The sequence below is a fragment of the Fibrobacter sp. HC4 genome (genome assembly GCF_023373925.1).
Classification (GTDB): domain Bacteria; phylum Fibrobacterota; class Fibrobacteria; order Fibrobacterales; family Fibrobacteraceae; genus Fibrobacter.
Window position 1 is genome coordinate 1 of sequence record NZ_JALCZV010000018.1, and the last position, 57,671, is coordinate 57,671.

Annotated in this window: 54 protein-coding genes and 1 tRNA gene (1 of these 55 running past the window's edge); 21 read left to right on the forward strand and 34 right to left on the reverse strand. The window is 49.8% G+C overall.

Features of this window, described 5'->3' with window-relative positions; all coding sequences use genetic code 11:
* The coding region (locus MMG03_RS11660) for a hypothetical protein (protein WP_249506338.1) at positions 1–341 on the reverse strand (341 nt) is incomplete at its 3' end.
* 275 nt (positions 342–616) lie between these two features.
* Here MMG03_RS11660 and MMG03_RS11665 point away from each other — a divergent pair.
* Both MMG03_RS11665 and MMG03_RS11670 read left to right on the forward strand, forming a co-directional pair.
* Complete coding sequence (locus tag MMG03_RS11665) at positions 617–2,119, forward strand: glycosyl hydrolase family 5 (protein WP_101480038.1); 1,503 nt, start codon at positions 617–619, stop codon at positions 2,117–2,119.
* A gap of 203 nt (positions 2,120–2,322) precedes the next feature.
* On the forward strand, positions 2,323–3,927 hold the full coding sequence (locus MMG03_RS11670) for a hypothetical protein (RefSeq protein WP_083538379.1): 1,605 nt from the start codon (positions 2,323–2,325) through the stop codon (positions 3,925–3,927).
* A gap of 116 nt (positions 3,928–4,043) precedes the next feature.
* Here MMG03_RS11670 and MMG03_RS11675 read toward each other — a convergent pair whose 3' ends face one another.
* Positions 4,044–5,138 (reverse strand): alpha/beta hydrolase, encoded by a 1,095-nt coding sequence (locus tag MMG03_RS11675; RefSeq protein ID WP_249506339.1) that lies wholly within the window; start codon positions 5,136–5,138, stop codon positions 4,044–4,046.
* A 188-nt stretch (positions 5,139–5,326) separates the two neighbouring features.
* Between MMG03_RS11675 and MMG03_RS11680 the strand changes: the two genes are divergently transcribed.
* Both MMG03_RS11680 and MMG03_RS11685 read left to right on the forward strand, forming a co-directional pair.
* Positions 5,327–6,484, forward strand: a complete 1,158-nt coding sequence (locus MMG03_RS11680) for a macro domain-containing protein (protein ID WP_249506340.1) — start codon at positions 5,327–5,329, stop codon at positions 6,482–6,484.
* Between the two features lie 69 nt (positions 6,485–6,553).
* Positions 6,554–7,249, forward strand: a complete 696-nt coding sequence (locus tag MMG03_RS11685; RefSeq protein ID WP_263859322.1) for a vWA domain-containing protein — start codon at positions 6,554–6,556, stop codon at positions 7,247–7,249.
* A gap of 103 nt (positions 7,250–7,352) precedes the next feature.
* Here the strand turns inward: MMG03_RS11685 and MMG03_RS11690 are convergent, their stop codons facing one another.
* Positions 7,353–7,793 (reverse strand): hypothetical protein, encoded by a 441-nt coding sequence (locus tag MMG03_RS11690; RefSeq protein WP_073160704.1) that lies wholly within the window; start codon positions 7,791–7,793, stop codon positions 7,353–7,355.
* A 255-nt stretch (positions 7,794–8,048) separates the two neighbouring features.
* Between MMG03_RS11690 and MMG03_RS11695 the strand changes: the two genes are divergently transcribed.
* From MMG03_RS11695 to MMG03_RS11710, 4 genes are all read left to right on the forward strand, one after another.
* Complete coding sequence (locus tag MMG03_RS11695) at positions 8,049–9,347, forward strand: amidohydrolase (protein WP_073238746.1); 1,299 nt, start codon at positions 8,049–8,051, stop codon at positions 9,345–9,347.
* Between the two features lie 159 nt (positions 9,348–9,506).
* Positions 9,507–10,760: an adenosylhomocysteinase gene (locus MMG03_RS11700; protein WP_249506341.1), complete on the forward strand. Its 1,254-nt coding sequence runs from the start codon at positions 9,507–9,509 to the stop codon at positions 10,758–10,760.
* A gap of 129 nt (positions 10,761–10,889) precedes the next feature.
* Positions 10,890–11,837 (forward strand): hypothetical protein, encoded by a 948-nt coding sequence (locus tag MMG03_RS11705; protein ID WP_249506342.1) that lies wholly within the window; start codon positions 10,890–10,892, stop codon positions 11,835–11,837.
* Between the two features lie 101 nt (positions 11,838–11,938).
* The gene (locus MMG03_RS11710) at positions 11,939–13,012 is read left to right on the forward strand and encodes a helix-turn-helix transcriptional regulator (RefSeq protein ID WP_249506343.1); all 1,074 of its coding nucleotides are present in this window, start codon (positions 11,939–11,941) and stop codon (positions 13,010–13,012) included.
* A 57-nt stretch (positions 13,013–13,069) separates the two neighbouring features.
* Here the strand turns inward: MMG03_RS11710 and MMG03_RS11715 are convergent, their stop codons facing one another.
* Entirely contained in the window at positions 13,070–13,714 is a 645-nt protein-coding gene (locus tag MMG03_RS11715) for a hypothetical protein (protein ID WP_073238734.1), read from the reverse strand.
* 35 nt (positions 13,715–13,749) lie between these two features.
* Between MMG03_RS11715 and murJ the strand changes: the two genes are divergently transcribed.
* The 3 genes from murJ to MMG03_RS11730 all read left to right on the forward strand — a co-directional run bounded on the left by murJ (position 13,750) and on the right by MMG03_RS11730 (position 17,047).
* The gene (gene murJ, locus MMG03_RS11720) at positions 13,750–15,333 is read left to right on the forward strand and encodes a murein biosynthesis integral membrane protein MurJ (protein WP_073160716.1); all 1,584 of its coding nucleotides are present in this window, start codon (positions 13,750–13,752) and stop codon (positions 15,331–15,333) included.
* Between the two features lie 80 nt (positions 15,334–15,413).
* Complete coding sequence (locus MMG03_RS11725) at positions 15,414–16,559, forward strand: outer membrane protein (RefSeq protein ID WP_249506344.1); 1,146 nt, start codon at positions 15,414–15,416, stop codon at positions 16,557–16,559.
* Positions 16,559–17,047, forward strand: coding sequence for a hypothetical protein (locus MMG03_RS11730; RefSeq protein WP_249506345.1), 489 nt, complete (start codon positions 16,559–16,561; stop codon positions 17,045–17,047). Before MMG03_RS11725 ends, MMG03_RS11730 begins: the two co-directional genes overlap by 1 nt.
* Positions 17,048–17,243: 196 nt before the next feature.
* On the opposite strand, the gene MMG03_RS11735 is transcribed toward MMG03_RS11730, so the two are convergent.
* The 14 genes from MMG03_RS11735 to MMG03_RS11795 form a co-directional block, all read right to left on the reverse strand.
* Positions 17,244–17,648: a helix-turn-helix domain-containing protein gene (locus MMG03_RS11735; protein ID WP_249506346.1), complete on the reverse strand. Its 405-nt coding sequence runs from the start codon at positions 17,646–17,648 to the stop codon at positions 17,244–17,246.
* A complete protein-coding gene (locus tag MMG03_RS11740; RefSeq protein ID WP_101480048.1) occupies positions 17,635–17,907 on the reverse strand; it encodes a hypothetical protein in 273 nt (90 codons plus the stop codon). The genes MMG03_RS11735 and MMG03_RS11740 overlap by 14 nt, the downstream gene beginning before the upstream one ends.
* A gap of 65 nt (positions 17,908–17,972) precedes the next feature.
* Positions 17,973–18,083 carry a hypothetical protein gene (locus MMG03_RS16150; RefSeq protein ID WP_346348717.1) on the reverse strand — a complete coding sequence of 37 codons (111 nt, stop codon included), beginning with the start codon at positions 18,081–18,083 and terminating at the stop codon, positions 17,973–17,975.
* Positions 18,084–18,229: 146 nt separating this feature from the next.
* Entirely contained in the window at positions 18,230–19,495 is a 1,266-nt protein-coding gene (locus tag MMG03_RS11745) for an LlaJI family restriction endonuclease (RefSeq protein ID WP_249506347.1), read from the reverse strand.
* Positions 19,496–19,503: 8 nt separating this feature from the next.
* Positions 19,504–20,865 carry an AAA family ATPase gene (locus MMG03_RS11750; RefSeq protein ID WP_346348718.1) on the reverse strand — a complete coding sequence of 454 codons (1,362 nt, stop codon included), beginning with the start codon at positions 20,863–20,865 and terminating at the stop codon, positions 19,504–19,506.
* A gap of 145 nt (positions 20,866–21,010) precedes the next feature.
* Positions 21,011–22,861, reverse strand: coding sequence for an AAA family ATPase (locus tag MMG03_RS11755; RefSeq protein WP_249506349.1), 1,851 nt, complete (start codon positions 22,859–22,861; stop codon positions 21,011–21,013).
* Between the two features lies 1 nt (position 22,862).
* Positions 22,863–24,005, reverse strand: coding sequence for a DNA cytosine methyltransferase (locus tag MMG03_RS11760; protein WP_249506350.1), 1,143 nt, complete (start codon positions 24,003–24,005; stop codon positions 22,863–22,865).
* 770 nt (positions 24,006–24,775) lie between these two features.
* Positions 24,776–26,107 carry an ATP-binding protein gene (locus tag MMG03_RS11765; RefSeq protein WP_249506351.1) on the reverse strand — a complete coding sequence of 444 codons (1,332 nt, stop codon included), beginning with the start codon at positions 26,105–26,107 and terminating at the stop codon, positions 24,776–24,778.
* A gap of 438 nt (positions 26,108–26,545) precedes the next feature.
* Positions 26,546–27,289: a PDDEXK nuclease domain-containing protein gene (locus tag MMG03_RS11770; protein ID WP_249506352.1), complete on the reverse strand. Its 744-nt coding sequence runs from the start codon at positions 27,287–27,289 to the stop codon at positions 26,546–26,548.
* 146 nt (positions 27,290–27,435) lie between these two features.
* A complete protein-coding gene (locus MMG03_RS11775) occupies positions 27,436–28,806 on the reverse strand; it encodes a hypothetical protein (protein WP_249506353.1) in 1,371 nt (456 codons plus the stop codon).
* Positions 28,807–28,992: 186 nt separating this feature from the next.
* A complete protein-coding gene (locus MMG03_RS11780; RefSeq protein ID WP_073160734.1) occupies positions 28,993–30,567 on the reverse strand; it encodes a hypothetical protein in 1,575 nt (524 codons plus the stop codon).
* A 445-nt stretch (positions 30,568–31,012) separates the two neighbouring features.
* Positions 31,013–32,038, reverse strand: coding sequence for a phosphoribosylformylglycinamidine cyclo-ligase (purM, locus tag MMG03_RS11785; protein ID WP_249506354.1), 1,026 nt, complete (start codon positions 32,036–32,038; stop codon positions 31,013–31,015).
* A gap of 44 nt (positions 32,039–32,082) precedes the next feature.
* Entirely contained in the window at positions 32,083–32,886 is an 804-nt protein-coding gene (locus tag MMG03_RS11790; protein ID WP_249269411.1) for a cyclic nucleotide-binding domain-containing protein, read from the reverse strand.
* Between the two features lie 10 nt (positions 32,887–32,896).
* Entirely contained in the window at positions 32,897–34,186 is a 1,290-nt protein-coding gene (locus MMG03_RS11795; protein WP_083542131.1) for an ABC transporter substrate-binding protein, read from the reverse strand.
* Between the two features lie 118 nt (positions 34,187–34,304).
* Here MMG03_RS11795 and MMG03_RS11800 point away from each other — a divergent pair, with 118 nt between their 5' ends.
* Entirely contained in the window at positions 34,305–35,183 is an 879-nt protein-coding gene (locus MMG03_RS11800) for a hypothetical protein (protein WP_249506355.1), read from the forward strand.
* On the opposite strand, the gene MMG03_RS11805 is transcribed toward MMG03_RS11800, so the two are convergent.
* Together MMG03_RS11805 and MMG03_RS11810 are read right to left on the reverse strand one after the other, a co-directional pair.
* Positions 35,131–35,967 (reverse strand): NYN domain-containing protein, encoded by an 837-nt coding sequence (locus MMG03_RS11805; RefSeq protein ID WP_101480058.1) that lies wholly within the window; start codon positions 35,965–35,967, stop codon positions 35,131–35,133. The genes MMG03_RS11800 and MMG03_RS11805 overlap by 53 nt on opposite strands.
* Before the next feature lie 132 nt (positions 35,968–36,099).
* Positions 36,100–37,050, reverse strand: a complete 951-nt coding sequence (locus MMG03_RS11810) for a M48 family metallopeptidase (protein WP_249506356.1) — start codon at positions 37,048–37,050, stop codon at positions 36,100–36,102.
* Between the two features lie 459 nt (positions 37,051–37,509).
* Here MMG03_RS11810 and MMG03_RS11815 point away from each other — a divergent pair, with 459 nt between their 5' ends.
* A complete protein-coding gene (locus MMG03_RS11815) occupies positions 37,510–37,725 on the forward strand; it encodes a hypothetical protein (protein ID WP_073160739.1) in 216 nt (71 codons plus the stop codon).
* A 144-nt stretch (positions 37,726–37,869) separates the two neighbouring features.
* On the opposite strand, the gene MMG03_RS11820 is transcribed toward MMG03_RS11815, so the two are convergent.
* Genes MMG03_RS11820 through MMG03_RS11830 form a run of 3 tightly spaced genes read right to left on the reverse strand, consistent with a single transcriptional unit; the run spans position 37,870 to position 41,190 of the window.
* Positions 37,870–39,669 (reverse strand): penicillin-binding protein activator, encoded by a 1,800-nt coding sequence (locus tag MMG03_RS11820; RefSeq protein ID WP_249506357.1) that lies wholly within the window; start codon positions 39,667–39,669, stop codon positions 37,870–37,872.
* Between the two features lies 1 nt (position 39,670).
* Positions 39,671–39,985, reverse strand: a complete 315-nt coding sequence (locus MMG03_RS11825) for a DNA polymerase III subunit beta (protein ID WP_073160741.1) — start codon at positions 39,983–39,985, stop codon at positions 39,671–39,673.
* Between the two features lie 23 nt (positions 39,986–40,008).
* The gene (locus tag MMG03_RS11830; RefSeq protein WP_249506358.1) at positions 40,009–41,190 is read right to left on the reverse strand and encodes a metallophosphoesterase; all 1,182 of its coding nucleotides are present in this window, start codon (positions 41,188–41,190) and stop codon (positions 40,009–40,011) included.
* A 27-nt stretch (positions 41,191–41,217) separates the two neighbouring features.
* On the opposite strand from MMG03_RS11830, the gene MMG03_RS11835 reads away from it, so the two are divergent.
* Positions 41,218–42,492, forward strand: coding sequence for a Na+/H+ antiporter NhaC family protein (locus MMG03_RS11835; protein ID WP_249506359.1), 1,275 nt, complete (start codon positions 41,218–41,220; stop codon positions 42,490–42,492).
* 15 nt (positions 42,493–42,507) lie between these two features.
* On the opposite strand, the gene MMG03_RS11840 is transcribed toward MMG03_RS11835, so the two are convergent.
* The 4 genes from MMG03_RS11840 to MMG03_RS11855 form a co-directional block, all read right to left on the reverse strand.
* On the reverse strand, positions 42,508–43,077 hold the full coding sequence (locus tag MMG03_RS11840; RefSeq protein WP_073160746.1) for a low molecular weight protein-tyrosine-phosphatase: 570 nt from the start codon (positions 43,075–43,077) through the stop codon (positions 42,508–42,510).
* Positions 43,078–43,091: 14 nt separating this feature from the next.
* Positions 43,092–46,316, reverse strand: coding sequence for a response regulator (locus MMG03_RS11845; protein ID WP_249506360.1), 3,225 nt, complete (start codon positions 46,314–46,316; stop codon positions 43,092–43,094).
* Between the two features lie 105 nt (positions 46,317–46,421).
* Complete coding sequence (locus tag MMG03_RS11850) at positions 46,422–46,925, reverse strand: very short patch repair endonuclease (RefSeq protein ID WP_083539784.1); 504 nt, start codon at positions 46,923–46,925, stop codon at positions 46,422–46,424.
* Positions 46,926–46,987: 62 nt separating this feature from the next.
* Complete coding sequence (locus MMG03_RS11855; protein ID WP_249506361.1) at positions 46,988–47,677, reverse strand: hypothetical protein; 690 nt, start codon at positions 47,675–47,677, stop codon at positions 46,988–46,990.
* 101 nt (positions 47,678–47,778) lie between these two features.
* On the opposite strand from MMG03_RS11855, the gene pepT reads away from it, so the two are divergent.
* Complete coding sequence (gene pepT / locus MMG03_RS11860) at positions 47,779–49,059, forward strand: peptidase T (protein ID WP_249506362.1); 1,281 nt, start codon at positions 47,779–47,781, stop codon at positions 49,057–49,059.
* Between the two features lie 75 nt (positions 49,060–49,134).
* Here pepT and MMG03_RS11865 read toward each other — a convergent pair whose 3' ends face one another.
* Together MMG03_RS11865 and MMG03_RS11870 are read right to left on the reverse strand one after the other, a co-directional pair.
* Complete coding sequence (locus tag MMG03_RS11865; protein WP_073160754.1) at positions 49,135–49,434, reverse strand: helix-turn-helix transcriptional regulator; 300 nt, start codon at positions 49,432–49,434, stop codon at positions 49,135–49,137.
* A complete protein-coding gene (locus MMG03_RS11870; protein WP_073160756.1) occupies positions 49,421–49,807 on the reverse strand; it encodes a type II toxin-antitoxin system RelE/ParE family toxin in 387 nt (128 codons plus the stop codon). The genes MMG03_RS11865 and MMG03_RS11870 overlap by 14 nt, the downstream gene beginning before the upstream one ends.
* A gap of 400 nt (positions 49,808–50,207) precedes the next feature.
* On the opposite strand from MMG03_RS11870, the gene MMG03_RS11875 reads away from it, so the two are divergent.
* Positions 50,208–51,704 (forward strand): toxin-antitoxin system YwqK family antitoxin, encoded by a 1,497-nt coding sequence (locus MMG03_RS11875; RefSeq protein ID WP_249506363.1) that lies wholly within the window; start codon positions 50,208–50,210, stop codon positions 51,702–51,704.
* A gap of 112 nt (positions 51,705–51,816) precedes the next feature.
* Here the strand turns inward: MMG03_RS11875 and MMG03_RS11880 are convergent, their stop codons facing one another.
* A complete protein-coding gene (locus tag MMG03_RS11880; protein WP_249506364.1) occupies positions 51,817–52,197 on the reverse strand; it encodes a GNAT family N-acetyltransferase in 381 nt (126 codons plus the stop codon).
* Here MMG03_RS11880 and MMG03_RS11885 point away from each other — a divergent pair.
* Positions 52,196–52,882 (forward strand): efflux RND transporter permease subunit, encoded by a 687-nt coding sequence (locus MMG03_RS11885; RefSeq protein WP_249506365.1) that lies wholly within the window; start codon positions 52,196–52,198, stop codon positions 52,880–52,882. The genes MMG03_RS11880 and MMG03_RS11885 overlap by 2 nt on opposite strands.
* Here MMG03_RS11885 and MMG03_RS11890 read toward each other — a convergent pair.
* Positions 52,792–53,202, reverse strand: a complete 411-nt coding sequence (locus tag MMG03_RS11890; RefSeq protein WP_073160764.1) for a putative toxin-antitoxin system toxin component, PIN family — start codon at positions 53,200–53,202, stop codon at positions 52,792–52,794. The two genes, MMG03_RS11885 and MMG03_RS11890, sit on opposite strands and share 91 nt — an antisense overlap.
* Complete coding sequence (locus MMG03_RS11895) at positions 53,199–53,501, reverse strand: type II toxin-antitoxin system RelB/DinJ family antitoxin (RefSeq protein ID WP_073160766.1); 303 nt, start codon at positions 53,499–53,501, stop codon at positions 53,199–53,201. Before MMG03_RS11895 ends, MMG03_RS11890 begins: the two co-directional genes overlap by 4 nt.
* 251 nt (positions 53,502–53,752) lie before the next feature.
* Between MMG03_RS11895 and MMG03_RS11900 the strand changes: the two genes are divergently transcribed.
* Together MMG03_RS11900 and MMG03_RS11905 are read left to right on the forward strand one after the other, a co-directional pair.
* Complete coding sequence (locus tag MMG03_RS11900) at positions 53,753–54,361, forward strand: alpha/beta hydrolase (RefSeq protein ID WP_346348719.1); 609 nt, start codon at positions 53,753–53,755, stop codon at positions 54,359–54,361.
* Positions 54,331–55,431 carry a hypothetical protein gene (locus tag MMG03_RS11905; RefSeq protein WP_249506367.1) on the forward strand — a complete coding sequence of 367 codons (1,101 nt, stop codon included), beginning with the start codon at positions 54,331–54,333 and terminating at the stop codon, positions 55,429–55,431. Before MMG03_RS11900 ends, MMG03_RS11905 begins: the two co-directional genes overlap by 31 nt.
* A 46-nt stretch (positions 55,432–55,477) precedes the next feature.
* Here the strand turns inward: MMG03_RS11905 and MMG03_RS11910 are convergent, their stop codons facing one another.
* Positions 55,478–56,191: a GNAT family N-acetyltransferase gene (locus MMG03_RS11910; RefSeq protein ID WP_249506368.1), complete on the reverse strand. Its 714-nt coding sequence runs from the start codon at positions 56,189–56,191 to the stop codon at positions 55,478–55,480.
* A gap of 242 nt (positions 56,192–56,433) precedes the next feature.
* Here MMG03_RS11910 and MMG03_RS11915 point away from each other — a divergent pair, with 242 nt between their 5' ends.
* Complete coding sequence (locus tag MMG03_RS11915; RefSeq protein WP_073160774.1) at positions 56,434–56,679, forward strand: TIGR03905 family TSCPD domain-containing protein; 246 nt, start codon at positions 56,434–56,436, stop codon at positions 56,677–56,679.
* Positions 56,680–56,706: 27 nt separating this feature from the next.
* Positions 56,707–56,786: transfer RNA gene (locus tag MMG03_RS11920), tRNA-Leu, on the forward strand.
* 60 nt (positions 56,787–56,846) lie between these two features.
* Here MMG03_RS11920 and MMG03_RS11925 read toward each other — a convergent pair.
* On the reverse strand, positions 56,847–57,671 hold the 3' portion of the coding sequence (locus MMG03_RS11925; RefSeq protein WP_249506369.1) for a glycosyl hydrolase family 8. The gene runs 519 nt beyond the window's last position; the window shows 825 of its 1,344 coding nt (coding positions 520–1,344); the start codon falls outside the window, past its right edge; it ends in the stop codon at positions 56,847–56,849.

The window sequence follows — 57,671 nt, forward strand, 5'->3', positions numbered from 1 at the left end:
GTCTTACCGTGGTCAACGTGGCCGATGGTGCCGATGTTGCAGTGCGGCTTACTTCTGTCAAAATGTTCTTTTGCCATTTTTTCCTCTTCTTCAGCAGAAGGTTTATCGCTTCGAAACCTAGGAACGACGCGGGTTTGCGTGAGATTCCTGTTATTCCGACAGAGCATAGGAAGCGGTACTCTGCGGATTTTGTCGCGTAAATTTAGCAAATCCACAAAAAATTTCAAGGATTTTTCTTTGTTTTTTTGCAGAAAACGGCAATTTTGGCTTATCAACACCCCTTTCCCGACGATCCTTTTTCGGTCTGCGTTTCCTACCGCGTACCCATCCAAAAACGCCATTTTTTTACAAATTTTTGAGGGTCATCAAACAACAGAACCCACTAAATTCAGTTTATCAACACAATAGCAACATTCAACCAACAAACAAAACGTACCAGAAGCCATTATTTCTACAATTGTAAAAAGAATTTTACATATTAAGAATTTACATTAGTTTACATTCCGGAAACACCTTGGGAACGTTTTCAATCACACCGAAAAAATATTTTACACCATAGACGTAAGTATATATCTATCTTTGACTTGGTTTATGGGCATCCTTAGGTAAAGAGAATATGAAGAATCCTTTTTTCAAGACGATGATCAAGGCGATCCTGATCGCCGGCATGGCCATCGCGGTATGCAACTGCGGTGATGATTCCACTTCTGCAAACAACGACAACAACGGCAATGTCAACACTCCCGTTGCACTGGGCGAGCCCACCAGGCATTACAACGACAACGGCCTGGACGTCTACATCACTGAAGACGGCAGAGTCCTTGATGCCAACGGCCTGCAGGTCGGCTTTACAGACAAGGATTCCGGATCGATCATGACTATGGAAGGCGCCACCCTGGCTACCGGCGTAGACTTTAACGCCCTTCCCCTCATTCCGGCAGCAAGCGGCACCAAGCCCTCCAAGGTCCTTAACGCCGCCGGTCAGGACTACGTCATTTCTCCTGCCGTCGACAACGCCTTCGACGCTGAGGGCCACGCCCTGGGCACCGTCACTGACGCAAGCGGTGTACAGACCGGCTATTTCGTCTACATCACTGACAGCTATGGTTACATCACTACCCTGGATATGACCGTCGCCCTCCAGGACATCGACCTGAACCAGTATCCGGACTACAACCCGACGGCCGCTTCTTCTGCAAGCCAGCAGGAAACTCCGATTCCCACCCTGTCTAGCGAAACGGTCATTCTTACCAGTTCCGACAGCCAGCAGGCCCTGTCTTCCAACAATCAGCAGCCGGCATCTAGCGCCCAGCAGCCCAAGTCTTCCGCTAGCCAGCCCAAGTCTTCTGACAGCCAGCCCACCAGCTCCGCTGCAAGGGGCTGCCCCGAAATCAAGTACGTTTCCGGCGGCGAAAGCGGTAGCGGCCACGCCACCAGATACTGGGACTGCTGCAAGCCCAGCTGCTCCTGGAAGGAAAACGCAGGCGACCACCGCGCAAAACAGTGCAGCGTGAACAGCACCACCCTGATTACCGACCCCAGCTCCCAGAGCGTCTGCGACGGCGGTAACGCAATGACCTGCACCAGCCAGACCGCATTTACCATCGAAGGCTGCGACAATATCGGTTTCGCCTTCGCTGCCGTGCCCGCCTTCAAGAGCGCCTGCGGCAGGTGCTTCGAGCTGACTTTCACCGGTCAGGGCAAGTACGAAACCAAGATGAACCACCAAAAGCTCCAGGGCAAGAAGCTCATCGTCATGGCCTCCAATGTCGGTGGCGACGTGTCTAACGGACAGTTCGACATCATGATCCCCGGTGGCGGCTACGGTGCATTCGACGGTTGTTCCGGCAAGATGGACTGGGGTGACATGAGAAATTCCGAACGCTACGGCGGCCTGTTGAGCGATTGCGAAAACCAGGTGGGTTACTCCGGCAACGATAGTCAGATCTACACCAAGCGCAAGGAATGTCTGGTCGGCAAGTGCAACAGCATCTTCGCCAAGGACGAAGCCGCCAAGGAAGGCTGCCTGTTCCTGGCCAACTTCATGGAAGCTGCAGGCAACCCGACCCACACCTACAAGGAAGTGGAATGCCCCAAGGAATTGGCTGACCGCTATTAATACCGCGTTCGACGCCATTCAGTAAATTAGAAGTCTCGGCCCGCAGGCCGGGGCTTTTTTCGTAACTTCATATCTTACAAAAATTTACACACGTAAACCCTTTACAGATACTATCTTTCCGCACGGATGGAATTGGAAGACTTTTATTGGTGTAAAGTCAAGTTTTCTCGTACACCTAGCATACAACCCCTACTGAGGTCGAAATGAAACGTCAATTCTTGAAGTCCGTTCTGCTCATCAGCTCCGTGGCAGCACTCATGAGCTGTTCCGAAGAAGCCGTCGACGCAATCGCAAACAATATTCCCGACCAGTCTCTTGTCACTTCTAGTGCAGACGCATCTGCACCCAACGTCCTTACTGCAACCGAGCCCTGCTTCGTGTTCAATACCGACAACCAGACTTACCTCATCAACGGTAATCTCGAAGTGAAGACCGCCGCCGGCGAAATTGTCGGTTCTTATGACGGCGCTACCATGACCATCAAGAATCTGGCCGGCGTCACCATGTTCGAAAGCGTGGACATCAGCGCCTTGGAATACAAGGACGTTGGAGAAGTTATCCCCACCGTTATCGCTCCCGCTTCCTCTGCTTCTAGCCTTCCTAACGAAACCGCTCCCACTTCCAGCGCTTCTCTGCAGGACAACAACCAGAACCAGACTGCTACGTCTAGCGCTACTCAGCAGAACAACCAGAACCAGACTGCTACTTCCAGCGCCGCTCAGCAGAACAACAACCAGAACCAGACTGCTACTTCTAGCGCCGCTCAGCAGAACGACCAGCCGCAGCAGGGTTCCGACGGTACCTGCTTCGACAAGCTCTCTAATAAGTATGTGAAGCCCTACACCGAACTGGTAGGCAAGAACGGCGAAAAGTACGCCTACAAGAACGACTGCTCCATCGATTGCTGGTGGGACGGCAGCAACAACAACTGCGCAAACATCGGTTCTGGCAACGGCTCCAACAATAACAACAACAATAACAACCAGCAGCAGCCTCAGTCTTCTAACAGCCAGCAGCAGGCAAAGTCCTCCGCTAGCCAGCAGGCAAAGTCTTCTGCTAGCCAGCAGCCTGCATCCAGCGCTTCCAACACCAACAATGGTACAACTCCCAACTTCAAGATTGTTAGTGGCGGTAAGAGCGGTTCCGGCTACGCAACCCGTTACTGGGATAGCTGCAAGCCTCACTGCGCATGGAAGGGCAAGGCCGGTCCGGCAAGCACCCCGACCCGCACCTGCCACGCTGATGGCTCCCTGGCTGGCGCCGACGAAAAGTCCGCATGCGATGGCGGTACTGCAGGTACCTGCCTGAGCCAGATCCCCCAGATCATTAACGATAACCTGGCATACGCATTCGCAGCAACTCCGGGTGGCGAAGGCGACTGCGGCCGTTGCTACCTCCTGACTTTCGACGGCAATGGTCACGACCAGAACCCCGCACGTAACAAGGCTCTCGCCAACAAGAAGCTGGTGGTCATGTCCAGCAACATCGGTTACGACGTTGCCGGCGGCCAGTTCGACTTGATGATCCCGGGTGGTGGCGTCGGTGCATTCTCCGGCTGCCGCGTCATGGGACTTTCCTGCAACGGTAAGCAGTACGGAGGTCTCCTGGGCACCTGCCAGGACAAGTACAACAACAGCACCGACAAGCTCCTGGATTGCTTGAAGTCTAGCTGCAAGACTGAATACGGCAACAACACCCAGGCTTACGAAGGCTGCATGTTCATGGCAACTTGGATGAACGGCGCAGACAATCCGACCCTGAAGTACCAGGAAATCGAATGCCCGTCTGAACTTTCCGCAAGATGGTAATCTGGCGCTAAGCTGCAAGAACTTAAAGGCCCCGACGAATGTCGGGGCTTTTTCTTTTTATAGTTTGCGGAACCTGCCAGACGTCCACCCAAAAAGAGCGGCCCGCCCATCCGAAATTACTTCTTGACAATATTGTCCAGGAATTCGATAGTCACGCTATAGGCGTGATCGCGGACTTCCTTGCGGGAAAGGTAAAGGTCGTGCAAGGCCCCTGGAATCTGCACCAGGCGCACATCCGGTCCCAGGTGGGCACCGTAATTGCGGATATCGTCTACGTTCAAGACGCCATCGCAACGGGTGTACTCATCGCTCCATTCGTCTTCGTTGACGCTACAGCCGCTGTGCATCACGAGAATCGGCGAGACAAGATTCATCCCGGCCTTTACGATATCCTGGGCGTCACAGATGGCGGCAGACCAGCCGAAATCCACGGGGATGCTGCCCGGCACCTTCAAGGTCGTATTGTATTCCCATTCGCCCTTCATGCTCTTGAGCAGGCTTTCGCTGTAGGCGTCGCTGCTGCTGCGGGGAATCGGGATGTTCGGGAAGTAATGTCCGATAGGCGCAAGAACGGGAATGATCACATCGCGCATGAGCCAGGAGTAATTCATCTCCATGAAGGGGCTGTTCAGCACGATAGCATCGAAGTCCTTGCCCTTTTCGCGGACGTCGGCGTACACCAGAGAAATCAGGCCGCCGGTACTGTGTCCCAATAAAACCTTGGGCACATCCTTGCCGACTGCCGCCTCGATTTTCTTCCAGGCGGAATCGATTTCCGGGAAATAGCTGGTTACGTCCCTGAGCTCACCCAGCACTTCGCCCTGGCGGTAGGAACGACCGTAATTGTGCAGGTCGATAGCGAAGAAGGCATAGCCTGCGGAATCCAGCTTTTCGGCCGTTAAAGTCTGGAAGTAATAGTCGTTAAAGCCGTGAATATAGAGCACGGCCGCCTTGGGCTTATTGACAGTTCCGTTCAGAGAATCCTGGGGAGCTGCAGTGGAATCCTGTACAACTGCGGAATCCTGGGGCGCAGACTTGCCGGACGCTCCGAATGGATAGCTTACAAGCGTTGCGCGATACTGGTTGTTGTCTCCAGCATCGTAGAATTCGGCCGTGAACGGCTCGCCCAGAAACGGGTCCACCACGGCCTGGGCAAAAGCCATAGAAACAAGGCCCCCCATCAACGCAGATGTAAAAACAGTAAATCTCATAACCTCAAAGAAATATAGTTCTTAAAGTACCTTAAAAAGCTCAAATTTTCAAATAAAAACAGAATAAGCCGTCTTTTTTGGAATATCAAACTGGGCTGTCTATACAAGCGAATAGAGAAAACGTCTGTTTTTGACATTTTTCGTCAGACAAGCAATGCTAATTTTATAAAGAAAATAAGGAGGCCGTTATGAACCAGCTCAAGATTATTCACGACGACATCACCCGAGTCACGGCAGACGCCATCGTCAATTCCGCCAACCCCTTCCCTATCTGCGGTGGAAGTACCGAAGCCCTGATCTTCGATGCAGCCGGACACGACCAGCTCCTGGAAGCCCGCGAAAAGATAGGCTACCTGGACGTTTGCGATGTGGCCCACACCGATGCCTTTGACCTGAACGCCAAATACATCATCCACGTTTCGGCCCCCCGCTGGAACGACGGACGTTCCGGCGAAAAGACCTCCCTGAAATTCTGCTACCAGAACGCCATGCGCAAGGCCCGGGAACTGGGCTGCCATTCCATCGCGTTCCCCCTGCTGTCTAGCGGCATTTACAGATTCCCTAAGGATTTGGCCCTGGACATCGCCAGGGAATCCATCGAGGAGTTCCTACAAGGCGACGGAAAGGACTGCGACATTACCGCCACCATCGTACTCTACGACGACGAAGCGGTCAAAATTTCCGAAGCGCTGTTCGGCAAGATCCAGGAATACATCTACGCCAACTACGTCCCGGAAAATCCCCAGGAAAATTTCGAAGCACTCAAGTGCTGTTCCTTCAGTGAAGAACCGCTCGGCGACGGTCAAATGGCCGGCGACGGTCAAATGGCCGACGACGGTCAAATAATCGGCGAAAGCGAAGTCGTCGCAGAAATTTGCGACGCAGCTCCCATTCTTTCCAAGATCAGCAGCAAGTCGGATTTCGACAAGAGCATCAACGAACTGCTGAAGGACCCGAAAAGGTTCAAGTCCTTCCGCAAGAAGATGAACGAAATCATGACCGACAGAAGCATCACCAATTCCATGCTGGCCAGGGATTCCGACGTAGACCGCAAGGTACTTTCGAAAATCAACAACAGCGATAGCTACACCCCCTCCAAGGAAACGGCCATCGCTATCGCCATCGGCCTCAAGCTGAACTATATCGAGGCGGTGGAATTCCTGTCTTACGCCGGGCGGGCCCTGTCACCCTCCAGCAAGAGCGACCTGATTGTCCAATTCTTCATGGAAAACAAGGAACTGTTTTACAGGGAAAATCCCGACAGGAATCAATACAAGGTGAACACCCTCAACACGATCCTTTCAACCCATGGAGAAAATTCCCTTGGAGCCAGCCGGAACCTCTAAAAACGATGTCGCCTGGCAGGCGACCTTTCTGTTCCCGCAACCACCTATATTGAACGTATCAACAGAGCGATGCAATCCGGCAGTCGCAAAAAAAAAGAGAGGTTCAATATGAAGCAGGGACTTACAGAAATCGTTTTTATCATGGACCGCAGCGGATCCATGAGCGGCCTTGAGACAGATACCATCGGCGGCTTCAACGGCACCATCGAAAAGCAGAAAAAAGAAGAAGGGGAAGCACTGGTTTCCACCATCCTCTTTGACAATGTTTCCGAGGTTCTTCACGACCGCGTTTCCTTGGACAAGATTCCGCCCATGACCAGCGAGCAGTACTGCGTTGGCGGAGGCACCGCCCTCATAGACGCCCTAGGCGACGCCATCCATCACATGGGAAACGTACACAAGTACGCCCGGGATGAAGACCGCCCCGAAAAGACCATCTTCATCATTACCACCGACGGCTACGAGAATTCCAGCCGCAAGTATTCCGCCGAGCAAGTACGCCACATGGTAAATCGCCAGAAGGAAAAGTACGGTTGGGAATTCATTTTCCTGGGAGCCAACATCGACGCCGTGGAAACCGCCCGCACTTACGGAATCAGCGAGGAACGGGCCGCCAACTACGTCAATGACAAGAGAGGCATCGAGATCATGTGCTGCGCCCAGAGCGCCATCATCAGCGATATCCGAAACAACATCTGCCACGAGGAACGCGGTCACTGGAAAAAGGAAATGGAACAGGATCATCAGAAGCGCAGCAAGCGTTAATCTGCAACGGCAGCAAGATTCCGGGGAGCAAAAAAGGACGGTCCGCATTTGCGAACCGCCCTTTGTTCTTTAAGGAGAGTATGAATTTCTTGACCCGCGCAAACTAGTTTTCGCCGTTGCGCATTTCGGTCTGTTCACGGTCAATGGTGTACGTCAGATATTCCTTGAAGTCACGGTCGATGGAAACTCCGTCAAAGTCCACATCGTCGTTTTCAAGAACGAATACTGAGGTAGGATTGTCGATCCAGGCTTCGATATTGACATCGCCAAATCCAATGGTCTTGTCACCTGCAGCTTGCGCCACATACTCGATTTTGGACTTCGGAACCCAACCGGTGCAATCTCCCTTGACCAGGGCTTCAGTTTCTGCCTCGCGGAGTAGCGCCAGCTCAGCATTGAAACCCATGGTGCAGAGAATTTTGTCGCCACCCTTGGTCGCCATCAAATCCAGGTCACCCAATCTGGACTTTACCATCTTGGATGCGAAGGATGATGAAACCATCAGGGCAAAGGCAACGAGCAGTGTAATTTTCAGCGTCTTCATGATAAGCCTCCTTTGCGGCTCTAGAGCCTGTTCGAGAGCAGCGACCCAGCCGTCCCTCACCCAACAAAGTACAAAGTTGGCTTTTTCCAGACCAGGAAATCTAAGATTTATTTTACAAAACTTATTCCAGGTTGGAATATACCCTGTCTGCGCTTTGGCCCAGGTTTCTTAATTTCTATTTTTTATATGGGTCTGCAATTTAGACCTGCTACCTATAAAAAAGATTTTTAGGACCCGCTTAAAAAAGGATTCATCATGGGCATTGTCTTGAAGAACATCCAGGCCATCGTTCCTGCCGGAAGCAAGGACGAAGTGAAGGAAACTTCCATCTATATCGAAGGCGACAAGATTGTTGGCATGGGCGCGGAACCCGCCGGCTTCAAGACAGACAAGGTCATTGACGGAACTGACAAGCTGGCCATTCCCGGCCTGGTAAATTGCCACACCCATTCCTACATGAGCTTTATGCGCAACGTGGCCGACGACCTTTCCTTTATGGATTGGCTGTTCGGAACCATCGACCCCATCGAACAGAAGATGACCGACGAGGACACTTACTGGGGCGCATGCCTGGCCATCATCGAAATGATGAAGAGCGGCACCACCTGCTTTAACGACATGATGATGAATATCAAGCAGACTACCAAGGCCATCAAGGAATCCGGTATGCGTGCGGTCATGTGCCGCGGCCTGGTCGGCTCTGCCGAAGATGACGGCGGACGCATCCAGCAGACTTACGACGAAATGGAATTCTGCAAGGACTGCGACCGCATTACCTTCAAGTTTGGCCCCCACGCTCCCTACACCTGCACCGAGGATTATTTCCGTCGCGTTTCCGACGAAGCCAAGAAGGCGGGCATCGGCATTCACGTGCATCTTTCCGAAAGCGTCGCCGAAATCCAGGGCACCCAGGAAAAGTACGGCTACTCCCCCATCGTCATGGCCGACAAGAACGGCCTCTTTGATGTTCCCTGCATTGCCGCCCACTGCGTCCAGGTGGATGAAGCCGATATGGACATCATGGCCCGCAAGGGAGTTTCCGTGGTGACCAATCCCGCAAGCAACATGAAGCTGGGTAACGGCTTTGCTCCCGTTCCCGAGATGATGGCCAAGGGCATCAACGTGTGTCTGGGTACCGACGGCGCCGCAAGTAACAACAGCCTGAACATGTTCCACGAAATGAGCCTGCTGGCATTGATCCACAAGGGAACCCACAAGAGCCCCCAATGCGTCAGCGCCCGCGAAGTGTTCCGCATGGCTACCCTCAATGGCGCCAAGGCACTTTGCCTCGAAAACCAGATCGGCTCCCTGGAAGTGGGCAAGAAGGCTGACATCGCCATTCTGGACTTGAACAATCCTTCCCTGATGCCAAAGAACAACCTGATTGCGGGCCTCTCCTATTCCGCCAACGGCTCCGAAGTGGACACCGTCATTATCGACGGCAAGATCACCATGGAAGGCCGCAAGGTTCTGACTCTCGATGAAAAGCTGGTTTACCAGAAGGTGAACGAAATCATCAAGCGCATGGGCCTGGAAAACAAGGAATACGTTTAAGGGTTCCGTCGCGGAAACTGGCGCAATTTTTATTTTTGCAAAAAACGGATGATAGGACAGACGACCATCCCTAAAAATTCGGCTGGACCCTCGACGAGTGCCGGGGCGAAAAACACAAACCAAATGAGGCCCCGCGGGGCATATCCAAAAGGAAAAGATATGGCAAGTGAAATCAGAGATATCAGTCTGGCCGAATCTGGCGAACGCAAGCTGGAATGGGTTCATCGCAACTGCAGCCTTCTTTCTATGCTGAAGGAAGAATTCGAAAAGACCAAGCCCTTCGCCGGAAAGAAGATCGCCCTCTCCGTCCATCTGGAAGCAAAGACTGGTTATCTGTGCCAGGTGCTGAAGGCTGGCGGTGCGGAAATGTACGTAACCGGTTCCAACCCGCTCTCCACTCAGGATGACGTGGCTGCCGCCCTCGTGAAGGAAGGCATGGAAGTGCACGCCTGGTACGACGCTACCAACGAAGAATATGAAAGCCACATCCGTCACACTCTGCAGTGCGGACCCAACATCATTATCGATGACGGTGGCGACTTGGTGAACATGGTTCACAACGAAATGCCGGAACTGATTCCCAACATCATCGGCGGCTGCGAAGAAACCACCACCGGTATCATCCGCCTGGAAGCCATGAACAAGGCTGGCAAGCTGATGTTCCCCATGGTCCGCGTGAACAATGCCGACTGCAAGCACCTCTTTGACAACCGCTACGGTACCGGTCAGTCCGTATGGGACGGCATCAACCGTACAACCAACCTGATCGTGGCTGGCAAGCAGGTTGTTGTGGCTGGCTACGGCTGGTGCGGTAAGGGTACCGCCATGCGCGCCAAGGGCCTGGGTGCCCGCGTCATCGTGACCGAAGTGGACCCGGTGAAGGCTATCGAGGCCGTGATGGACGGTTTCGACGTAATGCCCATGCGCGAAGCTGCAAAGATCGGCGACTTCTTCGTGACCGTTACCGGTTGCGACGGCGTTATCGACGCAGAAGATCTTTCTGTAATGAAGGACGGCGCCATCCTCGCCAACGCAGGTCACTTCGACTGCGAAATTGACGTAGCATGGCTGAAGAAGAACGCCGTGGAAATCCGCGAACAGCGCAAGAACATCATGGGCTACAAGCTGCCCACCGGCCAGTGGGTATTCGTCCTTGGCGAAGGCCGCCTGGTGAACCTCGCCTGCGGCGACGGCCATCCGGCAGAAATCATGGACATGAGCTTTGCTATCCAGGCACTGTCTGCAAAGTACCTGGTGGAACACGCCGGCGAACTGAAGGAAAAGATCATCGACGTTCCTCGCGAAGTGGACCAGGAAGTGGCCCGCAAGAAGCTCAAGTTCCTTGGCAAGGAAATCGACGTTCTCACCGCCGAACAGGAAAAGTACCTGCATTCCTACAACCTGGATGTGTAAGTTCACGAATCCGACGCTTTTTATAAAGACGTTAAAGACGAGAAGGATGCCTTATGGGCATCCTTTTCTTGTACAAATTGTTTTTTCTAGTTAGCATTCCCTACCAGACTTCATATTATATTTAAAGACATGCGTAGTCTTAAATTTTTAGCAGTCCTGCCTTTCGCCGTGGCCTCGGCTTTTGCCGGTTGGGAATATTCCCTGGTCACCAATGGGGCCTACTATGTCGAACACGAAGTCAAGACCGGAGACGAACACTTCTCCGCACCTTCGGGCCCATACGACGGCCTTGAGGCCTTGACTCGCCTGGATGCCAAGTACACCATTCCCACACCTCTCGGGGATCACTGGCTCCTGAGCGGCGCAGACGTTGAACTGTGGGGATCTCTTGAACTGTCACCGGTGACGTTGCGCCCCATGGTCGAGGTGGACTTTACGCCTGTTCCCTTCCTGGTTTTCGGTGCGGGCGCTTCTATCGGTAGCGGCTGGAATGTTCTTGGATTTGAAGGTCTGACCAAGTACGATTTTGAAACTCAGGACTACGAGAACCTGACTCCGTTTACCCATTACTTTTACGACTTGTGGGCATCGGCCACGTTCCAGTTTGACACGGGCGCGCTCATTGAAGGAGACTGGTCCCATGTGGTGATGGTGGCTAGCTACAAGCTTTTCTATGAAGCCATGACCGGCATCGACGATGGAGAAATTTGGCAGTGGCAGGAATCCGCCCGCAAGGCCAACGGTTTGCAGTACAGCTTTACCGGAGTGCTTGGCTACCAGATGCCCATGACCCTGAATATGGTGGGCCTGATGCTTGAAATGGAAGGCCACCTGGACAAGGATGACTACGGCCCCGTGGCCCAGAGTTTCGACGGAGACTTTACCACCACGGCCATTAGCGCACTAACCTCGTTCAAGCTAAGCGACAAGAACAGTTTGACGGTGCTCTACACTTTTGAACGTGAACGAAGCTACTCCCAGTTGCACGACGACGAGGACCAGGAACCCCTGCTTCACGTGACCGGCGGCGAATGGAGTTTTTATAGAGTGGCGTTAAGCTGGAAACACAAGTTCTAATTTTTTTGAAGTCAGAAAAATAAATTCTGACTTTTTTTATTTCGTGACATAAATAAAATTCTATCTTGTTGCAGATAAAGTTTAATCTCTTGGAGGCGGAAATGTACATCAACAGAATTCGCAAGGCAATCGCCGCACAACGAATCACCCAAGAGGAACTCTGCAGACGTGTAGGGTGTTCCCGCGATGCCATTGTCGATGGGATCAGCGCAGATACCGCATGCAAACTGGAATTCATGCTGGGCGACGATCTTTTTGCAGGCATCGACATCCATGTCGGCGAAAGTGAAATGTCAAAAGCCCGAAGCAAGATGGAAGCGGGATTTTGCAGCGCCGAGGCAAAGGCCTGGGCACAGAAATTCCCCGTGGCAGAACTCCGCAGACTAAATCGCATTCCCGCCCAATGCAGCAACAAGGACGGAAGCCTTGTAAAAGCCCTGCTGAAATTTTTCAACGTGGCAACCATCGAGGGCTGGAAAACCTATTACGCCAACATCCAGGATTCCGTGAACCCTCAGGCCTATTCCGCCTGGTTGCGCCTGGGTGAACTGCAGGTCAGCCGCCCCGCCGCCGAAATCGCCATCGAGAAGGAAGCCATTCTCGAGAACATGAAATTTTTGCGCCGTAACGCCCTAGGTCTGCGAAACGCCCTGCGCAAGGCCGCCATCAGTAGCATTTCGGATTGCGATGTTCAGGTTGTTCAGGTGCCGGCATTTTTGACGGCTCCCGCACCCCTTTCCGCAAGCTACTGGGTCGGCAAGCGCCCCGTCATCCAGATTCCCGCGGGCCCCATGACCGACGTACGACTTCTGCAGGGGTTGTTCCATCAGCTGTACCACATTATGTACGGCAAGCGCAGCCTGTGCCTACAGCTGGGCCTGCAACTAAGCCAGCAACCTTCTGCAGGAATTGCGGGAACCGCGGGCGGTTCTGCAAACAGCATCTCGGGCGACGCCCTAAAATGCAGCGCCGCCGAACAGTTTGCGGAACGCCATATGCTGACCGAAGCCGAAGAATGCGAAATCATCTGCTGCGGCCACTTTGCCGAAAAGCGTTGTATCGACTATTTCGCAGGACTCTTTCATGTGCGCCCAAGCATTATCGTAGACCGCCTGCAGCAACAAAAAAAGCTGTCTAGCAGAACATTGCTAAACAGCTATAAAGTCGCAGTTTAACGCACCCGCCGGCAACATGCCGCGCGAAGCGCGCCCGTCGCCTAAACAGCCAGACAATTAATAGTTAATGGCCAGGTAGAAACTGAAGCTTCCGAAATGGCGGCCAAAGTCAAAACCGTCCAGGAGCATGTCGTAGGCGGCACCCACTTCAAGCTGGGTCGTAGAAGTACGGAAGATGATCAAGCCCGCTTCAAGACCACCGGCAGGGCCAATGGCAAAGGCTTCAGAGAACTTGTCAAAGTGGAAGTCCATTTCGACACCCACACCTAGGCCCATGCCCACATAAGGGGAGAACACCTGGTCGGCAAAGAAATAGCGGCCGCCAATCAAGGCAGTCTCGTGCCACTGCCAATGAGTTTCATAAGAACCGTTAGCGTTGTTCATGAACGTAATGGCACCATGAGTTGTCATTTCCCAAATACGTCCGTAATGGAATACCACGCCCTGGTCCCAGTCACGCTTGGGATTCTTCCTGGAATCTTCCCAGTTGTGCCACACGCTAAAGCCAAGACCGAAACTTGCGAAATTGTAGGTCGGGCGCTTGGGAGCCGGCAACGGATCGTCGTCGGAATTCTTGGCCTGAGTCACTTCGGTAGCGACAGGTTCATAGGGTCCCTTGGTCACATTTTCGTCGGATGCGCCATCCTGGGCGAAAGCGATACCTGCAAGGGCGAAAGCGATAATTCCAAAAATCTTTTTCATGCATTCAAATATACAAAGTTTCTAAATTAACCTCCATGAATAAAGCTGCCATTATTGTTGCTGTAAGTATGTTGCTCAGCCGCGTGCTGGGAATCTTCCGTGAAATGCTTTTGGCCCACGCCGCCGGCGTCTCCCTCGAAAAGAACGCCCTGGATCTGGCCTTCATGATTCCCGACATCCTGAATCACGTAGTGAGCACCGGATTCCTCTCCATTATCTTCATCCCGATTTTTACAGGCTACAAGGTGGCCGGCGACGAAGAGAAAAGCTGGAAGTTCTTTAGCAACGTGCTGAACACCTTCGGCGCCATCTTGCTGGTGCTGGTGATTCCTGCATTCATCTTTATGCCGGAACTTTTGCAGCTGCTCACCACCAGCGGCGCAAGCGCAGAACTGATCGAGCGCGCCACTTACTACGGCCGCATCATTTTGCCGGGCCAGATCTTCATCTTCGTGGGAAGTATTCTGGTTGCCGTGCAGCACACCCGTAAGCAGTTCCTGATTCCTTCCCTTACCGGCCTGATTTACAACGTGGCCATTGTGGGCGGAGGCCTTGCCGGAATTCTGATGGGCCGCATGAATGGCGTCAGCTACGGTCTGGAAGGTTTTGCCTGGGGCGTTCCCGTGGGAGCCTTCATCGGATTCTTCGCATTGCAGATTTTTGGCGCCAAGCGTGGCGGAGTCAAGTACGAACTGATCATGCAGCCTACCCATCCCGATATCGTTCGCTATTTCAAGATGATGTTGCCCATGTCTCTTGGCGTAGGCTCCATGTTCGGCCTGGAATTCATCATCCGTAGTTTCGGTTCCAGTTTTGGCGGCAGCGGTATTTCTAGCCTGAACTACGCCTACCGCGTCATGTACACCCTGGTGGCAGTCTTCGGTTTCTCCGTTTCCGTTACCAGCTACCCCGACATGGCACGCCTTGTAAAGGAAGGTCAGATCAAGCAGCTGAACGAGAAAATCTGGAAGAGTCTCTCACGCATGTTCTGCATCCTGATTCCCGCCGTGGTTGCCGTGTGGGCACTCTCCTTCCCCGCCGTGCGAATCCTCTTTGAACGCGGCGCCTTCCATCGCGAAACCACCGAAGCCATTACCGAAATTCTCCGCTGGTACTTGCCCGTAAGCTTGGGACTTTGCTTGCAGGCGGTTCTGGTGCGCAGCTTCTACGCCGCCGAACGCATGTGGTTGCCCACCCTGCTGAACACCGGAATCTTTGCCGCCACCATTCCCGCCTACATGCTATTGAGCGAACCTCTGGGTATCAAGAGCGTACCTATTATCGGTGCCACCGGCGCCATCCTGCAGGTGATTTCCATGATCTTTATGTGGGCCCGCAAGAACGGAACCGACGGCATGAGGACCGCACTTCTGAATATGTTCCGCGCCCTGGTGGCATTCGGCATCATGATCTTTGCCGCCCTTGGACTTGACCATGTGACGGGTGAATTCGTCCGCAGCACTAACCTGATCGTGCTGGTTATCTACAGCTGTGCCGCCGGCGTTATCCTGCTGTTCGCCACCCTCTTTATCCAGAAGATCCTTGGCAGCAAGGACGCCGGAGATATCCTTAACGAATTGCTGGGAAAGGTCCTCCGCAAGCTCCACCTGAAAAAATAAAAGGTCATTCCACCCTGTAATAGTTTCAGCTTTTTCTCCAGAACTCTTTTTTGTATTTTCGCATAGACACGGGGGTTTTTATGCGTTTTATTAAAAGTCTAATTTTATTGTTAGTGGTTCTTTGTTCTGCAGGGAACGCCCATGCAGGAAGTGCCGCATCCGATTTAACCAAGGGCACAGCTAAAATCCTCCTGTTTATTCCCGGGATGATGCTGGAGGAATATTTCGCAAGCCTATTTGACGGCGAAGGCCGAGTGGATTATTCCGAAGAATCAGTCTTTATTCCCTACATAAAAGTTAGCGGTATCCATCCCGACTACAAAAATTATATCGTCCAGACCTTCGGCCAGTACGTCAAGGAAGTGGGCCGTTACAAGCTCGTGGCCGCCGACAAGGAATCACCCTATGTCAAGTCCGCCTCCATGGCCATAGTCAGTAACCTCGCCAAGCGCAAGGGCTGCCCTTACATCCTGTACATCACCGTCAAGGAACAAGGCAGCGGCATGCTCCTCACCTTCGCCATGAAAGACACCGAAAACGATAACCTGGTGTGGCACGACGAATACCAGGCCATTATCCCCGAAGACATCGCTCCCATCTTGTTCCGCGTGGCAAACTCCATGGGCACCGGCAAAAAAGGAAGCAACCCCAAAAGCTTCTACGATTCCGAATATCCCATCTACATCAGTGAATCTAACTTCCAGCCTGTTGCCGCCACCCACGAAAGCGGCGAATCCAACCTTCCCAGCAATTTCGAAAACAAGCTGAACACTTCAAGGACCACCCGCGTGGCATTCTCCTTCGGCGTAGATTATCTGATCAAGAGTCAGCATGCCGCAGGCAATATCGGATTCTCCGCCTGGCACGACTTCACCTATTTTATGGTCGGCGCTGAAATAGACTTCAAGGGAATCATTTCCAAAGACACGAACATGATCCACCTGGGCCTAAATCTTGCCGCTCCAATCTTCATCCACGAAAACAACACGCCCTACATAATAGCTGGCGCCGGATTATCCGGAACCAAATACACGACAACTAACTACCGCAACGAAGAACAAGACAAGAACGACCAGGGCGCAACTTTCTCGCTGGGCGCAGGCTATCAGTTCAACCGCTACGGAACCTGGACAGTCCGCTTCGGCCTCAAATACTTCAGGAACAACTACTACACCAACGGCCACAAGTTCCAGGGAATCGGCCTCGAAGCAATCATAGGTTACTGATGACTAGGCTCGCCCACATAATCACCATGATGTTCCTTGCGGCTTACGCCCATGCAGGGATTTTCTCTGGTTGGCAAGAAATCTATGTGTCCGCAGACGACGGGAAAGCATACGATTTTTACGGGAACGGGAAATTCCTCTGTTCGGGAACGCGATGCCACTACACGAACTCAAGCGGAAAATGCAAAATCGAGTTCATTGCCAAAAAGGGGGAACGCATTTACGGAATCACAGAATTTGGTGACGACTACCAATGGGAACAGCGACCATTTTTAGCCAAGGCGCTTTTTGACAATCGGGATGAGGACCGCCCCTGTACCAGCACCAGCGCCACCGTACAAATTGACCCCGTGGCACACATGCACTTCTTTATGCCACCCATCAAGACAAATACAGATTGGGCCCGCCCTGCAGAAAACAAGGAACTCCTGGTTCCCCGAAAAATGCCAAGTCGCGCCGACTGGAAAAAATCTCCCTATAAAAAGTGACTAAAAAAAGACGCCTCCTCATAAGAGAAGACGCCTTTTTTGGATGTGTGGAGTAATCTCCAAAGTAGCTTCATCCAAAGTAATTGAAATGGATTTTTTCAGAAACACCATGGACAAAATGTCCAATTAAGTCAACGATGGATAAGAAAATCAGTTTTAAACTGTCCCAAGTTGCGGAAGAAAAAATCATATGAAATCACTTTTTCTTCGCATCGTACTTCGCCGGCTTATCAACAAGACTCATTCCAAAGTCAAAATACGACTCAGGAGTCACATCGAAAACGGCTGCCAACTTGGTAGCCATTTTTCGTGAAACTGTACGACGGCCACGTTCAATTTCAGAAAGATTCTGAACAGAAATCCCCAACTTCTCGGAAAGGACTTTTTGCGTCCAGCCACGAAGTTCGCGATCAGCCTTGACAGCATCGCCAGGAGACATTCTCTCAGCAATTTCCTTGAGCACCTCTGAATTATCCAGGTCTATGAACTCGTCATCATCGCTGGTCTCTACAGAAGGGAAAAGGCTGCGCATGATTCCAATGACACAGTCAGGAATGTTTCCCTTGATCTGAAATACAACAGGCTCCTTAGTGCCGGGCATAGGGGGCGCCTTCACGACTGCCAACATAATACACCTCAATGGTTAGCGTTCCATTTTTACAAGTCCAGCAAGCCACCCATTTGCGAGATAAATGGCAGTGATACTTGTCGGGTCCAAGTTTTGAATAGTTCATGAGCATTGGCTGCTCAGGACCCTTTTCCTTAAGCAGTTGCTTCAAACGAATAAATTTGTTCTGTTCGGCTACAGGCATTTTCTGAACACTTTTTTCAACCGAACGTTTTGCGATTACAACGTACATATAAACAATATAGCCAAAAAATGGCTACAAAGCAAGATGTTTATTTACACTATAAACTTTTTGCTCTATGCATGTTTCATTTCTTCCATAAACTCATTTGCATCATCAAAATGGAATATGGAAATGCCACGACTACCAAGGAACTTTATAAAATCCTCTTCAGTCATTCCCGTCAAGCGAGGACAGGTGCCGGCTCAAGCAAGCTTGGCCGTCGCGACTCTCATGCAAACAGTTGTTCTTGACGCATTTATTTCATTTATGTATACTTTGAACATAAACAGGCCTGTAACGAAGTTGTCCCACCATAGGGGAACCAACGATGTTACGGGCCTTTTTTATTTGCGGTCGTAATCACATTCGCAAACTGCTTCTGTGCAGCATTGCTCTTGCTATAATTTTGCATCACATTTTTTATATCAAGCAGGACGCCGTGAATTTTGTGGTAAGGTTTTACAAGACCTTTTGCCACATCCGTATTTTTCCAATCACTATAGGCGTAGCCTAGATATTTCATTTTAAATGGGTACAAAAAATTCTCTGCAGTTACCGCACCCGCACAGTAAGGCATCAGAAAAACGTTATAAACCGTTTTGCCAATTTTTTGTTCAGCAAATTCAGCATAGGCAAGCTGCTTGGTGATAGATTCTGACTGCGGCAACGTTCTGCCATCAATGCCGTAAGTATAATACTTGGAATCCAGAACAAAGATTTTGTCATCCACTTTCATGATGGTATCAGGACGCATTTCAACACGACCCGCATTTTTACCATCAATAACCCAACCACAATTAGGGTAATAATCCTCTCGTCGTTCCGTTCCAAAAATGCGTTCCACCATGGCTTCCCAAACAGGAGCAAAAGAATTTACCCCAAAATAAAATTCATCGGGAATTACATTTTCGTCAGACACATTTTTCCCGAGATATTCCACAATCCGCTGCATATCCTGGAAAAGTGTAAGTGTGCGATCATGGAATGTTTTGGAGGCTTTCGTCATCAAGACAGAAGAAAACATCTCGTAGTCAAAATCAAGGGCGGGAGGTTCCTGGATATCAACGCCAAAAACAAAACCGATTCTTTTTGCAGCATCCCACACGCAGAATTTATGGATAAGCGAAATCAGTTCACGTTCATTATTGTCCGTTTGTCGTGTAACTGGATCAAGATAGACCACACTATCATTAACAACATCCGGCCTCAAAGTTTTTATTGTTCGATTCCAATCAACTTTGCCGTTTCCACCCTGCTTAAAGACCACCTCCTGCTCGGAGTAATAGCCATACTCCATAAAATTCCGGAGTAGGTTGACATAAGCTAGCATAGGAAAATCTGAAGACGATTTTTCAACATCCCTTCCGATAATGTTTGAATTTTCGTGAACCTCGATCAGCTCCGAATCAGAAAGCACATCAAACAACTGCATAATATCCTGGCGAAGCTCATCTTCGTCAAGTTCTGCAATAGCGTCATCATTCTTAAAGTATCCAGCAGGAAAACAAATTTCAAGACAACCGTCATTACGGATGCCGACAAATTCATCGCCACGCAATTTCGCTTCGCAAGTGCAGTAATCGTTTAGCTTTTGCATTTGTGATCTCACAAGCAGATTGCCATATAAGGCGGAATGCAAACAGTATCATCGTCCCGAATGGCAAAATTCTTCGGATGGATTATATAAGAAGTCTTAATACGCTTTTTGAATTTCTTCTTAAACGATTCAAGCGATGTGGTGGTGTAATTTTTTGAAGACTTGACTTCGATTGGAATGATTCTTGAACCTACCGAATCAGATTCGCTAATCATAAAATCAATTTCAATATCGTTGCGATGTTTTTCCTGATTGAAATGGGTATAAAAATAAAGCTTATGTCCTTGAGATACAAGCATCTGCGCAATGACATTTTCAAAGAGCATACCCTTATTAATCGCAAGCTTTTCGTTCATGATTTCCTTGTACAAGGATTCCTTTGAAATCTGGTTTTCGCCAAAAGCCATAGAGAACAAAAGGCCTGTATCGCCCATATAGCACTTGACTGCGGAATCGTCCGCGTTCAAGCCAAAGCCAATATTTGGATCGGAGCACTTGAAACAGTTGTTTGCAATCATGGAATTGGAAAGCCACAGGAAGGTATTCTCATAGCTATTTTCACTACCGAGTCCCCCAGCGATCTTTGAAAATACAACTCGCTTTTCGTGCTTAGACAAAAATGCAGGAATCTGTTCAAATGTCGAAAGGACTTTCCCCTTATATGAGCCCTTGATTTTTTGAACATCCTTTTTGTAGAGTTCAATAATCTTGCGCTTTGCCTTGTCGCTATAATCAAAGCTGTAGGTGTTTTCAAGGAATGCGACAATGGATTGTGGCATGCCCCCTATCAGAATATACTGTTTGAATAGACGCATGCACTCCTTATGGAGTGGTTCATCCAACGCCTTCTTCCTTGAAAACGCATCGCGGATAAAGTCACATATATTCGGCTTATCCATCGCCCAGCAAAATTCCTCAAAATCCATAGGGAACATCTGAATTGAGGTTTCTTCCGAAGGTATGGTAATATCCTTGACATTCTCGTAGATAGAAATAAGTGAGCCGGTTTCTATATAATCAAACCTGCCGTCTTTCACCAATTTTTTGATGGATTGCCTTGCCTTCGGAAATTTTTGTACCTCATCAAAAATAATCAGGGATTCCCTGGGATGAAGATTCACTCCGTACACATAGGAAAGCGTATTGAAGAAGGCAGAGAGATCGCTCATTCTGTTAAAGGCATCAAGTACAGCCTTTTCGCAGTCATTAAAATCAATCAGAATATAGGAACGGTATTCGTTCTTCGCGAATTCTTCTACGATGGTACTTTTTCCAATACGACGCGCGCCCTCTATAAGAAGGGCTTCCCGGCCTTTGGATTCTTCCTTCCAATTCAGAAGTTCTTGATAAATCTTGCGTCTAAAAATAATCATGAAATCAGTCCCGGATGCTCATAATATACTTAATAAACATAAAAAACGCAAGGTATTCTACTGCTTATTAATGTTAAAAACGCAAAGTATTTTATATCGAAATAACGGCAAAAACGCAGAGTATTTTTAATTTTTGTAGCTATCACGCCCCAAAACTCTTAAACACCCCAAATTTGAGTTCATGGAATTTTGAAATCAGGGTTTCTAGCGTATCACAACCTTCGGCAAAAATCTGCGTGCGCTTGAACTTGAACGCATCATCCCACAAATATTTTAGGACCTTTTCTGCAAAGATCTTTTCTGGAATTTCACCACTCACGTTGCAAACAAACCACACGCCAAGACGCTTGTCTTCGGTACTAGAAAGTCCCTTGAGCACCTGCGTAATCTTATTGTTGGCCCATTCCCAGAATTCGCCCCAGGAAGTTTCTGTTCCAGCGATTTTTGCGTCGTGCTGATTGCGGATAGCTTCGGTTTTAAAACCGTCAACGCTACCTTTTGCAAATTCATTGCAGACCAGTTCCATGTCGAAGCGACGCTGGAATGCGTTATCCAAAGTGAATACATTCTGGTCGCTAGTATTCATGGTTGCAAAAATGGAAAGGTTGGGCGGCAAACGGATTGCCGTATTCTCGGTGAAATGAAGTTTTCCATTTTCACCAAAACCCAGCCAGTTAATGTCTATCGATTTATAGGCAGAAACTTCGCCCCTTCCGTCTTCTTCAGAAAATTCTACCGGAGTGTCACAACCGTCGTGTGATTCGTTTGCAAAGCTCCTGATGTCGCGAATGTAGTCGTTCAAATCTTCATGATCAACGCCGTAAACACTCCAGCCGGGGCCGTAGCCAAACTCGTCTTTTTCATCATTTGGCTTTATGCGGTCACACAGCTGGAAAACTTCGCCAAGAATTGCCGAAGCTTTCCCGCGATTGATTTCATCAATGACCAAATAAAACTCTTGGTTCGGATTCAAGTAGGCACGGCGCAAAATTTTTGCAAAAGGGCCTGCCACAAATTCATATGTTACGGAATGGTTCCTTATCTTTGGGCGAATCTGACCTATGAATTCGGAATTTGTGTAATCCGGATGGAAGACAACGCAGACCTTGTTGAAGTCAGGGACACTCTTCAACTTTTCCTTGATGGTGTTTGATTTTCCACAGCCAGGAACGCCGTAGTAGATGATTTGGGAGGGGGTGAAAGAGGGATTGTTTTTTTTCGGAGAATCCTCTAATTCTAATGAACAATAATCAACATCATCTAAATCAACTTTTAAAACATTTGCATCACCAATACAACCTTCATGTGAAGCAAATTCAAATGCAGCAACTCCGTTGCGAATAAGGGTATGTAATGAAGTTTTTATATCACTTGATAAAAGGCTTGCCTTTTGAACAATTTTATTAATGCTCAAATTTTTCTTAGCGATAATATGTCCATATCTGAAACCAAAAATAGGATAACCCTTAACCTTATATCTGTCATGTATTTCTTTCAAACATTCAGCAAGTTTATCTAAAAGTTGTTCAACATTTAAACCTGCAGCAAACTCATTTTCATCAACTAAAGGGAAAACTAAACTTGATGTTTTCAATGCTTCGTTTAAATGTAATTCTTGTTCTGCTTGACGCTTTTTATCAGAATCCTCTTCAATAATTTTTTTTATTTGAACAAGTAAATCTTTAAACTTCTTTTGACTATGTATTTGCATCTTACTTTCATAATCTGCATAAGCATAAACATACTCGTAAGACTCAAATTCATTTCTCAACGTTAAATTTATTGCATCTGGAGAGTATTTGCACGTCCCATTATATTTTGATACAAATCCCCTTTCTGCAAATTCGCGTGCAGTTCTTCCCGGATCTCCAACCCTTGAAATTCCTAGAATGTCACAAACTTCATTTGCTTCATCACGAATAAATTCGGGCGACAACTCTTCATTCTCAAATTTTCTAAAAATACTGGAAATGATATCTTTTACACTTGCCATATTAGCCCTCCAGTTTTTCTGCAATCTTTTTGGAAATAGCCTTCACAACAGGAACAGCAACAGAGTTCCCAAACTGATGGTACATCTGAGTCCTTGATACAGGGATCTTGAATTCCTGTGGATACCCCATAATGGCTTTACACTCTTTTTCTGTAAGAAGACGAAGCCCTGTTTTTCCTCCTCTTACAAAGGTTCCTGTAATTCGCTGAATCTTATGATACGACGCACAAAGTGTCTTTACAGGAAAGTCTGATGTTGCATCAATAATTTCTGGATGACCATCATCCTTTTTGTAGATGTACGACTTCTGCAAATGTTCTGAAATTGAAGGTCCTTCCGCGTCAACCTCAACAAACTGACCGATACCGATTTTCTTATCGCAAGGTTTGGGAAATTCAAAATCAGTAATTTTCAAATCCTTTCTAAAGCCAACAATGTAAAGGCGCTTTCGCTCTTGGGGAACCTTGTAATCAGCACTATTTAAAACCTTAATAAAGACCTCATAATTCAATTCCTTCTTTAAGGTTTCCATAATGATTTCAAGTGTTTTTCCGTCATTATGATTTACAAGTCCAGGAACATTTTCCAACAGGAATGCCTTGGGTTGTTTAATCTTCACGATATTTGCGATATAGAAGAACAAAGTCCCCTGAGTCTTATGTTCAAACCCTTCGCGTTTTCCTATAGAGCTAAAAGGCTGACAAGGAAAGCCTCCTGTTAGCACATCAAAATCAGGAATTGTTTTAGGATCAACTTTCGTTATATCACCGAAAGGAACGTCTGCATAATTCACAGAATATGTTTGCTTTGCAGAAGAATCCCATTCACTCGTAAAAACGCATTCTCCGCCGTTCTCTTGCATCGCAAGTCTAAAACCACCTATACCAGCAAACAAATCGATAAAGGAAAATTTGGGATTTCTCTTTGGTGGATACTGCGCAAAATTTTTCAGATATTCAGCCTTACTTGGAAGCTTATTTAAATCAACTCCATTTTTTCTCAGAATAGACTCGTAGTGTAAAGCTTGAGGCGATCCCTGCAGAGACAGGTAATGGCTGATTACAGCTAAATCCTCATCAAAATGAACATCTCCCAAACATGTTCTTAATTGCTGTACAAGATCGCTATTTCCTACCGTAGCCATCTACTCGCTCCAATCAAAAAGGGTTGAACCTGAGTTCAGCCCTTTGTTCGGAGCGATGTTCCTAGCCTGATTTTACGGCAGCACTTTCCAGCATTTGATGCGGCACCTGCACAAAACAAAAAGGCGAGGAGCATTGCTGCTTCTCGCCGAAAGTTGCGACATTCTACAATTCAAAAACAAAACTCGCGGACGACACCGACGGCGCATTAAAGGCGCCAAGCCAGATTTCGCCATACGCCAAAAACGCCTTGGCGCGCATGCACAAAAGCGAAGGTCGAGACCACTGGGTACACGACCCCCAGGGTACAATGCGCCCATGGCACTCATGGGCATCCGAGATTTGTCCTGTTCCTTGTGCGTAAAGAGTGTCGAAGTTCCTAGCCGAGAACGAGAGCAAAACTCACATTGCGAGAGTCATAGAAAAACTTGCTTACAAGGTTTATTCATGACCGAGCATCAAGAGTTTCTACAAAACTCACCGAGCGCCCTCATCCAGCTCGGACCAACGAAAAAAGGCGCCAGACCGAACGCATTTATCAGCTAGAGGCCTTCGACAACCTGACACAAATAAATACGACGATCCGCGCCCAATTGCACAATCTAGCGTACATTCATCCAGAATGCACACAACGCAAAACATGGCCGTCCGGTAAACCGGGCGGCAAGCACGTCGTTTCGTCTTACTCACCGTGTCTTGAAATGTCGAAGTTTCTAGCTGTGAATAAGAGAACTCTTATGGAGATGAATATAGAATAAAATCACTTTTATGGTCAACCAAGGCCATATTTATTTGATTCGTTTTGGCCGGCTATCCACTTCAAATAGAATTCCACCAGGTAGAGCGGCACGTTGACCATCTGCTCCTGCTCGCGGTAATCCGACATGGAAAATCGGATGCCCTTTAGCTGCGCATTTGTTTTCAGCACCGTCGAAAGGGATTTCGCCTTGAGGTTTTCTTCGGCCTTGACTTCGGTGGGGTAAACGGCTCCATGCTGAAAGACAAAATCAATTTCCGAAGTTGAATTTTCGTTCGTGTAGTAATACAGGGGCTGTCTCATGGTCGCGATGTATTGCTGGGCGACATATTGCTCGGTAAACGCCCCCTTGTATTCCGTTATCATCTTGGACTCGGCCAGAATTTCCTTGGCGGGAATGTCTGACATGGCGCCGAGAAGCCCGAGATCGTTTACAAAGAGCTTGAAGCAGCCCATGTCTTCGTAAAACTTGACGGGCATTTCGACCTTGTTGATTCGGCAAACCTTATGGACGAGCCCCGCGTTGATGAGCCACTGGACTGCGTTTTCGTACTCCTTCGCCCTGCCGCCCTTGCGGAGCGCACCCCATATAAATTTCTTGTTCTCTTTAGCCAGTTGGCTTGGGATCGAGTTCCATACGGCGGAAACTTTCGCAAGTTCGTTGGAGGGAATGTGCTTGGAGAAATCATCCCGATAATCGTCGAGAATCCGTTTCTGGATTTCACGGACTTCAAGGATGTTCTTGCGATCCACATAAGCGAGTACCGCCTCGGGCATTCCCCCCACATAATAATACTGTCTTAAAAGTTCTATCAGTTTGGTCTTCAGGACGGCATATTCGTCGAACCTGAACGCGTTTAGGTGCATAAGCAGATTTTTTTCGCCAAGGGCATCGAGAAATTCGCTAAATGATAGCGGGCTCAGCTTGAGCCTATCCACTTTTCCTACTGGGAATCCTGAGCCGGAATGGACCTGAAGCCCGAGCAGGGAACCTGCGACAACGACATGGTATTCGGGCGCATTCTCGCAAAAATACTTTAATGCAGTCAGTCCCTCTGGCTGCTGCTGGATTTCGTCAAAGATGATAAGCGTTTTGCCTGGTTCCACGACCTGGGATGTAATGGCGGAAACAGCTCGCAAAATCCTGTCGATGTTGAAGTCCGCGAACAGGAACCTAGAGGAATCGTCCGTATCGCAGTTTATGTAGGCGACATTCTCGAATTCGTTCTTTCCGAATTCCTTGAGCAGCCATGTTTTGCCGACCTGCCTTGCCCCCTCCAAAATAAGGGGTTTACGGTGCGCGCTATTTTTCCATTTCAGTAGATCTTCATAAAGAAAACGCTTCATACTCTATATATACATTTTTCTTGACGAATTTTGAGCGCTATTTACATTTTTCTAGACGTAATTTAAACACTGCGTACATTTTTCTAGGCGAAACAACGATTTCCCACAAAAAAGCCTTAGAAAAAAGGCGCGGAATCGCAGGCATTTGTCAGCTAGAGGCCTTCGACAGCCCGACACAAACAAACACGAACGACCCGCGCCCCATATTCTGGTCACCCAGCAAATGCACATTCAAGAAATTGAAGATGCATTACGCCAAGCGATGGCGCCAAGGTTAACCTGGCGGCAGACGCGTTCGTTTCGTCTTACTCACCGTGTCTTGAAATGTCGAAGTTTCTAGCTGTGAATAAGAGAAATGCTAATGACTTGAATATAGAACAAAATTCACATTCAAGTCAATAGATTCGTGTTTGTTTTACGGACTTTAAAGTAACTCAACTACACTCTCTCGCCTTTCAGCAAGTCGCTTTTTTCCATGAAGTCCAGCAGCTGGTGCCTGGTCGGCAATTTGGGCTTATAGACAGAGGCGAAATCGCTCTTGGCGACACTGGTGGCAAACTCCACCATTTTGGGCCCGCGGCTTGTAGTGAGCAGGATTCCCACGGGAGGGTTGTCGCCAGGCTGCATGACCTTGTCCCGGTAATGCTTGACACAGGTTCCCAGCTGATCTAAATCGGTCTTCCGGAATTTGCCATCCTTCAGGTTCACCAGCACATGGCAATGGAGCATACGGTTATAGAATACCCAGTCCACACTCAGGTCGGTGCCGTTCACGGGAAGCTGCCTTGCCCTGGCCTCCAGGCAAAAGCCCAGACCAAGTGAAAGAAAGAAATTCACCATGCGGTCCTGAGACTCGTAAGGCGCCACACTGTAGGACGCCCGCCTTTCGGCAGCGAAACTGCCCATGAGAAATTCCGCAGACGACTGCGCCCCCTCGGACACCATAAGGGAGCGCTGCACCGACGCAACCTGAAGTTCCACCAGCCTTTGCTGCAACCCCTTGCGCTCGGCAATCTGGGCAGAAAGCTCCGGCAGCTCCGCCTCCTTGACATAGCGGTTCCTGACCTTATCGCCCTCGCGCCACTGCAGGTAATAACGGTCCTTGCCCTGGATGACCTTCTTGGTGATGGAACCCTTGGGCAAGAGTGCAATCCGACTTTCTATACTTTCCATTTCATTCATATACTACAATATAAACTACGTAAACTACATTGTCAAGATGTGTAGTTTATACTGATGCATAATCACAACAAACAGAAAAGCCCCGCTTACCTGCGGGGCATCCCATTTTTTATAAAATGTGCGGGATTTAAATACGCAAATTTTTATTACCTAACCGTAACCTTGGCGCTGTAGGAAAGTTTCTTACCGCGGATTATGACAAAGTAATTTCCTGTAGGAAGATTGCGATTTACAACCATATGTCCCATGGCATCCATGATTACCACCTGGGCAGATTCCTGGACGCCCGACACGGAGACGGTCCTTCCGACGACACTTACCTGCGGCACCTTGAAGTTCACCTTGGACGAAACGATTCCCTCTTTATCGTCCTTTTCCTGGTTAGCGTTCTCGTTGTCTGCGTCCCCAAATCCATTTTCGTACAAAGTCGCAACGGCTTCAGCCCACAGACGGTGCATGCTCTGCGCACCCTTTTCGGCGGGATGCACGCCATCGCTGGCAGAGAGTTCTTCGGGGTGCTTGGAGAAGTAATCGTAAAAATCCGGGCCCTTAGGCAGGTTGTTTGTTTCGGTCAGCTCGTCGATGGCATCGAGGTAACCCTGGTACACTTGCCACTCGGCGATGTCGGGATTGGTGGCGATCATGCGGGCGATAATGGGCGTTACCCCGTGAGCTTTCGCCGTGTCAATGATTTCCTGCATGTTCTTCTTGAACTTCGCCAGGTTCCAGCCAGTCTCATCGCCCCAGGCATCGTTGGTTCCCATTTCGATGGCCCAGAACTTGACATTGCCGGCATACTCGCCATAATACTTGAGGCCTTCGACCACGCCCGTGGTGTTCACGCAACCGATGCCGCCGCGGAGCATTGCAGGGTAGTAATCGGGATAGCGGGCGTGAATCAACTGAGAAAAGTTGGAGTCCACTTCTGTCTGCTTCAGGCCCATCTGGCTGATGCTGGTGCCCATAAAGAACCAGGTGTCGTTTCCGCCATCGCTCAAGTCGTAGGCGCCAATTTCTTCCAGGTTCTTGACGGCTTCGTCGGCCACGATCTTGAACCAGGACTTGCCTGCAAAATCTACCGCGATGCCGCGGCTCATGGCGCCACTTTCGCCAACCTGGGCCACAACTTCCCAGTCACCGTCAACACCGTCGGTGGAATTTCCGGAGGTCAGAATCTTGAAGTTCTGCAGGCTGGATCCTTTCGTAGGAAAGTGCTGGCAGCTCGCCGCATGAACATATTCGTCGCCTACCCAGGCTTCATCGCCGCGAGTCTCCCAGGTAATAAAAATTCTGGACGGCCCCTCCCCCACATTCAGGGCCAGTTCCTTCGCCGAGGCCACCTGATTAAAATCCAGATGACCATCAGTATAGACATCAGGTTTCCAGTTGGAATTGAGGGCGCCATCTACATAAAGATTCTTGCCGATGCTCAAATTAACATTGGCCTTAATGGCAGATGCACTTACCGAAAGACCCAAAACACACGCCGCAACGGCGCCAACACCAAACATTTTCATAAACACTCCATAAGCGGCCCAAACCCATTCTGCACCGCGGTCTAAAAATAATCCCCATAATGGGGGTTCGCAAAATAATAAACCGCATACCTTATAGATCCGTTGGAACAGACGCAACAAGGAACATCACCAACGCAAAAAGGGCCTCCCGGAGGAGACCCTTTAAACGCTAAGGAATCGAATCGATTACTTCTTGCAGGCGCCCTTGGCTGCCATTTCGTCGGGGCATTCGCAGCCCTTATCGGTGCATTCCAAAGTTTCCAGCGGATCGCCAGCCTTGTAGGTAGACCAGTCGGTGTGCCATGCGTAGTTGTTGGACTTTTCCTTATTGATGGTAGTCATGTAATGGTCGATCAGGTACTGCGGGCATTCCACTTCTTCCCAGTTGTAGGTGGGATTGTCGGCAGCCATGAACCAGTCAGCAAACCAGTGGCAACCGCGGAGCAGGTTGGGAAGGCCAGCATTACCGAAGGCGGCATCGCACATTTCCTTCACGCAGGTCTGGTAAGATTCGAGAGTGTTGTCGTAGCCAAGCTTGCTCTGGCATTCAGTGAGGAAGCCGCCGAAGCCTGCGCCCCAGTTCACGTCTGCACCGTTCACCTGGACAGAGAGTGCGTCAAAGGCGCCCACGCCACCACCCGGAACCATCAAGTCGAACTGGCCCACTTCCACATCGTGACCAATGTTGGAAGTCATGACCACCATGTGCTTGCCCTTAAGAGCCTTGTGGGTAGCCTTGGCAGCATTGTTGGCGCTAGCATCCTTGAAGGAGCCGTTGTACTGCAAGTGGAAGCACTTACCGCAAGAAGTTGCGGAGCCGGGACCTGCCACGTATGCATAGGAAAGAGTATCGTTAACAGCGATGGGAGCCATGTCGGTGCAAGTGAACACACCCTTATCCTTGGCTTCGCCACAGGCGCTGTTGGTTCCTTCGTAACCCATCCAGTACTGCTGAACGGCGTGGCCCAAAGTAAAGGTGGGAACTTCCACGTCGTGGATGTTGCAGTTACGGGCGGTAGTCATACCGGCTTCGTAGCTTGCCTGGGTGGTGGTATCGGTCTTGCCTTCTTCACCATTGCTGATCCAGGAGCAGTGAGGCTTACAGGCGTCCCAGTAACGGGAGTTCCAACCGGTCTGGCCGTTGCTCAAGATGTCCTTGGTGTATTCTGCCGGAGGAGCGCCATAAGATTCAATAGAGGGGAAGCCATTTTCCAGGGAGGGCTTTACAGTTTCGCTGCTGGAAATTTCTTCCTGAGTTCCACCGGGGCCGACAATGGGGGTAGATTCGGAGCTGGTGATTTCCTGAGTACCACCAGGGCCAACAATGGGAGTTGATTCAGAGCTGGTAATTTCCTGGGTGCCACCGGGGCCGACAATGGGAGTTGATTCAGAGGAGTTGGGATCAGACGGGTCCGGCGTAGAGGTTGCTTCGCACTTGTTTACCAAGTCAGCATAGCCGGCTTCCATGACCACATTGCCTTCGTTATCGTAGATGTTGATACCATCGTAGGTACCATAGGCATAGCCGTTAGCCAAGGTCACCTTGCCGACACCGTCAATTCCACGGGGATAAACCAGGAGCTTGACAGAACCCAGGTCTACTACAGAAACCTGTTCCGTAGCGACGATACCGGAGCAAAGATCGTTAACGGGACCTGTACCCGGTCCATCGGAACTGCTGTCACTGCTACAAGCCACAAAGGCGCCAGCAACCGTCAAGGCACCAGCAGCCACTAAACTTTTATAAAAGGGATGTTTCATAATACCTCTCTCATATGTGCCAAACCCAAACACGACACAATTTTACACTCGGGGGTAAAAATATATTCACAAAGCACATTTTCAAACAGTTGAAACCTTTTTGAAAGCTGAAAATGTTCCCGAAATGTACTCAAAATGAATTCAAATCCAATATTGGTGTAATTCAAAAAGGCAGTGATTCAAAAAAGGCAGTGGATTTCGCAGATTTTCTCCGTTTTCCACCGCCTTTTATTTACTTTATCTAAAATAAATAGTCCCAAACGCACTTCAATTAGGGTAAAATCCGTCCAAATGGACGTTTTTTCAAAACAAAAACAGTCCGATTTCGCCCAAAAACCGCCGAGATTTCATACAACATAATAAAAAGGCAGTGGATTTCACGGATTTCTCCGTTTTCCACTGCCTTTTTCTTGTAACTCACCCTTCATTAAGGGCAAGAAGCATTTTAGTCCTTGAACTTGACCTGCTTGGAGCCGGCAACAACTTCGCCGACCTGCACCCACTTTTCGCCCTTGGCTTCGAGATGAGCAACAACTTCAGCCTTGTCAGCCGGATCGATGAAGATCAACATACCCATGCCCATGTTGAAGGTAGAGTACATTTCGTCCTTCTCCACAGAGCCTTCCTTCTGGATGAGCTTGAAGATCGGAGACGGATCCCAGGAGGTACGGTCAATGATAACGTCCACGTCATCCGGGAGGATACGGGGAATGTTACCCTGGTAGCCGGAACCAGTGATGTGAGCGAGACCCTGGATGATCTTCTTGTTGCAGAGATCGATGAGGCTGGGGTAGTAGCTGCGGTGCGGCATGGTGAGAGCTTCGCCGATGGTCATGTTGGTGCCTTCCAGCGGAGTGTCAACCTTGTAGCCGGCAACGTCGAAGAGAACCTTACGAGCGAGAGAGTAACCGTTGGTGTGGAGACCGGTGGACGGGAGACCGAGGATGATGGTACCCGGCTTGATCTTCTTGCCGTCGATGATGTTTTCGCGTTCTACGACACCCACGATGGTACCGGAGATATCGTAGTCACCCGGACCGTAGAAGCCCGGCATTTCTGCAGTTTCGCCACCGATGAGCACGAGACCGTTTTCGCGGCAAGCCTTAGCCATACCTGCGACCAGCTGGTCCATGACACCCGGTTCGAGACGACCGGTAGCAACGTAGTCGAGGAAGAACAGCGGACGTGCGCCCTGGACGAGAATATCGTCGCAGCAGTGGTTCACGATATCCTGACCGGGCAGAGTATGAGTGCCCATTTCGATATCGACCTTGAGCTTGGTACCCACACCGTCAACGGAGCTGACGAGAACGGGGTCCTTCATGCCAAGGTGGTTGAGGGTGAAGAGGCCACCGAAGTTGCCAACATCACCGAGAACGCCTTCGTTAAAGGTGGTACGGACGGACTTCTTGACTCCGACCATTGCTTCGTCTGCACGGGCCAGAGATACACCAGCGTCTGCGTAATTCATCTTTTTATCCTTCGCCCCATGCCGGGGCGTGTTTTGGGGTCAACTTACTGACCACCGTTTTGTTTTTCATCAATATTTCTGAGAGCATCCAGGATGAGGCTAGTTGTATCAGTCATCTGGTTGATGTTTACAACTTCCGGCATCAAGTGGGTATCCAACTTGTACAAGGTTTCGTCGCCCCATGAAAGCATTTTTTCAAAGGCGTCTGGGCCTGCCAGTTTACCGCACTTGGCACAGCAAATTCGACCATCTCTAAAGGCGATAAAGCCCTTTTCGCCATTGCACTCGAAAATCACGGTGCCAGTGACGCGGCTCTTTTCCATGGTCTGGGCAAAGTCGATAAAGGGAAGAACCTTACCGGAAGCCAACAAGGAAAGACGTTCAAATTCATCGAATGCCTTGTTCTTGGCGCGGAGTCGGTCTGCCACCACCTTGTACAAGTACACCATGATGCTGGGGTTCTTGTCCAGGAACTTCACAAACTCTTCGCGGGGAATGTGGAGCACGGTGCAGCCATCTTCGGCGGCGATCACCGTATTGCTGGTAGGTTCGTTACAAATGATGGACATTTCACCGAAGCATGCACCTGCTTCCAGGGAAGCCAGCATATTGTAATGACCGTCAGCAAGAATCTGACCGCAAATCATGGCGCGACCACTCTGCAACACGCAGAACGAATCACCGATAACGCCACCGTTAATAATAATCTCGCCCGTATCGTATTCACGAATCTGGGCATTCAAAAGCAAATAGTCAGCACAATCGCGAGGTACCTGCTGCAAAAACGGGGTACCCAGCTCATAATTGGCCGAAATCCAGTCACCTATACCTGTATGAGGTTTCATCATATTGTAAATATTAGAAAATATTGCGGTACCATTCAAATGCCGGATTCCCGGAAACGGGCTTTTTGGCGGTCGTGGAAATCAGGCTGGAGAGATTCTCCACCAATTCGTCGGGCCTTGCCACCGCACCTTCAAAGAAATCGTTTCCGCCACCGGGGCCCTTGCGCCCATCATTCTGCAAGACCTTCTTCTCCTTGAAAGCCTTGATGTAGGCGGCGCGGGGCTCCGCAGCCAGGATTTCTTCGGGAGTGCCGAACATACCGGGGTTAATCCAAATATCGACGGAGTCTGCCAGGGCCATCACATCTTCAATGGTGAGCTTCAGTTCGCGGGTAGTGTCGGACGCCCACAAGTAGCAGCCGCCTGCTTTTCTGATCAGGTCGGCAGTATAGCTACGTCCACCGGGGGCGTACCACACGCCGCCATAGCTCATGCCCGCAAGAACCCGGGGGCCCCTTGCCACAACCTTAAAACCACGCTTTTCATTTTGCCCGGAACGCACTACCTTCTGTTCTACACAGGGGTCGGCGCTTCCTGCCGGATCTCCATAAACAAGGGAATCAGAGAAAGACTCCGAATCTTTTTTTTCGTCGGGCATTTCTACGTTAAACAGGGAACTATAAAGCTTGATCCACGCCGCCTTGGCCTCAAGGGAATTCTCCTGCCATTCGGAGGTAAGCATTACGGGTATGCCCAGCTTTTCCATACGGTCGTAATCGTCCTGGGAACCGCCTGTGACAAAGGTCATGACCAGGTCCGGCTTTAAGGCGATGAGCTTCTCGTAATCCACATTCATGCCGTCGGGGCTTACTTCTGCGACCTGCCCTGCGGCGGCCTTTGCGTACAAAGTAGAATCCGCAATGTACTTCCCGGCACCTACCGCTATAATGCGGTCTTCCACACCGAGGCGAAGCATGTAGCCAATCTGGGCCGATGAAAGTACCGCCACCCTCTGGAGAGGCGTCCGCAGCACCATGGCGCTAGACAGTTCCCCGGGCAAGGCGCCCCCCGCGGTAAAGGCGGCAGAATCCCGAAGCACAAAGATTTTCTCCAAGGTGTCGGCCCCCACGATGGAGCGGATAGCGGCCACCTGTTCCCCGCAGGCGGAATCCACCCACAGAAGGTTGGTCCGGGCGCGGTCATCCCCCGCCACAACCTGCCAATTTTTCTGAATGGAACTGCCGCAGTCCTGCTGAACGGCTTCAACGTTCTTCTCTTTTTTAGCAGGCTCGGACCCGCAGCCCACCATTATCAAGGCGATTAAAATCCCCAATGCCCCGACTTTTCCACCAAAAGTCAACATCTTTAATCCTCAAATTCATCGTAAATCGTTGATTTTTAACGCTTTAACAAATTTTCCACTGCAAAAATCCTCAACATAATGTATCTTATATGTTCGGAATTTATAAATGGGATCTTTTATGAAGACAAAGATAACCTCTTTTTTGACTGCAGCTGTCCTTAGCGTACTCGCTCTGGCAAACTCTTCCTTCGCTGAAGCCGAATCCGGTTTCTACGACAAGGACCATATCCGCGGATTCGTATCCTTCGGCACCGATTTCCGCATCATGCACGATGATTTCCAGAGCTACGTGAACCACCTGGCCTTCGTAAAGGGCGGTCATACCGTGTCCACCGATGAAGGCGACGTCTTCTACAGCGGTGGCAAGATGAAGTACAAAACCTTTGACGACTACTACCTGGGTCTCCACGCCATCTTCGGCGCCCAGTACAAGCAGTTCCAAACCTGGATCGACGTAAACTTCATGCCCACCCAGATTTCTGAACGTCCCAGCAATACCTACACTGCCAAAGCCTATGACGCCAATGGCGATGAGCTTCATATGAAGTTCCCCCTGTACGACGTCAAGTGGTACAGCTACGGCGCCGACTGGATGTTCGGCTGGAAGCTCTTCGGCGAAAACACCTTCATCAACTTGATCCCCGCCGTCGGTTTCGGTTTCAACCTGATCAACATCCACTTCGCCTCTAACTTCGAAGTCACTGACTTGAACGGTGGCGAAACCTACAACTTCCGTAACCGCTACTACAGCGCCATGGCCACCACAGTCAACAGCGAACTGGAAGGCCGCCTGGAATTCGACCACCTGGCATTGGGCGTCTATGTCGGTTACCGCTTCGTACGCTACAATGAACTCAGCGTCGAAGGCAAGGAACTGGTCAACACCGAATATATCGGCGACGACACCGACAACAACGGCGACACCTTCTTCCTGGGTCTGCGCCTCACATGGATCTTCCACAGCGACTGGCAGACAAAGCAGGAAAACAAGCTTTAATACTCTCCGGAGTTTCGCATTTCGCCCAGAGGTCATTTGGCCCCTGGGCTTTTTTCATGCCCGCCAATCCGTCATCTGCAAAACGGCCCACAGCCAGCCCGTCATCCGTCACGCAGGTTAAACCGCCACCGCCGACTGCAACATCCGGGGCGGTCCCAACCTGGGGGCGAAAGAAGAATCCCGTAGGCGGAATATCGTTTGCAGGATCGTGGTCCAGAATCCGCTCCATGGCAACGTAGTGCGCACAGCGTAACCTGAGCCCCGTATCGGTCCTCCAGTGCACATAGCGGCTGTTCTTGGGGTAGCTAAAACTCCAGCCCAGCAGAAGCACAGGCACCCCCATTTTCTTGAGCCTATCTACAAGGGGAACATATTGCCCCTGGGTGCTGAGCAGTACCACCGCATCCATATCGCAGTATGCGGCAAACATCTCGGCGTCCTTGATCAGCCCCAGGTTCGGCCCCATGTGGCCATCGTCTACAGGAAGGTCGCTGTAATGGACCTGATACCCCGCATTCATAAGTTCGAACTCGAACTTGAACACACCCTTGACCCCCCTGGCGTAAATGTGGGGGTTCCTCTGGGGGTGATAATAATGGGACTCCAGGGCGACAACCCGATTGGCCCTGTTGAAGTAGCGCTGGATCTGCAACTGCACCCAGAACTTGAGCCCCCGCAAATCCAGACTTGCGTGGTAGCGGTGGTGGACCCTATAGTACTCGTTCACCTTTTTCAGGGTGTAGCCATCGAGAAAGAAGCCCACCCGCAAACAATTCCCAGTCATAATGCCTCCTGACGGTTAATGGTTCTTTCCTATTAACACGCAGGAAAATCCGGGAGTTTTCGTTAAAAATTGTTAACAAAATAAAAAATGCCGAAATTTATTCAAAATCAGCATTTTTTACATCAAAATTTTTTAAATCAGGTCGCGTTTATTTAAGTCATCCATCAAGGATCCGGGCATCCATTTTTCAAGGGCCCTGTACTTGGGATTATCCAGCTTGGCACGCCATTCCGCCGCCTTCTCTTTTCGGCCGGCATCGTTATGAATGCGGATCAGGTTCAGCACGGAACACCAGTATCGAATGGAGGCGCCAGTACGTTCCAGATAGGCGGCAGCACTCTCTTCGTAAATCCGGGCGGCTTCATCATAACGCTTCAGGCGGTAAAGCATGTCGGCCTTGATCTGGAGCATCACGGGATTTCCCGGTGCGCGGGCCAGGCCACGTTCGGCAAGCTTCAGGCCGGTGGCGTAATCTTCCTTGTCGTAGTGCATCCAGACCAGGGGCGTAAGGAACAGGGGCCAGAAGCGGCCCGACACCTTGGAGGCGCTATCCAAAACGGAAAGGTATTCGGCACGGTTGTCGGACTTGAAGGGAACCCAACTGAAACTCTTGTCGATATAGTAGGCGTAGATGGCAAAGAACGTGCGGGCCTCCAGTTCCTTGGAATCCTCGAAGGCCTTGGCGGCGGAGCGGGTGGTCATGGCGCCTTTTACAGAATGACCGGTCTCCCCCTGCACATAGCCGATCTCGAAACGGCGCAAGGCGTCCCACAGTCCCGAGGCTTCACACTTCTCGAGGCTACGGCCGGCATGATGGAGGGATGCGGTATCCCCCTTGTCGTCATAAATACTAATACGGACAACCCCTTCCAGAATACAGCCCAGGCCCTTGTTCTCGGCGCGCAGTTCCTTGGCATACTTCAGGGCGTCATTATAGCGCAGGGCCATGGTGGCCTCGGTGGCCTTTTCCCACAAAGCGGCCTGCCTTGCATCCAGGGCAAGAGTCAAATCGTGTTCGTCGGCCGCAAAGGCGACAACAGAAGCCAGGGCAAGACAGAATATCAAAAGGAATCTGGAAAACATCAGGGTAAATCTAGAAAATTGCACCACCGGTGTTTATGGGGGATGTTGATAAGTTGTGATTTGCGACAGATTACAAACACTTTATCAACAGAAAAAGAAGACCCCGATTTTCGCTATTTCACCCCCATTTTCGAAAACATTGTCGCAGGTTCTTATTCCAGACAGGAATATTCGTCTCGACGGAACCGCATACGGTCAAAAACAGGGTTAAAATGCCGTAATTTAATGAAAATCAACAAGTTAGACTTTTAAAAACCGGCATTTTCATATATAAAATCGGGCAAAAAACGCAAACGGTTAAACTTACTTATTATTTACGAATAAAAAAATCTGTTGTCAAAGCTCTAAAAAAAATCTATAAATAGTACAAACATTCAACAACTTTTCAACAATTCACAAACTAATCAACATGTAGAAACATTTTTTTTCGTTCCAGGCGATATACTTGGTGGAGGTCCCATGAAGATATTCCGCAAAACATCGGCACTGTCCTTCTACTTGCTCAAGTCCGGCTTCCAGGCATTCAAGGCAAGGATCAAGGAAGAGCTGGACGCCACCGGCACCGTGAACCTGGACGACATCATCGATGACGAAGAGCTGCGCGCCTTCTACCGCCGTGGGGAATCCCCCGCATTCGTAGCCGCAGCCCTCTGCCCCGCAGGCATCGACGACTAGAAAGTTTATTTCTCTCCTCCTAGAAACAAGAGCCCCGCAGTTTTAAACCGCGGGGACTCTTTTTTTAAATGCAATCAGCTAGATGTCGTCGCGACCCATATCGTCAGGCCCCATATCGTCGGAACCGTCCGGCGGCAGCCGCAATTACTTTCTGGCGGGGCAGCCTTCGACAGTTTCGAACTTGCCCTTGTTCACCGTAACGATCTTGGTGTTGGTGTTGGCGCCACGCTTGAACTTGATGTCTCCATACACGCCCTTGAAGACGGCGGTGTTGTTGATGGAGTTGGTCAGGCTGTTGGGCTTCTTTGCGATGGTGCTGAACACGATGTTTGCAGCGTCGTAGCTGAGGCCGCTGACCTTGTCTTCGCCCGGTTCATCGCCCCAGCGTTCCTTGAAGTCAGACACGAACTTCTTGAGGTCGGAGTTGTCGCCGCCCATGTCCAGGGCCGGCACGCTGAAGTAGGAGCTGTCCACCAGACGCTTGCCCTGGATCAGCAGTTCGCGACCATACCAGCCGGAAGCGCCCAGCAGGCGACCGGAAATCTTGTTGAATGCCACCTGACCTGCCATGAGGCCTGCATCGCCGGGGTTGGTTGCGGGGATAAAGATACCCGGGATATCGAAAGTGGAGTCAGCCATGTAAGCCTTGCGTTCCTTGGCGTTGATGGCATCCAGGTCGGAAGCGCCACGGGCCAGGTTGCGGCGGCGGTTCAGCTGCTTGAAGCGGACATCGCGGAGCAGGTCAAATTCAGTCTTGTAGTCGGGGCGGCCTTCTTCGTAGTTGCGGAAGGCGACCACGTTACCACCGCGGCGTTCAACAGCCTGGGTAAAGCTCTGGCTCATGGAAGCACCGTAATCACCCAGGGGGCTAAGAACGGCGAATTCCTTGATGTTCAGGCAGCTGGTAGCGAAGTCTGCAATCTTGTGGGCCAGGTTATCCATGGTGATGTTCACCTGGAAGATATTGGGACCCATCTTGGCGATGCCGTCATCCGTTGCAGTGGGAGTCAGCATGGGGATGTTCTGGAAGTTGCTGCCCAGCCAGGCGCCGACGGTTGCAGCCGGAGCGCTCATGATGGGGCCGATCACGGCGATCACGCTATCCTGGTTGATAGCCTGCTGGGTACGGAGGAGAGCCTGAGAGGCATCGGCGCGGGTATCGGCGGTACGGATATTCACCTTACCAGCCAGGCCAGCCTGTTCGTGGGCGAGAATCACACCCTGAATGGCAGCAGCACCGAATTCGGCGAAGTCACCGGACAAGGGAGCCAGCACCAGGACGGTGGGCATGCCGGCACCGTAGCCTTCCAGGGACTCGATGCCACGCTGGGCGGTGCTCAGAAGCTTTTCGGAAATATCGGAAGAAGCGGCCACCTTCTTGTACCAGTAGCGGGCGGCGCGGTAACGCTTGACGTTCTGGCATTCACGGCCAATCTGCAGCTGCATCCAGCCGATAACATCCTTATCCACCGGATACTTTTCCAGGAGAGCCTGGAGCTGGTCAGCGTTCAAAAGGGAAGCGGCCAGAGTCTGTACTACCACGTCCTTGGTACGGGCACGGGCGGCAGGATTCTTGGAGTAGGCCAGGATGCGGTGCATGGCTTCGACACCTTCGTAAACGTTGCCCTTTTCTACCATGACAATGGCGTGGGCCAGTTCCATGCGTTCACGGTAAACCGTGTTCACATAGTATTCCAGGAATCGGGAAGAAACCTTTTCGGCCTCGTCGCGGTTATGTTCGCGCAGGTAGCATTCGGTGAGCATGACGGTTGCCTTTTCACCGGAAGACTTGCGGAAGCTGGACTTGTAAAGCTTCTGGAGGGGGGCGATAGCCTCGGCGCACTGGCCGTTCTGAATCAGGGACTTTGCCTGGGAAATTTCATCCTGGGCGAACAGGGAGGTTGCGAGGGATGCAACCAGAACAAGGGGAAGAAGACGTTTCATACTAGGATTCTTCGACGGACTGAACCACGTCGTGCTCTTTCTTGATTTGTTTCTGGAGGGATTCGGGCAGCTTAGCCCAATCCATAATATCCACGCGGAAAGGCAAGCCGCTGTCGACAAAAGCCTTTTCAATGGTGGTCATGGTTTCAAAGGAAAGGGGTTTTTCGGAAATCACCACCAGTTCCAGTTCCGTATCGGGAGTAAGGTCTACTCCTGTCACACGGGCGCCATGGGCCCAGACTTCCATACCTTCAAAATGGAGGGCAAGGATACGCTGGACCGTTTCCAAATGATTAGATTCGATGCATAAAGCCATGGGGGGAAATATAGTTAATCCCGTCAGCGGTACAGGAAATGGAGTACCCAGAGCTCCGTATCTGACCCTACGCGAACGGGAGGGCCCCAGGAATCGATACCGGAACTGACCAGCCAATGGACCCCATCCAGCATGCCAAAACCGTATGCCAGGCGCCAAACCAGGCCAATAATCAGGTTTCCGGGGAAGAACTGCCCATCGTGAGTATGGCCGGAAAGGGCGAAATCAGGCAAAATTCCCGAATATTCGGGTTCAATACCCTTTGGCTGGTGGTCCAGCAGGATCCAAGGGCTAACTTTACGGTAAGCGCCAGAGGAGTCAGACTTGAACTGCTGCGGCACCAAATCCGCCAGAGGTTTACGTTCGGTACCGCGGGTACGGGCCACCTGGAAATCAGTACGGCCGGTAAAGCAGACTTCGGGGACGCTAACCTTACTAAAACAGGCGGTAGAATCGTCCATAGTGACCCAGCCGTTGCTTCGGAGCCATGCCAGCGTATTGGAACCGTTACGTTCCTGCATGGCCTCGTGATTACCGTTGATGGCTATGGCGGCCACCTTGGCGGACTTGGCCACCTTCGCCATGAGGGGGCCATAACCCCATTCGTCCATGGTAGCGGTATTTACATCGGACAGGTCACCGCCAAAAAGGACGAAGTCCGGCCCGATGGAATCCACCTGGGCAGCCAGGCGTTCAAGCTTTGCGGTACGGAACAGCGGAGCAAAATGCATATCGCTGAAATAGACCGCGGTAAACGGCTTTTTGGAACCGCAGGAATCGCAGTCCGTTTTCAGGGAGACATCCTGGGTACGCACCTGGTAATCGGCATTATGGGGCACGCCCAGCCCGATAAGGATGAGGGCCAGCAGGATGCTGGCGATAAGAACGCCTCTCGTACTTTTACAAACAAAGTTAGCGCTTGATTTTTGATAACCCGACCCGGTCATTTTATGGCTGAGCCAGAAAAAACGGCCCATCAGGAAGACGTCCAGCAAAATGAACATCCAAAGGGCCTGACACATCCAAATGGTAAAGAATGTCAGGAGGATGGCGCCTACAACGCCGTCCCGCAAGGTCATGCTCAAAAAGATGCCAAGCAAAAAACCGAGAGCCAGCAGTTTCCCCCCTTTGCCGGGAAGGGTCCTGCTGATGTTCAGGTACAATACAACGATGGCAGTGAGCAAAAGTCCGAAGAAAAATATCATAGGGTAAAATTACATAAATTTGGCGTCGTGTTAATCGCTCTCGCCATAGGATTCGTAATGCTGATGACCTACGGAAAAATCCGCAGGTTCAGCTGGCGCGCCCTCTGGAAAATGGCACTGTCGGGAATGACCGCCGTAAGGAACATCGCCATCGTCATGCTGCTGGTGGGGGCACTCACTGCGTTGTGGCGGGCCTGTGGAACGGTAGCCTTCATTGTCAATGCCGCCTCGGGAGCGCTTACGCCAGAACTTTTCCTGCCGGCGGTTTTCATCTTGTGCGCCGCCGTCTCGGTGCTTACGGGAACATCCATCGGAACGGCCGCCACCATGGGCGTCATCTGCATGGGCGTAGGGGCCGCTATCGGAGTCGACGAAGCCATTTGCGGCGGGACCATTCTTGCCGGCGCCTATTTCGGTGACCGTTGCTCGCCAGTCTCTACAAGCGCCATGCTGGTGGCAGAAATTACAGGGACGAACCTCCATGAAAATATACGGGGCATGATCAAGTCCGGTTGGAAAGCCGCCTTGGCCGCCCTGGCAATTTATGGAATCCTGGGCTACGTCACAGGCACAGTTCCCTCTGACGTAAATCCATCTGACGCAAGTCTCGCGGTCGGAGCAGACAACATAACGAAACTTCTGCAGCAGCATTATGACCTGGGCATTGTCACCCTCTTGCCAGCCGTCGCGATTCTCGTCCTTGCGGCCCTGCGGTTCAATGTAAAGATGACCATGGCCGTAAGCATCGCCATGTCCCTCGCAATTTGCATCTGGCAGCAGCAAATGACCGCGGCCGAGACTGTCAAGACAGCCTTCCTGGGATTTGACGCCCCTGCAGAAATTTCCATGATGAATGGCGGTGGCGTTTTCGGAATGGTCAAGATGATTGTAGTCGTCGCCATTTCCCTGACTTATGCGGGACTCTTCAAGGGCATGGGAATTCTAGACAAGATGAACCGATTCGCAAGCCGTATCGCAAACCGACTTCCTCCTTGCGGTTTCGCCTCCCTTACGGCGGTTGCCTCAAGCGCCCTTTCCTGCAACCAGACTCTGGCCATCGTGCTGACCAACGAAATTTCAGGCAATGTCATTCCCGACAAAAAGGAGCGGGCCATGGCCATCGAGAATACGGCCGTCGTGATTGCACCCCTTGTTCCCTGGACGGTAGCAAGCCTGATTCCCCTGGGGACCATAGGCGCCCCTACCGCAAGCATCCTTTTTGCCTGCTACCTGTATCTGCTCCCGATTTCAAACATCGTTTCAGAAATGCGGATCCGCAAAAAATTCGGGGCGGTAATTTAATTGAATCTGCGCGGCCTACTTCCAGGCGCCGGCCAACGCCTTCGCCATAATTTCGTCTAGCAATCCGCGACAACCTTCGTTTACGTCGCGCCAAGTCGCCTCGAAATCACCGGTATACCAGGGGTCAGCCACATCGCCCGGGCGACTGGTCCAATCCATCAGCAGCGAAACTTTGCGGTCTTCATTAGCGGCGCCGTCAATACCACGGGCCGTTTCCTTCTCGTAGCTTTCGGCATTAATGTTCCAGCGCAAATTGCGGAGGTTATTGCGGTCCATCAGCACCACATAATCGTAGCGGTCATAATCCCGCTGATTGAACTGTCGCGCGGCATGTCCGCTGCAATCAATCCCGCGGGCATTTAACAACCGACGGGCAGGCGGATAAACCGGATTCCCGATTTCTTCGGTGCTTGTAGCGGCACTTGCAATCTGAAAATCTTTCTCAGTCAGACCTGTAGCGCGAGCGTCAGCTCGTGCGTCATTGGCTGTATTTCCAAAAAAATCCCTGACCATCTTCTTCATGACGAATTCCGCCATGGGACTACGGCATATGTTACCGTGGCACACAAAAATAATGCTAGGCATCAATTCCTCAGTATTTACACCTGCTTTCCAAGAACTTCCATCAGTTCCGGAACAGAGATGGGCTTGGACACATGACCATTCATGCCAGCGTCAAAGGCCTTCTGGCGGTCTTCATCAAAAGCATTGGCAGTCACGGCCACCACAGGAATCAAGGCCTTTGCAGAGTCCGTCATCTTGCGGATAGTCCGGGTTGCCTCATAGCCATCCATATTGGGCATCTGGATATCCATCAAGACGGCGTTATAGGTTCCTGCGGGATTCTGCCTAATCTTTTCGACGGCGGCAAGACCGTCTTCAGCCAGATCCACCTCGAATCCCAATTCCTCCAGGATGGACATTGCGATTTCCTGGTTCAGCGGATTGTCTTCTACCAGCAAGATTTTCTTGCCCTTAAAGTCAAAGGCGTTCGACTTAAAAAGTTCTTCGGTAGGATCAATTCCAAGTTCCTTCGCAGACGCATTCTTTATCACCAGGTCGCTAAACTTGAACATCACATTCACCGTGATTTTCGTTCCAACGTTCGGTGTGCTGTCAACGACAATCGTACCGCCCATCATGTCAATGATGTTCTTGGAAATGGCCATCCCCAGGCCCGTTCCCTGAATGCCGCTAACAGTTGATGTTCTTTCGCGACTAAAGGTTTCAAAGATATGATTCCTAAAGTCGGCACTCATACCGATACCCGTATCCGCAACGATAAACTGGTAGTTTGCAAAACCTTCGGGAGCGCCTCCACGTTCCACAACCGACACGACCACGCGGCCACCTGGGCGGGTAAACTTGATCGAGTTCCCCACGATATTCAGAATCACCTGTTTCAGCTTCAGGTCATCGGCAAGAACGACCTCGTTGGTAAGGGCGTCATAGAAGCTGATGCTTACACCCTTTGACTGGGCGGTATTCTGCACCATGTCCTGAATTTCGCGGATCATGGAAGGCAAGTGGACTCGGTCTTCGGAAAGTTTGACCTTGCCGCTTTCGATTCGGCTCATGTCAAGCACATTGTTGATCAGCGAAAGCAGATGACTACTAGAGATGGAAATCTTGTTCAGGTAACTTCTAACCGCATCCGTATCCCGCACATGGATCTTCGCCAGGTTAGTAAAGCCAATGATGGCGTTCATGGGCGTGCGGATGTCGTGGCTCATGTTGTTCAGGAAGATGGTCTTGGACTGATTGGAGCGTTCCGCCACCGCCAAGGCATTGGACAGCAATTCACGATGTTCCCTTTCCTTTGCCATCAAGTCGTCAACGGTCTTGCATCCAAGAATGATCACATTCTTCTTCAAATTCGAGAAGTAAACCTTGGTAAAGGAGGATTGGGTATAGTGCTTCTTGTTACCCCATTCTGCGCGGTAGGTGCAAATATATTCCGACTGTTCCTTCAGATTTTCAAGAACCACATCCAGAGACGAAGCCCTTAAGACTTCTGAACGATCCTCTTCGCAAACATACTTGTTGGCAAACAATTTCCAGGCCGCGTCATAGCTTTCCTGGTAAATCCAGTCCTTTTCCTTCAGGACCATTCCGTCTTTCTTAATGGTTAGCGAGAATCCTCTTTCGATGTCCACCAAAATCGCATAGGGATAATCAAGGCTCAAAGCCTCACTGATCTCGACCTGAATCTGGGTCGCATGGTGAGCCTTCTTCATTCCGGAAACATAGAGCGCCAAAATCGTTATGATGACAAAGGTGATCATCGCCATCAGCAGCACGAAGAAAATCAGATTGTCACGTATAAAGTCCGACATGCTGTAATGGCTATGGTATTCCATGTACTTATAGGCCGCATTATTCATGACATTCATATCCATGAGGCTAAAGCCACGGTTCAGCAAGCTGAGCAAGGCGAAATTACCCTTGCGGACACCTACAGAATAGAAAGAACCCTTGCCTATGGGCATAAACTTGAGCTGCGAGAACTCGGCATCGCGCATCAGGGGATTGGCCTTGAAGGTAATCAACAGGGCACTGGAAGCCTTACCATCTTGCACAGCCCTCATACACTCTTCGGCATTGTCCAGCATCAGCCATTCGCTTCCGGGGAACATTTCCCGCATGAACAGGGTCTGCTGCGGCTTGGCGATCATCGCAATCTTCTTGAAAATGGACTTGTTGTAATCGCCCTTGAACACGACGGACATGGGAACGCTCACCAGCTCCGACGAAATCATCACATTGGACTGTTCCGCATACCACCTGTTACTGGGCAGGGGGAAAACCACATCGACACTGCCACTCTGCAATTCCGTAATAGCCTGGCGGAAATTGACGCAGGGGACATAGCGAACCATCAGCTTGCCATCAAGATTCAACTTCTTGAGCCAGGAATCCATGATGTCCTTGAGAACGCCATTCACACGACCATCGGCGCCTCGCGTACAATAGGGCAAGTGGTCCGGAGCGTAAGCCACCTTTAAAACATTGTGCTTTTCGAGCCATTCCTGTTCGCGGCTAGAAAGTTCCGCACTGACTGACTTGCTCCTGTAATACTTGTTTCGGAGGCTTTCTATGAAGGCGCCATCATCGGAATTGATATGTTCAAGAGCGGTGTTCAGTTCGCGCAGCAGGCGATTCGCCCCCTTTCGCACACAGATATAGGATTTCGGGGAAGCGACGAGCACCAGGGGCTTTACATTCATCCCGCGGTCCAAAAACTTGTCGCTCCCGGCAAAGCCATCCACCTCGCCCCTTTCCAGAGCCCTAGGCAATTCGTTCAGGTCGTTGAAATAGACATACTCCAGCTGGGCCCCCTTTTCAGCAGCCCACTTCTTGAGTCCTGTGGTCAAGTTGCTGTTACGCAGGCAGCCGATCCGCTTGCCGTTAAAAGAACTGATGTCCTCTTCAGACATGGAATTGTCGCCACGTTTCGTAAAGATGAAATGGTAATCCACGTCCATGTAATAGTCAGGATATTCCATCTGACCTTTACGTTCATCCATCTTGGCCAGGCCGGCCATGATGTCCACTTCCCCTTTCAGGAACATGTCGAAAATGGCACCCCAATCCCCATAAATGTACTTGTACTGCCAACCGGTATAGTCGGAAACCTGCTGCAGATATTCGTAGCCATAGCCCGACTTGATAGAACTGTCGGCCATACCTTCCTGGAAATGCTTGCTGGAATAGTAACCAACAGTCACAACCTTAGCCTGATTTGTGGAAGAGGCATCAAATTCCTCTGCAAAAGTGCTGGAAACGCCCAAAACAAGGCCCAGCAGCGCAATTACACAGGTCAAAACAAAACTTCGATATTTACAGGAGCGGACAGTCACACACCAACCTTACACTAATTTTCTGTAAGTAATATATAATAAGTTTTCGTGTAAAAGCTAAGTCCGACCCTAAAGCTCGATGGTTTCTTCATCGCTTTTGATGAATGTCATAAGCCGTTCCAGGGTAAGGGCCGCACCCATACGGTCATCGGGGGAAGTACCGCGACGGTCCTGGGGTTCACTGCCCTGGGAAGTTTCGCGGCAATCATGGGAAGTGCCGCGGTGTGAGTCGTCACGGAGGGAGCATTCCCAGACCACCGCCACGCGGATCCCCATCAGGGATAGCTGATGGCGGGTCTTGATATCACGGGCCATATTGTTGTCGAACTTTTCATTCCAGAAATCGGAATTGGACTTAGGGCGACTGGTAAGCTTGCAGCCATGCTGATGCCAGAAACAGCCGTTCACGAAAATGGCCACCCCGTATTTCTGCACGAAGATATCCGGCGTACCGGGCAAGTCGCGACGGTGCAGGCGATAGCGGAACCCCGCCTGAAAAAGTGCACGACGCACCTTCACCTCGGGCTTGGTATCCTCGGAATGGACCGCCCCCATCATCTGGGAACGGGTCATGGGCTTCCTGGACTTGCGCCGCCCCTTTCGTTTGCGGTTCTCCTTGACAGCCCCAACCACTTTCAAACCCGCTGGTACTTGAAGTAATAGAACAGCGACCAGGCCGCCCAAAGGCAGCACAGCACCATCCCTGCATAACCCATGGTATAGACCACGTCGGCAATCTTGTCGTGTTTCAGCAGCAGCCCTGTTTCAGACAAAATAAAATTCCAGTCATGGAATCCATAAGGAGCCTCGGCTCCGGTACCGCCGCTAATCAGCATCAGGCGCATATGCAGGGCGTCATCGATATAAGGCGCCACATCGATAAAATTCTCGAAGGCCCACCAGAGACCCACCGAAACCCCCATCAAGTCGCGGGGCTTGATCCACAACGCAAAGCAAAACACCAGGGGCATGATAATCTGAAAAAGGCTGCCCCCAAGGGAAGTCACCACAGGCTTTCCGAAAATGCCGAATACGATATGCCCCGTTTCATGGACAGGCAAATTCAGGCAATGCAAATATTGGGCGATGGGAGCATCGTACCCCTGCCGGAACAACTGCGCCGAAAAAAAGATCATGGCCACCAGCAGGACCACCCGCAATCCGAAAAACTGCTGACGTCCCAGAGGTCTCGGGTAAAAAAAGAACTGGGCCACTAACGGCCAGGTCTCGGGATCATCCAGGCGCACGTGAGAAAAACGGCTGCGTTTTACCGTAACCAGTTTCAGCGGAACTTGATCCGTAGACTTTCCCTTTTCTGCTGTCATACCCTAAAGATAAACTTTTAATGACCCGACTCCCCCATTTTATTTACCAAACATTCTAGTTTTTAAGTCAGAAAATCAAGCGCTAACTTTATGGGTTCATTATGAAGGTACAGGAACGTTTTTTAAAGTACGTCAGCTTCCATACCACTTCCGATGAGAACTGCGAAAATTGTCCCAGTTCGGAACGTCAGCTTGCATTGGGCAAGTACTTGGCCCAAGAGCTGAACGACATCGGCTTGCAGCAGGTAAAGATGGACGAACACGGCTATGTGTACGGCTTGCTGCCCGCTACCGCCGGCCACGAAGATGACGACGCCATCGCCTTCATTAGCCACATGGATACCTCGCCGGACTTTAGCGGCGAAAATGTGAAGCCCCAGATTATCGAAAATTACGACGGCGGCGATGTTGTGCTGAAAGGTTCCGGCGCCGTGTTGAAAGTGGCCGACTTCCCCACCCTTAAAACTCTGAAGGGCCGCACCCTTATTACCACCGACGGAACCACATTGCTGGGCGCCGACGACAAGGCGGGCATTGCAGAAATCGTCACCGCCATGGAAGAGCTGGTGGCTACCGACCGCCACGCCGAAAGTCGCGGCTACGAAAATCTTTCCGGCCATGGGGACATCTGGGTTTGCTTTACGCCCGACGAAGAAATCGGTCGCGGTGCGGATCTGGTTGACTTGAATTACATGAAGGCCAAGTACGGCTACACCGTTGACGGCGGCTACGAAGGGGACATCGCCTACGAGAACTTCAATGCGGCTAGCGCAAAGTTCATTGTCCACGGCAAGAGCGTTCATCCCGGTGAAGCAAAGGACATCATGAAGAACGCAAGCCTCATGGCGGCGGAAATCGCCATGGCGCTCCCTGCCGACGAAACGCCCGCCATGACCGAAGGCCACCAGGGTTTCTATCACCTGACAGATATGCAAGGCGACGTCAGCGAAGCCACCCTCTGCTACATCGTCCGCAATCATGACAAGAAGCGCTTCGAGGAACGCCAGGAATTTTTACGCCAAGTTGCCGCGAAGTACAATGCGAAATTCGGCGGTACCGCTTTTGCGGATGCAAGTAAGGAACGTGCCGGCGGCAGCGTCGTAGAACTGCAGCTGAAACATTCCTACAGCAACATGCTGGAAGTCATCGAGAAATGCCCCGAAGTTCTGGAACGCGCCCGTGCCGCCATTGAATCCGTTGATGTGGAGCCGGTCAGTGAACCTGTCCGCGGCGGCACCGACGGCTCCAAGCTCAGCTTTATGGGATTGCCCTGCCCCAACCTTGGAACAGGCGGCTACGGCTACCATGGTCCCTTCGAGCACGTTTCCGTAGAAGCCATGGAAGCCGTGGTAAAAATCATCAAGAAAATCGCCTGCGGGTAAAACAGCGGTCTAAAGGAAAGCCATAAACCTTTGCAAAAGAACCTCCCCAGAGAATTCCGGGGAGGTTTACTTAAATCAAGCTGAAAGTTTTACAACTTTCTTCCCTTTTCGTGCTGTAAGTTCATAGCCTAAAGGGGCAAGTAATGCGGTCAATGTTTTTAGCGTTACATTAACAGGCTGCATGGCTCGCAAATTTTGAATGACTGAAGTCGAAATCCCTGAAAGACTTGACAACTTACGAACGCTGATTTTTTCCTGAGCCATTGCCTCAAGCAACAACTCAGACAAAAGGAAATTTGCGTATTCCTTGTCAAAGGCTTCCTTTTGCTTAGGATCTTCCATCATTTTATCAAATGTTGATTTAGCCTTTGACATAATATACTCCAGCGATTACTCGTTTTTCGTAGTTTTCTTTTCTGCTGATTGCTTTTGATTTTTCTTCTTCCGGAAGCTTCTGACCTTTTTTACAAAAAGCATTCGTCACAATGATTTTCTTGCCTGTATAAAAGAAAGACAGAAACCTATTCGGCTGAGGTTTAAACGCATAAATCTTATCGCCTTCATTTCTAAACTTTGTAAGATCAGAAATACGGCCAAAATCACCCATACGTTTAAAAAGCATCATTACCTTTCTTTTGCTTACATCATTCAATCCATTGAAAAAATCTAAAGCATCACTTTTTCCTTGCTCATCATAAAACCATTCGATGGTGTACGATGAACCATTGTATGCAACAATCTCTTCCAAATGTATCTCCTTTTTGATACACTGTCAAGGGTATGACATCTATATTTTATACTCACAAAATCGGCGCAAATTGAAAACACGGAATCATTGCCTGAGATTCCATTCCCTGTAATTACCATGAAATTTATTTAGGGAGCCTTTCGTTCCCAGCCCTACGCGCACAGTCAAGAGGCTTGCCTCCTCTCTCAGGTTCTGCGGAGATGCCTAATGTGGCACGCTCCCACGACTCGCGGCAGAGAATTTATGATGCCCTACGTATAGGGATTAGCAATGTGCAAAATATAATCTATGCGTAAATCATTTGCAAGACACTGTCGTTATGCAGTCAACGATGCAATTGCGAACACACTGTATTCGCAATCAGGGAATTTGTTATATTCCTAAAAAACTGTAGGCTTAAATGAAATTCATTCTTTTTCTTATTGCACTAGCCTTGATTGCTTGCTCAAATTCAGGTATTCGAAAATACCCGAATGGTCAATTAGTACAGCAGGGTTTCAGAGAAAATGGTGTGGAAGGCGTTGATAAATTTTACCCATCCGGCGCCCTTATGGAGCACAATGAATTTCATGGGGCAGACCGTAGCAACTCAACTATCACTACCTACTACGAAAATGGTTCTATGGAATGCAAGGGTTCTTTCGCGAAGGGAATCCAACAAGGCGACTTTCTCTGCTATTTCCCATCGGGAGCATTGCACGTTTCTGTTAGTGAAGACGGTCATGTAAAGCAATTCTACGAATCAGGCATTCTACTTCAAGAATACTTTATAGAAAATGGCAAAGTGGAAGGAGACTTCATCAGCAATTATCCGGATGGTAGGTTACAATACAGATGCAAGTACAAAAATGACCACGAAATTTCCCGTGAGATTTTTTACAAAGATGGTCAGGTAAAAACCGAGTCAAAAGAAAGTAACGGCAGCAATTCGAATAATCAAAAGACAAGGCCAAATATTCATGTAAGCTACTCATTTCATTCTAATGGGATGCTGGCTCGAAAGGCAATTTTTATTGCAGGACGTTCCGTAGGAAAAGAATTCAGTTATTCACTCAATGGTAAAATAAGTGCCGAAAGGATTTTTGCCTTTAGTGTCCAACAAGGGTTTCAACGAGAATACTATCGCAATGGAAATCTTAGAAATGATTTTGTCATTTACCTTTCGGAATCAGGCAACCACTATGATACCTACTACCATAAATTATTTGACGAAGATGGAAATCTTAAATACTACAAGGATTCCTTGACCGAAAAATTTTTCTATGAAAACGGAAACCTAAAATCGCTAAAAGATTCCACAGGAGAATATTCATATAACGAGGATGGATCGCTAAAAAAAGAAATCGTAAATGGAATTGTACATTGGATAGACAGGGATTGGAACGATTCCTCCAAAATATGCGAATCCTGGAAAGACTCCCTGAACAACGAATACAAAGGCAAATGCACCAATGCAAAAGGCGCTATCATAAGCGAATTCTTTGAAAAAGGAAGAATCGATAACGCGACGGTACACATTCAGAAAAAAAGAATCTATTCCGATAATGGCATCCTAATTTTTAGTTCTGAAAAACAAGATAGTCTGGTAAAGGAAACAGACTTTTACGAAAGCGGTAAACTTTGGATTCAAAAGGAATACTACCTAGAAGGATACAGGCGCAAACTGATTTACTTCAAGGAATATTCCGAAGATGAAATCACAATTCGCGATTACCAGGTTATCGAGGTAGACGGGGTGCGCAAGGCCATTTGTCACTTCAAGGACTTTGAGGGAAATGATGTTGAAGTTCCTCCACGTCGTCGTAACAGACCTTTTAGTATGCAGGACGAAGTGAATGGCTGCATTCGCAAGGAAAGACCGAAGTACGAATACGTGGACAAGTGCGAAGTTTATTAGGAAACATTAAAATGCAATGAAGCTACCGAGAATTCCTCGGTAGCTTTTTTACATCCGATGCTAGATCCTCGCCTACGCGAGGATGACACAACGGGCAAGGACTTTGCGAGTACTATCCCAACTGTCCGGGAAGCACTTTCTTTTCCTTGGGCGGGAACTGCTTATCGAATTCCTCCACGTCGGCTTCACTTACAAAGTAAGGCGCTGGGTCACGGTAGGAACCGCTCACTCCATCCAGAAAGCCAGGCGTCAATTCCCGAATCAGGAAATAGGGTGCGTCGCTGTCAGGATCGTCGGCGTAGCGGATACCCTTGGACGTTGCAGTGACAAAACCGCACTTGCCGTAGAACTGGATGTTACCGCACATGGCGATACATCCGGCGCCCATCTGGCGGGCACGTTCCAGGGCGTAGTCCAGCAGCATCTTGCCAAGGCCCTTGCGTTGCATGTCGGGGCGAACGCTGATAGGCGGCGTCACCGATGATTTCAGCATGGCCTACATTCATGTGGAACTGAAGGAATGGAATTCCAAGCAGCTGGACATCGATATCGATAGCGCACAAACTCTGGTTCGCAAGTATTTCCCCAAGGCAGATGTTGGCGTAGAAGGTTACGCCGTAGAACAATCCTCCATGAACAACAAACTGGTGGAAGGTGAAATCAAATCTGTCTGCATCTCCTTCGTAGTAATTGCGCTGCTTTTGATTGCCTCCTTCATGAGCGTAAAAACTGGTCTTATCGGCATGATCCCCAACGTGGCACCCATCCTTGTGATTGGCGGCGTCATGGGCGCATGCGCCTTCAGCATGGACATGATGACCATGATGGTGATTCCCATGGCCATCGGCATTGCGGTGGACGATACCATCCATTTCGTGAACCATTCCAAGCTCTGCATTGAACGATGCGGCAACTACCGCGAATCCATTCTCGCCACCTTCAGAGACGTGGGCAAGAGCATGGTCAGCACCACCATCATTCTCTGCATGATGTTCCTCGCCTACATGGTCAGCCCCGTCACCATCTTTTTCAGAGTGGGCCTCATGTCACCATCGGCCTCGTCACCGCCATGGTCGCCGACTTCACTTCAGCTTAAATTCACAATCTCCACCATTTCTGCCGGAGTTACAATATTTGACTGTTCGGGGAAATGCTTGATGTTCCCGGTTATCAAATAGGCATCTTCGTCAGCCTTGCCCATCGTAATTTCGTAAAATACGAGATCATCCATATCGGGCAGCACCATTCCGGTCTCAAGACGATCCACATTCATTCCGAAGGTCTTGATAGACTCCAAAAGGAACTGAATGCGTGGCTCTGGAAAACGGAACTTTGAGCGCCTTAGAACCTCGCCATATTCTTCAAGAATTTCTTCGTTGTACAGCGGAACTATCTTGCCTTCAAGCATCATACGTACAACGACAACTGTCGCGGAATCATCACGACGTGCCATCAAAGCAGAAACCAGGACATTTGTATCAAACGTCGCAAGAATCACTTATACGCCTTGGCCTTGCTTCTTTCCCTGACGCACTGAATTTCAGCATTGATTTCATCCAAGGACATTTCCTGCAAGTTCCTTGCACCAGCACGCATCGCATAAAAATTTTCCAATGCCTGTGCTCTCGAGATCGACTCCTTGGATTCAATCTCAAACGGGATTTTTTTCTGGATCAAGACCTGATTCAAAAAAAGCCTAATCGCAGTGGTCATATCAAGACCAACAGACTGAAAAAATTCTTCAGCTTCCTTTTTCAAGGAAGTTTCTACACGCGTTTGAATGACTGTCGTTTCCATCGTTTACCTCAGTATAAATATAATACTTTAGTAATACAAAAGCAATAGTTTAACACTTATTAAAATTTCACGCTTTCCAATCTACTCCATTATTACAAAAAGACGAACAAACAATTGCGTTTTCAAAAAAAAGATTTGACCTTTATTTAATTTGACTATTGCTTGAACTTCTAATAAATTACACTTATAAAAGCAAAATATCGACTTTTTAACTGTTTACAGCTAAATTTATCCTTATGAACGGAAAGGCTATGAAATCTCTCGTAATCTACATTCACGGGAAAGGCGGCAATGCTGCAGAAGCTGAACATTACAAGCCTCTTTTTCCTGATTGTGAAGTCATGGGTTTTGACTACAAGGCAGAAAATCCCTGGGACGCCAAGGACGAATTTATCAAATACCTTGAATCTGTTTCCGCAGGCTATGATCAAGTCTACCTTATCGCCAACAGCATCGGTGCATACTTTTCGATGATTTCCCTTAGTTCATCCCGAATCACAAAAGCTTATTTCATTTCGCCCATGGTGGATATGGAAAAGCTGATTTGCGATATGATGATGTGGGCTGGCGTTTCCGAAAATGAACTCCGCGAAAAGAAGAACATCGCAACGAATTTCGGAGAAACCCTTTCCTGGGAATACTTGAGCTACGTTCGCGAAAATCCCATCCGTTGGACCATCCCCACTCGGATTCTTTACGGCTCAAAAGACAACCTCGTCTCCTTGGAAACCGTTACTGAATTTGCCAATAAGATCAATGCACCACTCACCGTTATGGAAGGCGGTGAGCATTGGTTCCACACCGATGAGCAAATGAAATTTTTGGATGAATGGATAAAGCTACCGGGAAATTCTCGGTAGAATCAATTACAGAGGTTAGAATGTTCTCTTATTATCTTCTTGATTTTCATGAGTTGTTCAATTTAAAAGAAACACTCTTTTATTTAATTCCAATTCTCATTGGGTTTGCATTCGCAATTTTATATTGGCAACCGAAATTCAAAAAAACATTTTTTAGAAAAATTTTTCTCGCTCTGTGGGCGATTGATCTTGTCTACATAATTTATGAACTGCTCTTGAGACGAACGAGTTTTATATCACCTTCTAGAGTAGATGCTAGACCTACGGACATTGCAATCATCGCCCTTGTTCTAGTTGCGTTTTCTATATCCTGCGTTGTAAGCTACTTCTTTAAGCCTAGAAGAATTTGGTCATGGCTATATGTAGTACTGTTATCCATACTCTCGTATGTCGGATTCTCTTATATTTACTGGATTCATTTTCGTGAACCTGTCGCCGATATTGACGACAAAGTTCTAACAGAAACTAGTAGTTACGATTATGAAATAACTTATGAAGACATCTTTGGTGAAGTAGTTTTTGATTCGGACGATTCAACTCAAGAGCACCTCAATAGCCACGGCGACAACGCCTATTTTCCAAGCTACTACGCCAAGGGAGATTCCGTCTATTTTTGTTACCGTTATCGCAAATGCGATGGAATTACCTGGCGCGTGGCACTCGAAAATAAACGGGATACGACATTTTCTATTGAAGCTACGGAAATGGAACCTTGCATACCTAAACTGATTAACAGAGAGGAGACCGCAAAAATCCAAAAGCTGAAAAAAGACATTGATTGCTACCAACAGGAATATTCTGCAAATCATTACCTTGATGGTTCTTATCTGTATTTAACTTTAAACGATTATGGGCAGAAAAAAGTTCGAAAATTATTCTTGGGCAACCCTGACGAATCTGTTCCAAAAGCCTTGGAAATATTTCAACTTGTAAACTCCTTAAAACCAGCGGATCGTCCGCAGAAGCGCGATTTTGATGATGAATGTAGAGAACGCTCCAAGGCACTGAATGCGCTGATGGAGGAGTACGGGCAAGCTCATAGTAATCATGGCAATTACTTAATTTATTAAACGGATAAAAAACCTCCCCGGGAAAACCGAGGAGGCTTTTTTGGTACTACCCTAGTTGTCCGGGAAGCACCTTCTTTTCCTTGGGCGGGAACTGCTTATCGAATTCCTCCACGTCTTTATCGTCGACGAAGTAGGGCGAAGGATCGCGATAACTTCCGCGGATGCCGTCCAGAAAACCAGGCGTCAACTCCCGAATCAGGAAGTAGGGCGCGTCGCCATCAGGATCGTCCGCATAGCGGATTCCCTTGGACGTTGCAACTGCAAAACCGCACTTGCCGTAGAACTGGATATTACCGCACATGGCGATACATCCGGCGCCCATTTCGCGGGCACGTTCCAGGGCATAGTCCAGCAGCATCTTGCCAAGGCCCTTGCGTTGCATGTCGGGTCGGACGCTGATAGGCCCGAAGGTCATCATGCGCAGGCGCTGCGGGTCCTGCGCGGTCTCCCCAGCCTGAGCGGAACCGGCCTGCGGGTCCACCAGAATTTCACTCCAGGCGAACATGACGTGAGCGAGGATTTCGCGACCCACTGCCTCGCGACAGTTTTCGCCTGCGGAAAGCCCGCAGTTCCCAGGGCCTTCCAGCACCAGGCTCAATTCGGGAATAAAGTCCGGATGGTTCCTGTAGCAATGAAGCACGTAATGTTCCGAGCATCCGGGACGATAGACGTTCCAGAAAGCTTCACGGGTCAAGTTTTCAACAGCAGAGAAATCGGCAGGCTGTTCCTGTCGGATAGTGTATTCAGAATTATTAGACATTGTCTTTTCCTTTTTTAGTGTGAAAGGATACGAGTCACGCCACCCGGCGTAACCCGCACTAAACAATGTCCCAGTTTTGGATTCGACCGAAGTCGAAATTATGGATTAAGAACATCCAACTCCGTAATAAAGGTTCGGTTATAATATACTCATTTTTCAAGGGAGTGGTCACAATCCTGCCGTAATTTCTACATTGTCCATAAACACAATCGGCGACTTCCAAGGCGCCACGAGAGGCTTTTATGCAGACTAAGGAATTCAAGACCAGCGGCACCTGCGCCCAGCTCATCACTTTCGACTACGAAAACGGCAAGATGTACAACCTCAACTTCATGGGTGGCTGCAACGGCAACCTGAAAGCCATCGGCAAGCTCTGCGAAGGCAAGGACATGAAGGAAATCGCCGACATCCTGGAAGGCAACACCTGCAACGGAAAATCCACTTCCTGCGCCGACCAGCTGGCCAAGGCCATCCGGGAAGTTCTGTAATTTATTATATTTGACACTCCTAAAATTGCGAGAGTGGCGGAATTGGCAGACGCGCCAGACTTAGGATCTGGTACCTCGGTGTGTGGGTTCGACTCCCACCCCTCGCATAAAAAAGACCTCGTAGCTCGCGCTGCGGGGTCTTTTTTTGGGGGTTAGGAGGAATCCGTCTATACGTAGAACTTTCCACTGCAGGCCAGCAGACCCAACATGTAGAGAAGTCCGTCGTAGTAACGCCAGGTACCCGTAGGAACTTCCAGGTTCCACAGGTCTTCGGCAAAAGGCTTGATCAGCGGATCGCCTTCGGGCAGCGCAATAGTTGCAGCACCGTTCATACCGATAAGGCCACCGGTAGCCAGACGTGCTTCACGGAAGAATCCGGAGCCGTCGATGTAGGAGTCGGCCACATAGGGGCGGTGGTCATTAAAGTAATTCAGCAGGCGGCGGATTTCCGCGATTTCCCATTCACGGACTGCGGCTACGTTGTCGGGCTGGGTTCCCGCGACGCCGACTGCGGCGCCATTCCCGGCAGCGGCCAGCTGGGCACGTTCCAGGTTCTTAGCGTCCAGGGCGATATTCCAGGCTACGCGCCAGGCGTCACCGCAGAAGCAGTGGCTTGCATCGTGCCAGGGAGTCTTGCGGGGAGTGCCGTCAAATTCGCTGTAGTCTGCAGCCATACCCGTTACCGGGTGGCAAGCCTTCTTCAGGTACTCAAAACTGTTGGCGGCAATCTTCTTCCAGAAATCCACATCCTGGTCAGCGGTCACTGCGCCGTCACTTCCAGCGGAGCCAGCGACAGAACTAGAAGCGGCCCCCGCGACAGAACAAGCGACACCGGCGATACCCTTGGCTTCAGCAACCTTGCAGGCTTCACCGTACATGCGGTAGAATGCCAGCGTGTTGTAGCTGGGGTCCGTGTAGTCATTCCCCTTCATAGGAGAGAATCGCACAAGACCAGCCTTCCGGTCCATCATGGTGAACACTTCTTCCGTTTC

Bases quoted from the DNA above. Each gene is read 5' to 3' on its own strand.
- MMG03_RS11790 (WP_249269411.1), bottom strand. From the start codon at position 32,886: ATGATGAAACCTCATACAGGTATAGGTGACTGGATTTCGGCCAATTAT.
- MMG03_RS11705 (WP_249506342.1), top strand. From the start codon at position 10,890: ATGCGTAGTCTTAAATTTTTAGCAGTCCTGCCTTTCGCCGTGGCCTCG.
- MMG03_RS11820 (WP_249506357.1), bottom strand. From the start codon at position 39,669: ATGAAACGTCTTCTTCCCCTTGTTCTGGTTGCATCCCTCGCAACCTCC.
- MMG03_RS11910 (WP_249506368.1), bottom strand. From the start codon at position 56,191: ATGTCTAATAATTCTGAATACACTATCCGACAGGAACAGCCTGCCGAT.
- MMG03_RS11685 (WP_263859322.1), top strand. From the start codon at position 6,554: ATGCAATCCGGCAGTCGCAAAAAAAAAGAGAGGTTCAATATGAAGCAG.
- MMG03_RS11865 (WP_073160754.1), bottom strand. From the start codon at position 49,434: ATGTCAAAGGCTAAATCAACATTTGATAAAATGATGGAAGATCCTAAG.
- MMG03_RS11775 (WP_249506353.1), bottom strand. From the start codon at position 28,806: ATGAAAATGTTTGGTGTTGGCGCCGTTGCGGCGTGTGTTTTGGGTCTT.
- MMG03_RS11825 (WP_073160741.1), bottom strand. From the start codon at position 39,985: ATGGCTTTATGCATCGAATCTAATCATTTGGAAACGGTCCAGCGTATC.
- pepT (WP_249506362.1), top strand. From the start codon at position 47,779: ATGAAGGTACAGGAACGTTTTTTAAAGTACGTCAGCTTCCATACCACT.
- MMG03_RS11690 (WP_073160704.1), bottom strand. From the start codon at position 7,793: ATGAAGACGCTGAAAATTACACTGCTCGTTGCCTTTGCCCTGATGGTT.
- MMG03_RS11815 (WP_073160739.1), top strand. From the start codon at position 37,510: ATGAAGATATTCCGCAAAACATCGGCACTGTCCTTCTACTTGCTCAAG.
- MMG03_RS11770 (WP_249506352.1), bottom strand. From the start codon at position 27,289: ATGAATGAAATGGAAAGTATAGAAAGTCGGATTGCACTCTTGCCCAAG.
- MMG03_RS11680 (WP_249506340.1), top strand. From the start codon at position 5,327: ATGAACCAGCTCAAGATTATTCACGACGACATCACCCGAGTCACGGCA.
- MMG03_RS11885 (WP_249506365.1), top strand. From the start codon at position 52,196: ATGGCCTACATTCATGTGGAACTGAAGGAATGGAATTCCAAGCAGCTG.
- MMG03_RS11765 (WP_249506351.1), bottom strand. From the start codon at position 26,107: ATGAAGCGTTTTCTTTATGAAGATCTACTGAAATGGAAAAATAGCGCG.
- MMG03_RS11780 (WP_073160734.1), bottom strand. From the start codon at position 30,567: ATGAAACATCCCTTTTATAAAAGTTTAGTGGCTGCTGGTGCCTTGACG.
- MMG03_RS11670 (WP_083538379.1), top strand. From the start codon at position 2,323: ATGAAACGTCAATTCTTGAAGTCCGTTCTGCTCATCAGCTCCGTGGCA.
- MMG03_RS11710 (WP_249506343.1), top strand. From the start codon at position 11,939: ATGTACATCAACAGAATTCGCAAGGCAATCGCCGCACAACGAATCACC.
- MMG03_RS11700 (WP_249506341.1), top strand. From the start codon at position 9,507: ATGGCAAGTGAAATCAGAGATATCAGTCTGGCCGAATCTGGCGAACGC.
- MMG03_RS11715 (WP_073238734.1), bottom strand. From the start codon at position 13,714: ATGAAAAAGATTTTTGGAATTATCGCTTTCGCCCTTGCAGGTATCGCT.
- MMG03_RS11695 (WP_073238746.1), top strand. From the start codon at position 8,049: ATGGGCATTGTCTTGAAGAACATCCAGGCCATCGTTCCTGCCGGAAGC.
- MMG03_RS11800 (WP_249506355.1), top strand. From the start codon at position 34,305: ATGAAGACAAAGATAACCTCTTTTTTGACTGCAGCTGTCCTTAGCGTA.
- MMG03_RS11900 (WP_346348719.1), top strand. From the start codon at position 53,753: ATGAAATCTCTCGTAATCTACATTCACGGGAAAGGCGGCAATGCTGCA.
- MMG03_RS11805 (WP_101480058.1), bottom strand. From the start codon at position 35,967: ATGACTGGGAATTGTTTGCGGGTGGGCTTCTTTCTCGATGGCTACACC.
- MMG03_RS11830 (WP_249506358.1), bottom strand. From the start codon at position 41,190: ATGATATTTTTCTTCGGACTTTTGCTCACTGCCATCGTTGTATTGTAC.
- MMG03_RS11725 (WP_249506344.1), top strand. From the start codon at position 15,414: ATGCGTTTTATTAAAAGTCTAATTTTATTGTTAGTGGTTCTTTGTTCT.
- MMG03_RS11855 (WP_249506361.1), bottom strand. From the start codon at position 47,677: ATGACAGCAGAAAAGGGAAAGTCTACGGATCAAGTTCCGCTGAAACTG.
- MMG03_RS11745 (WP_249506347.1), bottom strand. From the start codon at position 19,495: ATGCAAAAGCTAAACGATTACTGCACTTGCGAAGCGAAATTGCGTGGC.
- MMG03_RS11915 (WP_073160774.1), top strand. From the start codon at position 56,434: ATGCAGACTAAGGAATTCAAGACCAGCGGCACCTGCGCCCAGCTCATC.
- MMG03_RS11810 (WP_249506356.1), bottom strand. From the start codon at position 37,050: ATGTTTTCCAGATTCCTTTTGATATTCTGTCTTGCCCTGGCTTCTGTT.
- MMG03_RS11675 (WP_249506339.1), bottom strand. From the start codon at position 5,138: ATGAGATTTACTGTTTTTACATCTGCGTTGATGGGGGGCCTTGTTTCT.
- MMG03_RS11840 (WP_073160746.1), bottom strand. From the start codon at position 43,077: ATGCCTAGCATTATTTTTGTGTGCCACGGTAACATATGCCGTAGTCCC.
- MMG03_RS11735 (WP_249506346.1), bottom strand. From the start codon at position 17,648: ATGCCCGGCACTAAGGAGCCTGTTGTATTTCAGATCAAGGGAAACATT.
- MMG03_RS11880 (WP_249506364.1), bottom strand. From the start codon at position 52,197: ATGCTGAAATCATCGGTGACGCCGCCTATCAGCGTTCGCCCCGACATG.
- MMG03_RS11760 (WP_249506350.1), bottom strand. From the start codon at position 24,005: ATGGCTACGGTAGGAAATAGCGATCTTGTACAGCAATTAAGAACATGT.
- murJ (WP_073160716.1), top strand. From the start codon at position 13,750: ATGAATAAAGCTGCCATTATTGTTGCTGTAAGTATGTTGCTCAGCCGC.
- MMG03_RS11895 (WP_073160766.1), bottom strand. From the start codon at position 53,501: ATGGAAACGACAGTCATTCAAACGCGTGTAGAAACTTCCTTGAAAAAG.
- MMG03_RS11755 (WP_249506349.1), bottom strand. From the start codon at position 22,861: ATGGCAAGTGTAAAAGATATCATTTCCAGTATTTTTAGAAAATTTGAG.
- MMG03_RS11740 (WP_101480048.1), bottom strand. From the start codon at position 17,907: ATGTACGTTGTAATCGCAAAACGTTCGGTTGAAAAAAGTGTTCAGAAA.
- MMG03_RS11875 (WP_249506363.1), top strand. From the start codon at position 50,208: ATGAAATTCATTCTTTTTCTTATTGCACTAGCCTTGATTGCTTGCTCA.
- purM (WP_249506354.1), bottom strand. From the start codon at position 32,038: ATGAATTACGCAGACGCTGGTGTATCTCTGGCCCGTGCAGACGAAGCA.
- MMG03_RS11905 (WP_249506367.1), top strand. From the start codon at position 54,331: ATGGATAAAGCTACCGGGAAATTCTCGGTAGAATCAATTACAGAGGTT.
- MMG03_RS11730 (WP_249506345.1), top strand. From the start codon at position 16,559: ATGACTAGGCTCGCCCACATAATCACCATGATGTTCCTTGCGGCTTAC.
- MMG03_RS11850 (WP_083539784.1), bottom strand. From the start codon at position 46,925: ATGACCCGTTCCCAGATGATGGGGGCGGTCCATTCCGAGGATACCAAG.
- MMG03_RS11665 (WP_101480038.1), top strand. From the start codon at position 617: ATGAAGAATCCTTTTTTCAAGACGATGATCAAGGCGATCCTGATCGCC.
- MMG03_RS11795 (WP_083542131.1), bottom strand. From the start codon at position 34,186: ATGTTGACTTTTGGTGGAAAAGTCGGGGCATTGGGGATTTTAATCGCC.